Origin of the sequence: Microbacterium sp. KRD172, assembly GCF_017168295.1 — a bacterium.
GTDB lineage: Bacteria > Actinomycetota > Actinomycetes > Actinomycetales > Microbacteriaceae > Microbacterium > Microbacterium profundi.
Window position 1 is genome coordinate 1,190,541 of sequence record NZ_JABFAS010000002.1, and the last position, 55,323, is coordinate 1,245,863.

General features: G+C 67.0%; 61 protein-coding genes and 1 tRNA gene (2 of these 62 running past the window's edge). 44 read left to right on the top strand and 18 right to left on the bottom strand.

What is annotated here, in order from left to right; translation table 11 throughout:
* Positions 1-653: the 3' end of an NAD(P)H-quinone dehydrogenase gene (locus J1M43_RS06055; protein ID WP_206476279.1), read on the top strand. 796 nt of this gene lie to the left of the window's left edge; only the last 653 of its 1,449 coding nucleotides appear in the window; its start codon lies off the left edge, out of view; it ends in the stop codon at positions 651-653.
* 214 nt (positions 654-867) lie between these two features.
* On the opposite strand, the gene J1M43_RS06060 is transcribed toward J1M43_RS06055, so the two are convergent.
* The 3 genes from J1M43_RS06060 to J1M43_RS06070 form a co-directional block, all read right to left on the bottom strand.
* The gene (locus J1M43_RS06060; RefSeq protein ID WP_081766114.1) at positions 868-2,310 is read right to left on the bottom strand and encodes an IS1182 family transposase; all 1,443 of its coding nucleotides are present in this window, start codon (positions 2,308-2,310) and stop codon (positions 868-870) included.
* Positions 2,311-2,414: 104 nt separating this feature from the next.
* Positions 2,415-4,181 (bottom strand): biotin carboxylase N-terminal domain-containing protein, encoded by a 1,767-nt coding sequence (locus J1M43_RS06065; RefSeq protein WP_206476281.1) that lies wholly within the window; start codon positions 4,179-4,181, stop codon positions 2,415-2,417.
* A gap of 78 nt (positions 4,182-4,259) precedes the next feature.
* The gene (locus J1M43_RS06070) at positions 4,260-4,901 is read right to left on the bottom strand and encodes a nucleoside triphosphate pyrophosphatase (RefSeq protein WP_206477330.1); all 642 of its coding nucleotides are present in this window, start codon (positions 4,899-4,901) and stop codon (positions 4,260-4,262) included.
* 23 nt (positions 4,902-4,924) lie between these two features.
* Here J1M43_RS06070 and J1M43_RS06075 point away from each other — a divergent pair, with 23 nt between their 5' ends.
* The 4 genes from J1M43_RS06075 to J1M43_RS06090 are packed head-to-tail and all read left to right on the top strand — an operon-like array spanning position 4,925 to position 9,041.
* A complete protein-coding gene (locus J1M43_RS06075) occupies positions 4,925-6,124 on the top strand; it encodes a class I SAM-dependent RNA methyltransferase (protein ID WP_206476283.1) in 1,200 nt (399 codons plus the stop codon).
* Between the two features lie 28 nt (positions 6,125-6,152).
* Positions 6,153-6,815 carry a response regulator transcription factor gene (locus J1M43_RS06080; RefSeq protein ID WP_206476285.1) on the top strand — a complete coding sequence of 221 codons (663 nt, stop codon included), beginning with the start codon at positions 6,153-6,155 and terminating at the stop codon, positions 6,813-6,815.
* Positions 6,805-8,040 (top strand): ATP-binding protein, encoded by a 1,236-nt coding sequence (locus J1M43_RS06085; protein WP_206476287.1) that lies wholly within the window; start codon positions 6,805-6,807, stop codon positions 8,038-8,040. Before J1M43_RS06080 ends, J1M43_RS06085 begins: the two co-directional genes overlap by 11 nt.
* Entirely contained in the window at positions 8,037-9,041 is a 1,005-nt protein-coding gene (locus J1M43_RS06090; protein ID WP_206476289.1) for a hypothetical protein, read from the top strand. The genes J1M43_RS06085 and J1M43_RS06090 overlap by 4 nt, the downstream gene beginning before the upstream one ends.
* A gap of 247 nt (positions 9,042-9,288) precedes the next feature.
* Here the strand turns inward: J1M43_RS06090 and J1M43_RS06095 are convergent, their stop codons facing one another.
* Complete coding sequence (locus tag J1M43_RS06095) at positions 9,289-9,555, bottom strand: acyl-CoA carboxylase subunit epsilon (RefSeq protein ID WP_033106853.1); 267 nt, start codon at positions 9,553-9,555, stop codon at positions 9,289-9,291.
* Complete coding sequence (locus J1M43_RS06100) at positions 9,552-11,147, bottom strand: acyl-CoA carboxylase subunit beta (RefSeq protein WP_206477331.1); 1,596 nt, start codon at positions 11,145-11,147, stop codon at positions 9,552-9,554. Before J1M43_RS06100 ends, J1M43_RS06095 begins: the two co-directional genes overlap by 4 nt.
* Positions 11,148-11,311: 164 nt before the next feature.
* On the opposite strand from J1M43_RS06100, the gene J1M43_RS06105 reads away from it, so the two are divergent.
* The 3 genes from J1M43_RS06105 to J1M43_RS06115 all read left to right on the top strand — a co-directional run bounded on the left by J1M43_RS06105 (position 11,312) and on the right by J1M43_RS06115 (position 12,236).
* A complete protein-coding gene (locus J1M43_RS06105; RefSeq protein WP_033106855.1) occupies positions 11,312-11,584 on the top strand; it encodes a type II toxin-antitoxin system Phd/YefM family antitoxin in 273 nt (90 codons plus the stop codon).
* 2 nt (positions 11,585-11,586) lie between these two features.
* Complete coding sequence (locus tag J1M43_RS06110; RefSeq protein ID WP_033106856.1) at positions 11,587-11,826, top strand: hypothetical protein; 240 nt, start codon at positions 11,587-11,589, stop codon at positions 11,824-11,826.
* A gap of 104 nt (positions 11,827-11,930) precedes the next feature.
* Positions 11,931-12,236, top strand: coding sequence for a helix-turn-helix domain-containing protein (locus J1M43_RS06115; protein WP_084595835.1), 306 nt, complete (start codon positions 11,931-11,933; stop codon positions 12,234-12,236).
* Between the two features lie 12 nt (positions 12,237-12,248).
* On the opposite strand, the gene J1M43_RS06120 is transcribed toward J1M43_RS06115, so the two are convergent.
* The 3 genes from J1M43_RS06120 to J1M43_RS06130 form a co-directional block, all read right to left on the bottom strand.
* Positions 12,249-12,554: a hypothetical protein gene (locus J1M43_RS06120; protein WP_206476290.1), complete on the bottom strand. Its 306-nt coding sequence runs from the start codon at positions 12,552-12,554 to the stop codon at positions 12,249-12,251.
* A 75-nt stretch (positions 12,555-12,629) separates the two neighbouring features.
* Entirely contained in the window at positions 12,630-13,568 is a 939-nt protein-coding gene (locus J1M43_RS06125; RefSeq protein WP_307823281.1) for a hypothetical protein, read from the bottom strand.
* An 80-nt stretch (positions 13,569-13,648) separates the two neighbouring features.
* The gene (locus J1M43_RS06130) at positions 13,649-14,341 is read right to left on the bottom strand and encodes an NTP transferase domain-containing protein (RefSeq protein WP_033106859.1); all 693 of its coding nucleotides are present in this window, start codon (positions 14,339-14,341) and stop codon (positions 13,649-13,651) included.
* 233 nt (positions 14,342-14,574) lie between these two features.
* On the opposite strand from J1M43_RS06130, the gene J1M43_RS17065 reads away from it, so the two are divergent.
* From J1M43_RS17065 to J1M43_RS06145, 3 genes are read left to right on the top strand one after another with little or no spacing between them, the layout of a single operon-like run.
* Positions 14,575-16,260, top strand: coding sequence for an ABC transporter ATP-binding protein (locus J1M43_RS17065; protein WP_307823282.1), 1,686 nt, complete (start codon positions 14,575-14,577; stop codon positions 16,258-16,260).
* 11 nt (positions 16,261-16,271) lie between these two features.
* Entirely contained in the window at positions 16,272-17,801 is a 1,530-nt protein-coding gene (locus J1M43_RS06140) for a hypothetical protein (protein WP_235272424.1), read from the top strand.
* 50 nt (positions 17,802-17,851) lie between these two features.
* On the top strand, positions 17,852-18,118 hold the full coding sequence (locus J1M43_RS06145) for a DUF3039 domain-containing protein (protein ID WP_033106861.1): 267 nt from the start codon (positions 17,852-17,854) through the stop codon (positions 18,116-18,118).
* A 42-nt stretch (positions 18,119-18,160) separates the two neighbouring features.
* Here the strand turns inward: J1M43_RS06145 and J1M43_RS06150 are convergent, their stop codons facing one another.
* Positions 18,161-19,486 (bottom strand): nicotinate phosphoribosyltransferase, encoded by a 1,326-nt coding sequence (locus J1M43_RS06150; RefSeq protein ID WP_206476291.1) that lies wholly within the window; start codon positions 19,484-19,486, stop codon positions 18,161-18,163.
* Positions 19,487-19,548: 62 nt separating this feature from the next.
* Here J1M43_RS06150 and murI point away from each other — a divergent pair, with 62 nt between their 5' ends.
* From murI to J1M43_RS06170, 4 genes are all read left to right on the top strand, one after another.
* A complete protein-coding gene (murI, locus tag J1M43_RS06155; protein ID WP_052167012.1) occupies positions 19,549-20,415 on the top strand; it encodes a glutamate racemase in 867 nt (288 codons plus the stop codon).
* Positions 20,412-21,161, top strand: coding sequence for a ribonuclease PH (gene rph / locus J1M43_RS06160; protein ID WP_033106863.1), 750 nt, complete (start codon positions 20,412-20,414; stop codon positions 21,159-21,161). Before murI ends, rph begins: the two co-directional genes overlap by 4 nt.
* A complete protein-coding gene (gene rdgB, locus J1M43_RS06165; RefSeq protein WP_033106864.1) occupies positions 21,158-21,748 on the top strand; it encodes an RdgB/HAM1 family non-canonical purine NTP pyrophosphatase in 591 nt (196 codons plus the stop codon). Before rph ends, rdgB begins: the two co-directional genes overlap by 4 nt.
* A 112-nt stretch (positions 21,749-21,860) precedes the next feature.
* On the top strand, positions 21,861-22,220 hold the full coding sequence (locus J1M43_RS06170; RefSeq protein ID WP_372460283.1) for a hypothetical protein: 360 nt from the start codon (positions 21,861-21,863) through the stop codon (positions 22,218-22,220).
* A gap of 9 nt (positions 22,221-22,229) precedes the next feature.
* Here J1M43_RS06170 and ligD read toward each other — a convergent pair whose 3' ends face one another.
* Positions 22,230-24,233, bottom strand: coding sequence for a non-homologous end-joining DNA ligase (ligD, locus tag J1M43_RS06175; RefSeq protein WP_033106865.1), 2,004 nt, complete (start codon positions 24,231-24,233; stop codon positions 22,230-22,232).
* Positions 24,234-24,293: 60 nt separating this feature from the next.
* Between ligD and J1M43_RS06180 the strand changes: the two genes are divergently transcribed.
* Positions 24,294-25,100, top strand: coding sequence for a Ku protein (locus tag J1M43_RS06180; RefSeq protein WP_033106866.1), 807 nt, complete (start codon positions 24,294-24,296; stop codon positions 25,098-25,100).
* 18 nt (positions 25,101-25,118) lie between these two features.
* Here the strand turns inward: J1M43_RS06180 and J1M43_RS06185 are convergent, their stop codons facing one another.
* The gene (locus J1M43_RS06185) at positions 25,119-25,877 is read right to left on the bottom strand and encodes a DedA family protein (protein WP_206476292.1); all 759 of its coding nucleotides are present in this window, start codon (positions 25,875-25,877) and stop codon (positions 25,119-25,121) included.
* A 45-nt stretch (positions 25,878-25,922) separates the two neighbouring features.
* Positions 25,923-26,004: transfer RNA gene (locus tag J1M43_RS06190), tRNA-Leu, on the bottom strand.
* A 138-nt stretch (positions 26,005-26,142) separates the two neighbouring features.
* Here J1M43_RS06190 and J1M43_RS06195 point away from each other — a divergent pair.
* The 7 genes from J1M43_RS06195 to J1M43_RS06225 are packed head-to-tail and all read left to right on the top strand — an operon-like array spanning position 26,143 to position 30,562.
* A complete protein-coding gene (locus J1M43_RS06195; RefSeq protein WP_206476293.1) occupies positions 26,143-27,285 on the top strand; it encodes a CpaF family protein in 1,143 nt (380 codons plus the stop codon).
* Positions 27,282-28,142 carry a type II secretion system F family protein gene (locus J1M43_RS06200; protein ID WP_033106869.1) on the top strand — a complete coding sequence of 287 codons (861 nt, stop codon included), beginning with the start codon at positions 27,282-27,284 and terminating at the stop codon, positions 28,140-28,142. The genes J1M43_RS06195 and J1M43_RS06200 overlap by 4 nt, the downstream gene beginning before the upstream one ends.
* The gene (locus tag J1M43_RS06205) at positions 28,139-29,077 is read left to right on the top strand and encodes a type II secretion system F family protein (protein ID WP_033106870.1); all 939 of its coding nucleotides are present in this window, start codon (positions 28,139-28,141) and stop codon (positions 29,075-29,077) included. Before J1M43_RS06200 ends, J1M43_RS06205 begins: the two co-directional genes overlap by 4 nt.
* Positions 29,078-29,112: 35 nt before the next feature.
* Complete coding sequence (locus tag J1M43_RS06210) at positions 29,113-29,313, top strand: hypothetical protein (RefSeq protein ID WP_033106871.1); 201 nt, start codon at positions 29,113-29,115, stop codon at positions 29,311-29,313.
* A gap of 1 nt (position 29,314) precedes the next feature.
* Positions 29,315-29,716, top strand: a complete 402-nt coding sequence (locus tag J1M43_RS06215; protein ID WP_033106872.1) for a TadE/TadG family type IV pilus assembly protein — start codon at positions 29,315-29,317, stop codon at positions 29,714-29,716.
* Entirely contained in the window at positions 29,703-30,140 is a 438-nt protein-coding gene (locus J1M43_RS06220) for a TadE family protein (RefSeq protein ID WP_234001186.1), read from the top strand. Before J1M43_RS06215 ends, J1M43_RS06220 begins: the two co-directional genes overlap by 14 nt.
* Complete coding sequence (locus J1M43_RS06225; protein ID WP_033106980.1) at positions 30,137-30,562, top strand: pilus assembly protein TadG-related protein; 426 nt, start codon at positions 30,137-30,139, stop codon at positions 30,560-30,562. The genes J1M43_RS06220 and J1M43_RS06225 overlap by 4 nt, the downstream gene beginning before the upstream one ends.
* 15 nt (positions 30,563-30,577) lie before the next feature.
* On the opposite strand, the gene J1M43_RS06230 is transcribed toward J1M43_RS06225, so the two are convergent.
* The gene (locus J1M43_RS06230; protein WP_052167026.1) at positions 30,578-31,792 is read right to left on the bottom strand and encodes an MFS transporter; all 1,215 of its coding nucleotides are present in this window, start codon (positions 31,790-31,792) and stop codon (positions 30,578-30,580) included.
* Between the two features lie 105 nt (positions 31,793-31,897).
* Between J1M43_RS06230 and prfB the strand changes: the two genes are divergently transcribed.
* Positions 31,898-33,007, top strand: a complete 1,110-nt coding sequence (prfB, locus tag J1M43_RS06235; protein ID WP_033106875.1) for a peptide chain release factor 2 — start codon at positions 31,898-31,900, stop codon at positions 33,005-33,007.
* 65 nt (positions 33,008-33,072) lie between these two features.
* Here the strand turns inward: prfB and J1M43_RS06240 are convergent, their stop codons facing one another.
* On the bottom strand, positions 33,073-33,864 hold the full coding sequence (locus J1M43_RS06240; RefSeq protein WP_206476294.1) for a DUF2510 domain-containing protein: 792 nt from the start codon (positions 33,862-33,864) through the stop codon (positions 33,073-33,075).
* 170 nt (positions 33,865-34,034) lie between these two features.
* On the opposite strand from J1M43_RS06240, the gene ftsE reads away from it, so the two are divergent.
* From ftsE to smpB, 3 genes are all read left to right on the top strand, one after another.
* On the top strand, positions 34,035-35,057 hold the full coding sequence (gene ftsE / locus J1M43_RS06245; protein ID WP_206476295.1) for a cell division ATP-binding protein FtsE: 1,023 nt from the start codon (positions 34,035-34,037) through the stop codon (positions 35,055-35,057).
* Entirely contained in the window at positions 35,054-35,968 is a 915-nt protein-coding gene (ftsX, locus tag J1M43_RS06250; protein ID WP_033106877.1) for a permease-like cell division protein FtsX, read from the top strand. The genes ftsE and ftsX overlap by 4 nt, the downstream gene beginning before the upstream one ends.
* Positions 35,969-36,077: 109 nt before the next feature.
* Complete coding sequence (smpB, locus tag J1M43_RS06255) at positions 36,078-36,554, top strand: SsrA-binding protein SmpB (protein ID WP_033106878.1); 477 nt, start codon at positions 36,078-36,080, stop codon at positions 36,552-36,554.
* 2 nt (positions 36,555-36,556) lie between these two features.
* Here the strand turns inward: smpB and J1M43_RS06260 are convergent, their stop codons facing one another.
* Both J1M43_RS06260 and lexA read right to left on the bottom strand, forming a co-directional pair.
* The gene (locus J1M43_RS06260) at positions 36,557-38,416 is read right to left on the bottom strand and encodes a prolyl oligopeptidase family serine peptidase (protein WP_206476296.1); all 1,860 of its coding nucleotides are present in this window, start codon (positions 38,414-38,416) and stop codon (positions 36,557-36,559) included.
* Between the two features lie 63 nt (positions 38,417-38,479).
* A complete protein-coding gene (lexA, locus tag J1M43_RS06265) occupies positions 38,480-39,166 on the bottom strand; it encodes a transcriptional repressor LexA (RefSeq protein WP_033106982.1) in 687 nt (228 codons plus the stop codon).
* Positions 39,167-39,476: 310 nt separating this feature from the next.
* On the opposite strand from lexA, the gene J1M43_RS06270 reads away from it, so the two are divergent.
* The 6 genes from J1M43_RS06270 (at position 39,477) to J1M43_RS06295 (ending at position 43,838) form a co-directional block, all read left to right on the top strand.
* Complete coding sequence (locus tag J1M43_RS06270; RefSeq protein WP_206476297.1) at positions 39,477-39,851, top strand: LysM peptidoglycan-binding domain-containing protein; 375 nt, start codon at positions 39,477-39,479, stop codon at positions 39,849-39,851.
* 13 nt (positions 39,852-39,864) lie between these two features.
* A complete protein-coding gene (locus tag J1M43_RS06275; RefSeq protein WP_206476298.1) occupies positions 39,865-40,947 on the top strand; it encodes a histidinol-phosphate transaminase in 1,083 nt (360 codons plus the stop codon).
* Positions 40,948-40,955: 8 nt separating this feature from the next.
* Positions 40,956-41,561 carry an imidazoleglycerol-phosphate dehydratase HisB gene (gene hisB / locus J1M43_RS06280; RefSeq protein WP_033106983.1) on the top strand — a complete coding sequence of 202 codons (606 nt, stop codon included), beginning with the start codon at positions 40,956-40,958 and terminating at the stop codon, positions 41,559-41,561.
* Positions 41,558-42,193, top strand: coding sequence for an imidazole glycerol phosphate synthase subunit HisH (gene hisH / locus J1M43_RS06285; protein ID WP_033106882.1), 636 nt, complete (start codon positions 41,558-41,560; stop codon positions 42,191-42,193). The genes hisB and hisH overlap by 4 nt, the downstream gene beginning before the upstream one ends.
* A 111-nt stretch (positions 42,194-42,304) precedes the next feature.
* Positions 42,305-43,051, top strand: coding sequence for a bifunctional 1-(5-phosphoribosyl)-5-((5-phosphoribosylamino)methylideneamino)imidazole-4-carboxamide isomerase/phosphoribosylanthranilate isomerase PriA (gene priA, locus J1M43_RS06290; protein WP_206476299.1), 747 nt, complete (start codon positions 42,305-42,307; stop codon positions 43,049-43,051).
* On the top strand, positions 43,035-43,838 hold the full coding sequence (locus J1M43_RS06295) for an SseB family protein (protein ID WP_206476300.1): 804 nt from the start codon (positions 43,035-43,037) through the stop codon (positions 43,836-43,838). The genes priA and J1M43_RS06295 overlap by 17 nt, the downstream gene beginning before the upstream one ends.
* Before the next feature lie 116 nt (positions 43,839-43,954).
* Here J1M43_RS06295 and J1M43_RS06300 read toward each other — a convergent pair whose 3' ends face one another.
* Entirely contained in the window at positions 43,955-44,341 is a 387-nt protein-coding gene (locus J1M43_RS06300) for a DUF1844 domain-containing protein (RefSeq protein WP_374058528.1), read from the bottom strand.
* A 271-nt stretch (positions 44,342-44,612) separates the two neighbouring features.
* On the opposite strand from J1M43_RS06300, the gene infC reads away from it, so the two are divergent.
* The 3 genes from infC (at position 44,613) to rplT (ending at position 45,922) form a co-directional block, all read left to right on the top strand.
* Positions 44,613-45,236 carry a translation initiation factor IF-3 gene (infC, locus tag J1M43_RS06305; protein WP_084595836.1) on the top strand — a complete coding sequence of 208 codons (624 nt, stop codon included), beginning with the start codon at positions 44,613-44,615 and terminating at the stop codon, positions 45,234-45,236.
* Positions 45,237-45,307: 71 nt separating this feature from the next.
* On the top strand, positions 45,308-45,502 hold the full coding sequence (gene rpmI / locus J1M43_RS06310) for a 50S ribosomal protein L35 (protein ID WP_017828564.1): 195 nt from the start codon (positions 45,308-45,310) through the stop codon (positions 45,500-45,502).
* Between the two features lie 33 nt (positions 45,503-45,535).
* Complete coding sequence (gene rplT, locus J1M43_RS06315) at positions 45,536-45,922, top strand: 50S ribosomal protein L20 (protein ID WP_033106886.1); 387 nt, start codon at positions 45,536-45,538, stop codon at positions 45,920-45,922.
* Between the two features lie 68 nt (positions 45,923-45,990).
* Here rplT and J1M43_RS16680 read toward each other — a convergent pair whose 3' ends face one another.
* The gene (locus J1M43_RS16680) at positions 45,991-46,413 is read right to left on the bottom strand and encodes a DUF2809 domain-containing protein (RefSeq protein WP_206476301.1); all 423 of its coding nucleotides are present in this window, start codon (positions 46,411-46,413) and stop codon (positions 45,991-45,993) included.
* Between the two features lie 86 nt (positions 46,414-46,499).
* Here J1M43_RS16680 and J1M43_RS06325 point away from each other — a divergent pair, with 86 nt between their 5' ends.
* From J1M43_RS06325 to J1M43_RS06360, 8 genes are all read left to right on the top strand, one after another.
* Positions 46,500-47,312 (top strand): RNA methyltransferase, encoded by an 813-nt coding sequence (locus tag J1M43_RS06325; protein ID WP_033106888.1) that lies wholly within the window; start codon positions 46,500-46,502, stop codon positions 47,310-47,312.
* A 103-nt stretch (positions 47,313-47,415) separates the two neighbouring features.
* Positions 47,416-48,165 carry an amino acid ABC transporter ATP-binding protein gene (locus J1M43_RS06330; RefSeq protein ID WP_033106889.1) on the top strand — a complete coding sequence of 250 codons (750 nt, stop codon included), beginning with the start codon at positions 47,416-47,418 and terminating at the stop codon, positions 48,163-48,165.
* 35 nt (positions 48,166-48,200) lie between these two features.
* Positions 48,201-49,103: a glutamate ABC transporter substrate-binding protein gene (locus J1M43_RS06335; protein WP_033106890.1), complete on the top strand. Its 903-nt coding sequence runs from the start codon at positions 48,201-48,203 to the stop codon at positions 49,101-49,103.
* 59 nt (positions 49,104-49,162) lie between these two features.
* Positions 49,163-49,810: an amino acid ABC transporter permease gene (locus J1M43_RS06340; RefSeq protein WP_033106891.1), complete on the top strand. Its 648-nt coding sequence runs from the start codon at positions 49,163-49,165 to the stop codon at positions 49,808-49,810.
* Positions 49,807-50,727, top strand: a complete 921-nt coding sequence (locus J1M43_RS06345) for an amino acid ABC transporter permease (RefSeq protein ID WP_033106985.1) — start codon at positions 49,807-49,809, stop codon at positions 50,725-50,727. The genes J1M43_RS06340 and J1M43_RS06345 overlap by 4 nt, the downstream gene beginning before the upstream one ends.
* Positions 50,728-50,764: 37 nt before the next feature.
* On the top strand, positions 50,765-51,805 hold the full coding sequence (pheS, locus tag J1M43_RS06350) for a phenylalanine--tRNA ligase subunit alpha (RefSeq protein WP_033106892.1): 1,041 nt from the start codon (positions 50,765-50,767) through the stop codon (positions 51,803-51,805).
* The gene (gene pheT / locus J1M43_RS06355; RefSeq protein WP_033106893.1) at positions 51,805-54,339 is read left to right on the top strand and encodes a phenylalanine--tRNA ligase subunit beta; all 2,535 of its coding nucleotides are present in this window, start codon (positions 51,805-51,807) and stop codon (positions 54,337-54,339) included. Before pheS ends, pheT begins: the two co-directional genes overlap by 1 nt.
* A 133-nt stretch (positions 54,340-54,472) precedes the next feature.
* A protein-coding gene (locus J1M43_RS06360) for an HNH endonuclease signature motif containing protein (RefSeq protein WP_206476302.1) crosses the window boundary here: on the top strand, positions 54,473-55,323 show its 5' portion. The gene runs 406 nt beyond the window's last position; 851 of the gene's 1,257 nt are visible here — the first part of the coding sequence; it begins with the start codon at positions 54,473-54,475; the stop codon falls past the right edge of the window.

Below are 55,323 nucleotides of genomic sequence, written 5' to 3' on the forward strand. Positions count from 1 at the left end.
CCGGCGTGCTCGTGACTCTCTCCGACGGGCGCACCGTCGAGGGCAGCCACTGCCTGATGGCGGTCGGCTCGGTTCCGAACACCGCTGGCATCGGTCTCGAGGAGGCTGGTGTCGAGCTCACCGAGTCCGGCCACGTGCGCGTGAACCGCGTCGCCAGGGCGTCGGTGCCCAACGTCTACGCCGTCGGCGACTGCACGAACTTCATGCCGCTCGCATCCGTCGCGTCCATGCAGGGTCGCACCGCGGTGTTCCACGCGCTCGGCGACATCGTCATCCCGCTCGAGAAGATCAAGGTCACCTCGAACATCTTCACGGCTCCCGAGATCGCCACGGTCGGCTGGGGCGAGAAGGACGTCGAAGACGGTGTCGCCGACGGACTGGTGTACAAGCTGCCCCTGGCCGCCAACCCGCGCGCGAAGATGATGGGCATCAAGGACGGCTTCGTGAAGATCATCGCACGCAAGGGATCGGGCACGGTCATCGGCGGCGTCATCGTGGCGCCGAAGGCGTCGGAGTTGATCTACCCGATCGCCGTCGCCGTCGAGCGTCGCCTCACGGTCGACCAGGTCTCACGTGTGTTCGCCGCGTACCCGTCGCTGTCGAGCAGCATCACAGATGCGTCGCGCGCGATGCACCTGGTGAACATCAGCTGACGTCGGCTCCGCCCGGCTACCGGTTCCACGCACCTAGGTGCGCGGGTCAGAATCGGGTGGCGTGGCGCGCGGCGTTGACTCTGGCATCGCGCGCTGACGGTCGCGAACGGGAACGGGCGGGCCGTTGCGGTGTGAGAGCGTGCGGGATCGCACGGCGAGGGGCTCGTGGCGACTGTCGGTGCGTGCTGTGACGCCCAGGGACCCCTGGGGAGGCCTATGCGGGCGCCAGCCCGGCGGCTGTAGCGACGCGGAGCTTGCGGAGGTTGTGGCAGATCGTGTGGAGTAGCCATTCGCCTTGGGCGCCGGCGAGTCCGCGTAGCCGGAGCTGTCCGGCGTTTTGCCGGGTCTTCATCTGCCCGAACGCGGGTTCAACGATGGCTTTGCGGCGCGCGTAGTCGGTGCGGCCCTGCTCGGTGCGCAGCGCGTGCGCCATCCGCTCCCGCCGGCTCGCGTCCTCTGGGGCCGGGTCCGGGGCGCCGGCGGTAGGGAAGCTCTCGCCGTGACGTTGCCGTCCCGTCGCGATCAACACCTGTGCGTCCAGATCGTCGGCGGCTTCGAGGTTAGCTTCCGAGCAGTAGCCCGCGTCAGCGAGGACGACCTCTGGGGAACGCTCGATTCCTGCCGCGTCGAGGTTCCGTAGGGTCTGCTCGGCCATCGGGACGAACTGCTGGATATCGGTGGCCTGCTGGGTGACCTCGGCGCTCAGCACGATCTGGTGGCCCTCATCGACAACGGCCTGCGCGTTGAACGCGTAATCGAACCCGCGGACCGTCTTCATCATCCGCGCCTCAGGATCGGTGAAATTGCGTTGCGCTTTCGGCTTCGGCGCCGCCGTGTCCACCGCAGTCGCGACGGCCGCGTCGGCCTGCTCAGGGGGCTGACCGGCGGCGTCGGCCTTCTTCCGCGCTACGGCTGCCGCCTTCTCGGCGGCGTCGGCCTCGATCGCGTCCTTCGCGGCACGTAGTTTTGCCAGGCGCCCCTCACGGCGGGCCAGCTCCGGGGCGACCTCGTCCCCGCGCCGGTCCTGGCCGAACTGCTGATCCTCGGCCTCATCGACCGCCTCCGCCTCGGCGAGCAGCGCAGCGACCTCGGCTTGGAGCTGATCGATCTTCGGCACGATCCGGTCGTAGCTCATCGCCTTATGCCGCGACGCGTTCGCGGCCAGCTTCGTGCCATCCAGCGCGACACGCCCCAACCGCACCAGCCCCGCCTCCGCGCAGACCCGCAGCACCTGCAGGAACAACCCCGGCAGGGCATCCAGGTGACGCCGACGAAACCGGGCCAGCGACCGGTAGTCGGGCGCCTGGTTGCCCGACAGCCACCGGAAGGCGATGTCGCGCTTGCAGCGCCGCTCCAACTCACGAGAGGAGGTCACGCCCGTCGCGTACGCGAACAGCAGCAGCTTCAACATCATCCGCGGGTCATACGGAGGCGCACCCGAGGCGGACGCGTACGACGCGTAGACCGGCGTCAGATCCAAGAGCTCTTCGACGACCTCGGAGATGAACCGGGCCTCATCATCCTCGTCCAGCCAGTCATCCAGACTCGGCGGGAGCAGGAAACACTGCCCCTGGTCATACCCACGGAACGTCTTGCCCGCACCCGCCGGTGCAGCCGATCCCGGCGCCCGCGCCTCACCCGGCTCGACCTCGAACAGACCCTCCAGGCTGGCAGTCACCGTCATGAATCGATTCTCCCAGCACCCCGCGCTGCCCACCGGATTCACCCCGGCGCGTTAACGGAAGGATCTGACCCACGCACCTAGGAGATCAGCAGCAGCTGATGTCCTGAAGAGACGGTCGCACCGGCGGTCGCGTTGATGCCGCCGATCACGCCGTCCTTGTGGGCCTGCAGGGGCTGCTCCATCTTCATCGCCTCGAGCACGACGACCAGGTCGCCCTTGACGACGTGCTGGCCATCCTCGACGGCGACCTTGACCACAGTGGCCTGCATGGGCGACTTCACCGCGTCTCCCGAAGCGCCTGCCGACACCGACGTGGCATGGCTGCGCCTGGACGGCGGTACGGCGGCCGGACGGCCGGAGACGCCTGAGGCGACAGCCACGCGATCGGGCAGGCTGACCTCGAGGCGCTTGCCTGCGACCTCGACGACAACCGTGTGGCGGCTCTCGGCGGGTGCCGGAGCATCCAGCTCGCCGTCCCATGCCGGGATGTCATTGTCGAACTCGGTCTCGATCCAGCGCGTGAAGATGCCGAACGTGCCGTTCTCCGCGGTGAAGGCGGCATCGCGCACGACCTTGCGGTGGAACGGGAGCACGGTCGGCAGGCCTGCGACCTCGAACTCGTCGAGAGCACGGCGGGCGCGCTCGAGCGCTTCGGCGCGGTCCCGGCCAGTGACGATGATCTTCGCCAGCAGCGAGTCGAAGGCGCCGGAGACGGCATCCCCGGCCGTGACGCCGGAATCCAGGCGGATGCCCGGCCCGCCGAAGGTCTTGAACACGTGGATCGGACCGGGCTGCGGGAGGAAGCCGCGACCGGGGTCCTCGCCGTTGATGCGGAATTCGAACGAGTGACCGTTCGGCGTCGGGTCGTCGTAGTCGATGGTCCCGCCGGCGGCGATGCGGAACTGTTCGCGCACCAGATCGATTCCGGTGACCTCCTCGGAGACCGGGTGCTCGACCTGCAGTCGCGTGTTCACCTCGAGGAAGGAGACGGTGCCGTCGGCACCGATGAGGAACTCGCACGTGCCGGCGCCGACGTAGCCGACCTCGCGCAGGATCGCCTTGGACGACTCGTACAGCTGGCGGTTCTGCTCCTCGGTGAGGAACGGCGCCGGTGCCTCTTCGACGAGCTTCTGGTGGCGGCGCTGCAGCGAGCAGTCGCGGGTGGAGATGACGACGACGTTGCCCTCGGCATCCGCCAGGCACTGCGTCTCGACGTGGCGGGGCTTGTCGAGGTACTTCTCCACGAAGCACTCGCCGCGTCCGAACGCGGCCACCGCTTCACGGGTCGCCGATTCGAAGAGCTCGGCGACCTCGTCGAGCTCACGCGCGACCTTGAGGCCTCGTCCACCGCCGCCGTAGGCGGCCTTGATGGCGATCGGCAGGCCGTGCTCCTTCGCGAAGGCGACGACCTCGTCCGCGCTCTCGACCGGGCCCGGCGTGCCGGGGGCGAGGGGGGCGCCGACCTTCTCGGCGACGTGGCGCGCGGTGACCTTGTCTCCGAGCGCTTCGATCGCCTCGGGCGACGGTCCGATCCAGATCATGCCCGCACCGATCACGGCGCGGGCGAACTCGGCGTTCTCGGCCAGGAAGCCGTAGCCGGGGTGGACGGCGTCGGCGCCGGCGCGGCGCGCGACGGAGAGGATCTTGTCGATCTGGAGGTAGGTGGTGGCGCTGGTGTCGCCGTCGAGGGAGTACGCCTCGTCCGCGAGGCGGGTGTGCAGAGCATCCCGATCCTGGTCGGCGTAGACGGCGACGGAGCCGATCCCGGAATCACGGGCGGCGCGGATGATGCGTACGGCGATCTCGCCGCGGTTCGCGATGAGGACCTTGGCGATATCAGGCATGAATGTCAGCCTAGCGAGATCGACGTCGATACTTTTGACGACTCTCCACAAGAAACACGCAAGAACGTGGCGGGATCCCTACGACCACAGATCCGTCCAGGTCACGCCGAGCTCACCGGCCAGTCGGCGGACGGTCGACAGGGACATGCCGACGACCGTGGACGGGTCGCCGTCGACGCGCGTGATGAACGCACCGCCGAGGCTGTCGACGGTGAAGGCGCCGGCGACATTCAGGGGCTCGCCGGTCGCCACGTATGCAGCTATCTCGTCGTCCGATATGTCTTCGGCGAAGGTGACGGATGCCTCGGCGATGGCGGTGGCTTCCCTCGGCGCCGTGCCCGGAGCGACGCGGAACACCGAGTGCCCCGAGTGCAGGATTCCAGTCGCGCCGCGCATCTCGTGCCACCGGCGCGTCGCTTCCTCCGGCGTGTAGGGCTTGCCGTACACGTGACCGCCCAGCTCGAACATGGAGTCGCCGCCGATCACGATCCCGTCGAAGCCGGGGTCTTCCGTCGCCAGGCGCTGTGCGACGTCGGCCGCCTTGGCGCGGGCGAGCAGCAGCACGAGGTCAGCAGGAGGCAGATCAGCGCCCCGCTCGGCCGCAGCCGCGGCGGCGATGGCATCCTCATTCGTCTCCGGAGAGAGTGTGAGCGGATCGATCCCCGCCTGACGCAGCAGCATGAGACGGGCGGGGGAGGTGGAAGCCAGGCAGACGCGCATGTCCATCACCGTATCCTGGAGGGATGACTTCTTCTGCGGGCCAGACGCTCGACCTCGACATCACCGGCATCGCGCACGGTGGCACCTTCATCGCACGTCACGAAGGTCGCGTGGTGTTCGTCTCGGACGCGATTCCGGGCGAGCGTGTGCGCGCACGCGTCACCGACGGCGCCAAGTCGTCGTTCTGGCGGGCGGAGGCGCTCGAAGTGCTCGAGGAATCGCCGCAGCGTCGTCCGCACGTGTGGAAGGAAGCCGACATCTCGCGTGATCCCGTCGATCGCGCAGGCGGCGCTGACCTCGGTCACATCGATCTGGCGCACCAGCGCACGCTCAAGCGTCAGGTGCTCACCGAGGCGCTCGACAAGTTCGCAGGCTCCGGCCTCGAGGCTCCCGAGATCGCGGCGATCGATGACGGCGACGGTACAGGGTGGCGCACGCGCGTCTCGCTGCATGTGGATGCCGATGGCGTGGTCGGGCCGTTCGCGGCTCGCAGCCACCGGGTGATCCCCGTGCAGTCGCATCCGCTGGCACGTCGCCGCGTGGCGGCCGAGGCGCTCTCGCTCAAGAACGCCAAGCCCGGTCGCATCGACCTCGTACAGGATGCTGACGGCAAGGTGCACGTGATCCGTCGCCCGGAGCGGGGCAAGCGCCAGCCCTCGGAGGTCATCAAGGAGCAGGTCGGCGAGCGCACTTTCCGAGTGGATGCCGACGGATTCTGGCAGGTGCATGCGCGCGCCGCCGACACGCTCGACACGGCCGTTCGATCCGTCCTCGAGGGCCGGATCGACCCGGCAAAGACCCATCTCGACCTGTACGGCGGGGTCGGCCTCTTCGCAGCCTCTCTCGCCGAGCTCGGTGCGACAGATCTCGTCACTGTGGAATCGAGCCGCCGCGCCACTGAGCACGCGAAGCACAACCTCGATCCGTTCGACGTCGCCGCCGTCACCGATCGCGTCGACCGCTACCTGAGCGGGCTTCCCTCGGGGATGCAGGCGGGCACCGTCGTCCTTGATCCGCCGCGCGCCGGCGCCGGGCGCGCTGTCGTCGAGGGCGTGCACGCCCTCAGCCCCGACGCGATCGTCTACGTCGCATGCGACCCGGTCGCTCTGGCGCGTGACCTCGGCACGTTCCGCGATCTCGGGTGGAACGTCGAGTCCCTGCAGGGCTTCGACCTGTTCCCGCACTCGCACCATTTCGAGGTCATCGCGCTGCTCAGTCGGTGAGTTCTCAGCAGATCGATAGGGTGGAGCAATGAGCAGGGTCGCACTCATCGATGACCACGAGTCCGTTCGTCTGGGGCTCGAGCTCGCATGCGAACGCGACGGCGCGCAGACGGTCGTGTTCTCAGGCAGCACAGTCGGCTCGTATCTGGGATGGCGTGCTTCCACGGGCTCCGCTCCGGCTGACGTGGTCGTGCTCGATCTGACTCTCGGAGACGGCACCACCGTCACAGAGAATGTGAGGAGCCTGGTCTCCGACGGCGCCAGCGTCGTCATCCACAGCGTCGCCGACCGCCCGGCCGCCGTGCGAGAAGCGCTCGCAGCCGGCGCCGCGGGCGTCGTGAGCAAGTCCTCAGCGCTGGATGACGTGCTCGACGCGATCCGCACCGTCGCACGTGGCGACGCGCTCAACAATGTCGAATGGGCCAGCGCCGTCGAGGGCGACCGGGAGTTCGCAGACGCGCAGTTGTCGGTGCGCGAGCGCGAGGTGCTGCGCCTGTATGCGGCGGGGCTTCCGTTGAAGGTCGTTGCTGAGCGGCTCGGAGTCGCGTACTCCACAGCCAAGGAGAACATCACCCGTGTGCGCGTGAAGTACGTCGAGGTCGGCCGGCAGGCATCGACCAAGATCGACCTGCTGCGCCGCGCGATGGAGGACGGAATCGTGGCGGCCGACGGGGCCTCCAATGCAGGCTGACACCGCCCTCAAGGACGCCTGGAGCCGGATTCCGTCCCTCGGGGCGGCAGAGACGGCGTTCGAGCGCTTCACTGGAAAGCGGATGGAACGCATCCTCGCGACAGTCGTGGCGATCGGCTCCGCCATGCTGGGGACGCAGGCGATGTTCGCAGCCATCGGTACCATGTCGTCCGGGACCTCGCCCGTCCACATCACGTTGCTCGTGATCGTCTACATTCCGCTGATCGCGATGCTGGTGGCGTGCGTCATCGGCCGAGGGGTGCGCGTGGCCTCCGGCTCGTTCGCGGTCGCCTACCTCGTCGCGCTCGCGAGTTGGCCGCTCACCGTCGGGGCAGGTGACCATCGCGCGGTCAACCAGCCGTGGATCTTCTTCCTCGTCAACGTCGGCGTCGCGGCGGCCATGCTCGCCTTCCCGGTGCGGATCCAGATGCTCTGGGCTGTGGCGGTGCCGCTCGTCTACGGCTGTGTGCGCCTAGTGGAGGGCGAGTTCGCCGGATCTGTCTGGACTCTGACGGCATTCGACGTCTCGTTCACGCTGATCCTCGGCATCGTCATCCTGTCGCTGGGATGGATGTTCCGCTCCGTCGCCGCCGGAGTGGACGACGCGCGCGGACGGGCCGTCGCCTCGTATGCCGGGGCGGCCGCTGCTGCCGCCGCCGAGGAGGAGCGTGTCGCGATGGCAGCGCTCATGCATGACAGCGTGCTCGCGGCACTGATCGCCGCCGAGCGTGCGGACAGCGATCGCGCGCGAGACCTCGCCGTCGCCATGGCGCGTGAGGCGCTGACACGGCTCGCCAACACCGAGGCGGCCGTGGCTCAAGAGGGGAGCGACGAGCCGGTCGGTACCGCACAGATCGTGATCGAGCTGCGGCGCGCGCTCTCCGAACGCGGAGCGGACGCGATCGTCGAGGAGCGCGGCGGATCCGGCCTCATACCCGGTCGCGCGGCCCGTGCTCTGGTTCTCGCCGCTCGTCAAGCCGTCGGAAACGCGGTCACCCACGCACACGGACGCGGACTGCATCTCATCGTGGAGGGCCACGGCGACGACGGACTCACGGTGACGGTCATGGACACCGGAGGCGGATTCGACATGGACACGGTCGGCGAGGACCGGCTCGGCATCCGCGCGTCGATCATCGCCAGGATGGCGGGTGTCGCGGGCACGGCCACGATCGACTCCGACGGTGAGGGCACCACTGTGGTGCTGGGTTGGATGCGCGAATGAACCGCTCGGTCCGCAGCGTCGCGACCTCGCTCGCGATAGGTTTCGCCGTGTACTTCGCGGCGCGCGCCGTGTGGTGGACCGTGCAGCCGACTGCTCCGCTGCTGATGGTGGCGGCGATCCTGCTGTATCTCGTCGTCGTGGTGACGACGGTGCTGCTGGAGGCGCCGGCGGGGCCGCAACTGCCACGGTGGTGGGGTGTGGTCGCAGTGGTCGTCGCCGCGGTGATCCCGGCGATGGTGAGCGAATCACTGAGTCCCGCTCACCGGACGGCGCCGTTCGCGACCTGGTACATCGGCGCCGTCGGTCTGCTCGCGGTGGTGTGCATCGTGCGGAGAAGGGCGATCGCGGGCTGGCTGGTGCTCGCTGCGCTCACGGTGTCGTCCGCGGTGTGCATCGGTCCGTTCGTCGCACTCGAACTCGGACTGGTCGGATCGGTGATGTGGACGGTGGTGGCGCAGCTGCTGGTGCTGTTCTGGGATCGTGCCGTGCACGACACCGAGCATCTGGCGGACATCCAGCAGGCGGTGTCGGCGTGGCATGCCACTCAGCTGGTGCGCCAGCGTGAGCGTCGCGTCCGTGTGAAGTACGCGCTGGCGGTCGCCGGTCCCGTGCTGACCAGGACTGTCGCCGCACGTGGCCTGCTCACGGATGAGGATCGTCTGGAGGCGCGGCTCGCCGAGGGGCGGCTGCGCGACGAGCTGCGCGGTGCGAGTCTGCTCAATGACGCTGTGCGCGAGGCTATCCGGCAGGCGCGGTTGCGTGGAGCCGCAGTGACGGTGTTCGACGAGGGCGGGCTGGACGAGCTCGATGAGGATCGTCGGGCTGAGATCCGTGATGAACTCGCGCGCGTCCTGATGAGCGCGGAAGCAGGTCGTGTGATCATCCGCGCTGCTCGAGACCCGCAGACGGCCGTGACCGTCGTCGGACGATCCGGCTCCGGTGATTCCTCGGACGAGGACTCCGTCGGACTGTGGCACGAGATTCCGCGCGAGCGCGAATGAGTTGAGATGGGCGAGGGGCGGCGAAGCCGCCCGCCCCTCGCCAGTTGCGATTCAGTTACCCGAAAACTGACCGCAGATGGTCGATCACCGTCTGCCTACCCTGGAGCAGAGAGACCGACCGAACGCGAAGCGTTGATCCAATTCTGCTGCGGCGCGCACGGCTTGTCTGTAGGTATTTTGGGGGACAAGCGATTTCGGGCCCGACCTCGTCGAACGCGCACGCTCGAGCTCATCGAACGCGCAGCCGTCAGCCCGAGAATCGTCCCCAGGGGATGTCGCGGCGCAGAGGTTCGCGCAGCGGTCGCTGTGTGCGCCGCCACGCCGAGCTGCGAGGTTCTTCGGCGACAGCATCCGCCGACTCGGTCGCATAGGCGTCGCCGACCACAGCCATGAGAGCCGCGAGTTCTTCTTCGTTGGCGGTGCCGCGGATGATCCGCACGTCGGCTGCGCTCTGCGCTGCCGCGCTGTCGCGGGCCGGACTCTCGTCGCCTGAGGGCTGTTGCGATGTGGTCACAGCGGGATGTTCCCGTGCTTCTTCGGCGGCAGTTCGCTGCGCTTGCCGCGCAGTGAGCGCAGTGCCTTGGCGATCGAGACGCGCGTGTTCGCTGGTTCGATGATGCCGTCGATCTCACCGCGCTCCGCAGCGAGGAACGGAGATGTGACGCTGTACGTGTATTCGTTGGCGAGACGGGTGCGTACCGCCTTGACGTCCTCGCCGGCCTCCTCAGCCTTCTTGATCTCACCGCGGTAGAGGATGTTGACGGCTCCCTGGCCGCCCATGACGGCGATCTCGGCTGTGGGCCAAGCGAGGTTGACGTCTGCACCGAGCTGCTTGGAGCCCATCACGATGTATGCGCCGCCGTAGGCCTTGCGGAGGATCACGGTCACCAGCGGCACGGTGGCTTCGGCGTACGCGTAGATGAGCTTCGCGCCGCGACGGATGACGCCGGTCCACTCCTGATCGGTGCCCGGCAGGTAACCGGGCACATCGACGAGCGTGACGATCGGGATCGAGAAGGCGTCGCAGAAACGCACGAATCGGCTGGCCTTCTCGCCGGCTTCGATGTTCAGCGTTCCCGCCATCTGCGAAGGCTGGTTGGCGATGATGCCGACCGAGCGGCCTTCGACGCGGCCGAAGCCGATGAGGATGTTCGGGGCGAACAGCGGCTGCACTTCGAGGAAGTCGTCGTCGATGACGTGGTCGATGACGGTGTGCATGTCGTACGGCTGGTTCGCGGAGTCCGGGATGATCGTGTTCAGCGAGCGATCGGCATCCGTGGTCTCCCACTCGAAGTCGCTCTCATAGCCGGGGATCTCGGCCATGTTGTTGTCGGGGAGGAACCCGAGCAGAGTGCGCGCGTAGTCGATCGCGTCGTCTTCGTCCTCGGCGAGATAGTGCGCCACGCCCGAACGCGTGTTGTGCGTGAGGGCGCCGCCGAGCTCTTCCATCCCGACGTCTTCGCCGGTGACGGTCTTGATGACGTCGGGTCCGGTGACGAACATCTGGCTGGTCTTGTCGACCATGATGACGAAGTCGGTGAGGGCAGGGCCATAGACGGCGCCTCCGGCCGCCGGGCCCATGATGATCGAGATCTGCGGGATGACTCCGGACGAGCGCGTGTTCAGTCGGAAAATCTCGCCGTACTTGCTGAGGGCGAGCACGCCTTCCTGGATACGGGCTCCGCCGGAGTCGAGGATGCCGATGACCGGGATGCCGCCCTGAAGGGCGTACTCCATGATCTTGATGATCTTGTCGCCGGAGACCTCGCCGAGCGAGCCGCCGAACGTGGTGAAGTCCTGGGAGTACACGGCGACGGTGCGGCCGTGGATGGTGCCGATGCCGGTCACGACGGAGTCGCCGTACGGGCGGTTGCGATCCATGCCGAACGCGGTCGTGCGGTGGCGTACATACTCGTCGAACTCGACGAAGCTTCCCGGGTCGACGAGCAGTTCGATGCGCTCGCGGGCGGTCATCTTGCCTTTGGAGTGCTGCTTCTCCTTCGCCTTCGTCTCGGCGTCGATCACTGCTTCGCTGTAGCGCGCGCGGAGGTCGGCGATCTTGCCGGCGGTCGTGGAGAGGTCAGGGGTGTCCGTCACGGATTCCACACTAGCGGCGGGGAGCGAGCGGACGTTGGATGCTCGCCACAACGGGTCGGCTGATCCTTTGGTGGTGTGGGCCGATCACGATCAAATGAGGGGGAGCGGCTACAAGTGACCGGCAGACACTGATTCGTGTGCGAGATCCGCAGGAGAGTGCTACGCCGTGCTACATGACAACGATCACGCACCGTGAGATGCGCAACAGCAGCGCCGAAGTGTTGCGTCGCGTCGAGGCGGGCGAGACCATCACTGTCACCAACCACGGGCACCCCGTGGCGCGGCTGTCTCCGATGACGAGAACCGTGCTCGAAGAACTCGAACAGCTCGGCCAGGTGAGGCTGGAGACTTTGCTGCTCGCTTCGCTGTCACGGCCGAGGTTGAAGTCTGACGTGACAACGGCGGAGCTCATCTCCGACGTCCGCGGATACGACCGCGGTTACTGACGGTGGCCGCTTACCTCGATACCTCGGCCGCGGCGAAGCTGGTGCTCAGTGAAGAGCATTCTGACGACCTGTTCGACGAGATCATGATCGATCAAGAACGGGTTCTCGTCGCGTCGTGGTTGCTGCATACCGAACTGCACGGCGCGGTCGCAAGACGACGCGGTGAGATCATCACCTATGACGCTGAGCTGGCGGATGCTGCGCGTGGGGCGGGCCTGCGAGTGATGAATCCTGGGGTCTGATCGATCTCAACTCGGGTATCACAGGGCACGCTTATCCACTACGGTATATAAGCCCATTCATGGAAACAACCGTGTCGGGAGTCGCTCGCCCTGATGCTTGAGGGATGAATGCGCCCCGTTCCCGAGCATCCGAGCATGTCGGAATGCTCGTGCGGGAGCTGCGGGCGAAGACGACGATGAGCCGATCGAAGCTCGCCGAGCGTGCAGACATGGACACCAGTCACCTCGCGCGCATCGAAGGCGGCAAGGGCAATCCGACCCTGTTCGTGCTGATCCAGCTCGCCACGGCGCTCGAGGTCAAACCGACGGTGTTCCTCGACGGTCTCAGCGCGGCGGATCTGCCCGACGACGTGAAGCCGTACTCGGAGGCAGACTTCCGTCGTGAACTGCGTCGGCGCGAAGGCGCCTGACAGCCCGCAGCCTCACACCACGAACCGCCACACATACTCGAGCCCGTCCGTCGGACGGAACCACGCGAGCGTGACGACAGCCTCATCCGGGTCGGCAGCACACAGGCACAGCTCGATCTCCTCGGCCGGAAGCACCTGGCCCCACAACTGCGTGCGCTCGGAAGCGGCCCCGTCATCTCGGAAGACGCGCACGAAATCAGCCGCATCGCGTCCATCGTTGATGACGATCGGATGAGTCGCATCCGAGCGCACCACCCGCCACGGCACGCGGTAGGCAGGAGGGGGAGGCAGTTCGTTCGGATCGACGGGTCTCAACATGACCGCCACGGTAGGAGCGGCATCCGACGCCCCGAGTCCGCTCAGCAGACGGCCTCCACGACCGGGGGAGAAGACTCAGACAGTCGGGTCGGTGGAGGGCGAGTCGAGTTCCCCGCGCTTCCGATGCGTGAGATCTCCGACCTTGTGCCCGACCCAGCCCGCGCCCCGTGCCACGGTCCCTGCCGCACCGGATACGGCGGCCCCCGCATACCGAGCTCCGCGCAGCACCCGGGTCTCGATCTTCTCCGCGCCCGTCACTGGCTCGAGTTCCGCCGGAAGCACTGCCGGCGCGACGCCGAAGGCACGTCGCGATGTCGTGAGTACGCGCCTGCCGAGCAGATGGTTCCCCGCACCGCCGACCGCGGCTCCGACCCCGAACGGCAGTGCCTTTCCGATGAACGACGCGCCTCCGGCCGCCGCGAAGTGCTTGATGAACATGGTCTTGAGTCGATCGACGACGGGGCCGACGGCCGCGCGGGGGAGCGACTTCGTCACGAGCTCACCCCAGTACGACGAGCGGCTCGCGCCGCGACCGGTTACCTGCTTCGCGAGCTGACCGACCAGGTCGACGCCCTCTTTGCCGAGCATCAGCGTCATCACCAGCGCCCGAGCTCGATCGGGATTGTCGATCGCGATTCCGTGCACCTCGGCGAGAGACTGCGCGAACAGCGCCGTCGACTCCACGAATCCGACAGTCTCCACACCCGAGAGAGCCAGCGTGATGCCGGTTCCGATCCCTGGGACGACGGCCGTCGCCCCGACCGCGGCGCCTCCGGTCGTCACAGCCGCGAGATAGCGGCGCTCGAGGATGCGCACGAGCTGGTCGGGCGTGGCGTGCGGATTGCGCAGACGGATGCTGCGGATGTGAGCCAGCACGAGTGGGCGCTGAATCGCGAGCACGCGGTCAAGGCCCCGCACCGCACCAGGGTGCTCGTCCGAACCGACGGGTGGAATCCCTTTGTCCCAGGCGGAATCGTCTGGGAGGGAATGGATCTTGTGCACCTTCTTAGCCACAGCACGATCCTAGGTTCGTCGGCAGGGAGAAAGCAGAGAGCCGCGCCCTGCAACAGGGCGCGGCTCTCTGAAAGCGAAGATCAGACGTACAGGTTCGCCTGCTCGAGGTCTTCGGCGAAGTCGACCTCGACCGCGTACAGATCCGAGACGTCCATCGGCTCGAGCAGCAGGCCGTCTTCGGCGATCGCAAGCTCGAGGCCGCCCTCGAAGTACTCCTGGTCGTCGACGCGCGACAGCTGGCGCATGAACGCCTTCTTGTACGTGGACGAGATGTAGTTGATGCCGATCGCCTCGCCGAGACCACCCTTGACGCTCTTCGACAGCTTGTCGATGAAGCCCTCAGCGGTCACCGTGTACTTGACCTCTTCGTCGCTCACCTTCGAGGTGTTGACGGCCACGAAAGACTGGTCGCGTTCGATGAACTCGATCGCGCGGCCGAGGATGCGCGGGTCGAAGACGACATCGCCGTTCATCCAGAGCACCCCGCTCTTGCCCGTGGCGCCGAGGGCGCGCAGCAGGCTCTTGGAGGTGTTGGTCTCGTCGTAGCGCTCGTTGTGCACGTAGTTCACGTGCGGGAAGGCCTCGATGACCGTCTCTGCGCGGTACCCGACGACGGTGGTGATTCGGGCATCGCTGCCGAATGCGGCACGGATGTTCTCGTGCTGCTGCTGCATGATGGTGCGTCCGTCGCTGAGTTCGGTCAGCGGCTTCGGAAGGGCGCGGCCGAGGCGCGAGCCCATGCCCGCGGCAAGAATGACGGTCTGAAGAGTCACGATTACTCCTAACAAGAAATCTGTGTTCACAGTCGGTTCACCGACCAGACACTTCTTCGTGCCGTGTTCATGTTAGCGATGCCCCCTGGGAACACCCGGACCAGGACATCGCCGTTGCCGTTTCGTGATCGAGTACACACCTGACGCACAGGTCACGCGGCTCGCGATCAGGCGATGACTGAATTGTTTCGCCTGACCCTCGGAAAGTCCAGAGCCGTTGATACCTTAGGACGGTGACTGCTTCTCCAGATGACGGCTCCGATCGCCCGGACGATGTGACGGCAGCCCCCGTCGACGGCTCTGCCAAGAAGCCCCCGGCGAAGACAGCCGCTGCGAAGTCGAAGGCCGCGGCGGCTCGGCCGAGGACGTCGACTGCCAAGACGACCGCCGAAAAGGCCGCCGCCGTGAAATCGGGCGAAGCCAAAGCCGCGGCCGCGAAATCCGCCACCGCACGGACGGCAGCCGCCAAGACAGCCGCCGTGAAGAGCGCTGCCGCGCGCACGGCTGCGAGCAAAACCGCCGCGAAGACCGCCGCAGCGAAGGCCACCACGGCCAGGACTGCCGCGGCCAAGGCCGCTGCAGCGAAGGCCGCCGCAGCGAAGGCCGCCGCTCTCGACGAGTCGACCGCGAGCACAGCATCCCGCACGCCGGCCGCGAAGCGCACGCCCGCCAAGCGCACGCCGGCGAAGACCACGACGGCGAAGACCACGACGGCGAAGACCACGCCGGCGAAGAAGCCCACACCGGCGAAGTCGCGAACGACGAAGCCACGCGAAGCGAAACCCACGGCTCGTCCCAGACCGGCCGTCGCTGCCGACGACGCCGCGCCGACAGGCGAGGCCATTGCGTCTCCGATCGGCGAGATCGAGACCCCGGCACAGGATGCCGTTGCCGACGACACGCTGTTCGCCGACCTCCTCGCCCTGGATCCGGCGGATGCTGAATCGGGCACCGGAGCTGCGATCGTGGACCCCGTGACGGACGCCACGGTGGTGACACCCGTCGGGCCCGAGCCCGCGGAAGCCGAACCCGAAGAAGTCATGGGTGTCGAGCTCGCGCCGGAGCGAGACACCGAGACTGTGGCCGCTGCCGCTGCCGCTGCCACTGCCGCTGCTGCCGCCGCCGTGGCCGAAGAGACCACCTCGGTGCCGGCATCCGCACCACCCGCTGTCATCCTGCGCGATCTCATCAAGGACTTCGGCGACCAGCGAGCGGTCAACAGCATCGACCTGACCGTTCCCGCCGGTTCGTTCTACGGCATCGTCGGCCCCAACGGTGCGGGCAAGACCACCACGCTGTCGATCCTGGCAGGGCTCCTGCGCGCGACCTCGGGTCAGGTCGTCGTATGCGGCATCGATCAGGCTTCGGACGCGCTGAGCGCCAAGCGACTGATGGGAGTGCTTCCCGACCGGCTGCGGACATTCGACCGTCTGACCGGCCGGCAGCTGCTGCACTACTACGGGCTGCTGCGTGGCTTGGCGGCCGAGGTGATCGAGAAGCGCACGGCAGATCTCGCCCGTGCATTCGATCTCGCGGATGCGCTGAACCGGGTCGTCTCCGACTACTCCGCGGGCATGACCAAGAAGATCATGCTCGCAGGAGCCATGATCCATTCGCCTCGCGTGCTCGTGCTCGATGAACCGTTCGAAGCGGTCGACCCGGTCTCATCAGCCGTGATCCTCGACATCCTGCGCGCGTACGTCGCACACGGCGGCACCGTCATCCTCTCCAGCCACGGCATGGATCTTGTCGAACGCGTCTGCTCCCGCGTCGCGATCATCGTCGGCGGCGAAGTACTCGCCGAGGGGACGATCGACGAAGTGCGCGCAGGACAGACGCTCGAGTCCCGATTCGTCGAGCTCTCCGGCGGCGTCAGCGAGGTGGAGGGCCTCGAATGGTTGCACACGTTCTCCGACTGAGGCTGACGCTGATGCTCGGCTCCCTGCGTGGGGGACGAGCGCTGCGCACCGTATTCGGACTCGCCGCGGTGGTGATCGTCACTGTCGCGGTCTGCATCGCCGTGCTCAGCCTTGCGGATGCGCCCCTCGCGGTGGCACGCACTGTGGTCGTGCTCGGCGGCGCAGCCGTGCTGCTCGGCTTCCTGATCGGGCCGATCCTCACCGGCGCGTCCGACCAGCTCGACCCGCGCCGATTCGGCGTGTTCGGAGTCGACGAGCGGCAGATGCCGTGGATCCTCGCTCTCGCCTCGCTGCTCAGCGTGCCTTCGTTCGCCCTGCTCGCGGTCGGCGCATGCATCGTCGTGCTCGCCGTACAGCTCGGCGCTCCGTGGATCACTGCGGTGCTCGTGTCGCTCATCGGCGTTCTCGCCTCCGCGCTGGCCGCTCGTATCGGGATGGCGCTGAGCGCACTTCTGCTGCCCGAGCGGCGTTCGAGGGAGCTGACCGCTCTCTTCGCCCTCGCTGTGGTCGTGGTGGCCTTCCCCGTCGCAGTGTTCCTCGCTTCGCTGGAATGGGACGGTGCGGTCCCGGGTCCGGTCGCCGTCGTGACGACGATCGTCGGCTTCACCCCCTTCGCAGCGATTCCGGCATTCCCGTTCGCGATCGCCACCGGCGACGTCGTGGGGGCGTGGGTCAGCGGAATCGTCGCGGCCGTGACCGTCGTCGCGGTGTGGCTGACCTGGTCGTGGGTCGTACGCCGACTGCTGACGACGACGGGGCGGCCGGCGGCATCGCGAGAACGCACCGGCCTCGGCTGGTTCGCGCTGCTGCCCAGCACCGCTTTCGGCGCGATCGCGGCGCGAAGCCTGGTGTACTGGCTCCGCGATCGCCGGTACATCGTGAACATCGTCGTCGTGCCCATCGCCGGCATCCTCACGGTGTTCCCTCTGCTCGTCGCAGGCGTGCCGCTGTACATCGCCGCCCTCGTGCCCGTGCCCGTCATGGCGCTGTTCTTCGGCTGGCTCCCGCACAACGACGTCGCCTACGACTCGACCGCGCTGTGGACGCACGTCGCCAGCGGCGTACGCGGGCTTCCGGATCGCCTCGGCCGACTGGTCCCGGTGGCACTCGTGGCGCTCCCGGTGCTCGCGATCGCGATTCCGCTCACGCTCGCCATCATCGAGAGCTGGTATCTGCTGATGCCGATGGTCGGGCTCGCTGCAAGCCTGTTCCTCTCCGGCCTCGGCCTGTCCAGCATCTCGTCCGTCGTATCGCCGTACGCCGTCTCACGCCCCGGAGACAGCCCGTTCCAGCAGCCGCAGCGGTCGGCATCCCGCGGATCCTTCGGCCCGGCCGCTGCGTTCATCGGCACTCTGATCGTCAGCGCTCCCACTCTGTGGCTGTTCGTCATGACAGTCATCACTGATGGCATCTACAACCCCCTGACGTTCTGGATCGGTCTGAGCACCGGCGTGGTCATCCTCGCGCTGGGCGCATTCGCCGGCGGACGGATCTACGACCGCGGCGGAGCGCGTCTCATGGAATTCGTCGAGACCGCCTGAGTGCACGATGCAGGCCCCGCAGCGGGCTCAGGGCGGTTAGACTCACCGCTATGAGTACTCCGCTGGACAGCCCCGATCAGGGCGGCGTGGCAACGCTTGATCGCGAACTGGAAGAACTTCTCAATGAAGAGAACCTCGAGCCGGGCGACCACGAGCGCTTCTCGCACTATGTGAAGAAGGACAAGATCCTCGAGTCGGCGATCTCCGGAAAGCCGGTGCGCGCCCTGTGCGGCAAGAAGTGGACCCCGGGCCGCGACCCGGAGAAGTTCCCGATCTGCCCTACGTGCAAGGAGATCTACGAGTCGATGGTCAACTGACCCTTCGACAGGCTCAGGGATCGGGCTCGGAGGCGCCTCGATCTACTCCGCGTCGACGAAGACCGTCGGGATGGCCGGGTCGGACTTGCTGAGCGCAAGCGCTCGCACCGGCATCTCCTCGCGCACGCGCAGGTGGTGCTCGCGAGCGGATGCCGTGCCCTGCACTCCCTCGTGGGCGTCGTCGATCTCGCCGCCGTCGACGAGCATCACCTGCAGCGAGCGGGAGTCCGGATGCTCCGCGCCGGTGCTGATCGCTTCGAAACCGTCCGACACCACCACGGTCTCCGCCACAGCGACGCCGTCTCGCAGTGTGCGGAAAGCGGCCTTGCGTCCGCCCTTGGACGCCTTGTCGGTCGACGCCTTCGCGACGCCGACCCAGGATCCTGAGGGATCCTGACGGGCGACGAGCTTGTAGACCATGCCTGCCGTCGGGTAGCCGGACCCGGTCACCACCGATGTTCCGACGCCGTAGAAGTCGACCGGTGATGCGGCCAGAGCTGCGATCGCGTACTCGTCGAGATCGCTTGTCACGGTGATCTTCGTCCCGGTCGCGCCGAGTGCGTCGAGTTGAGTGCGTACGGCCGCGGCGACCGTCGGAAGGTCACCGGAGTCGAGCCGCACGCCGCCGAGCCCGGTGCCGGCGACCCGGATGGCGGTCTCGACGCCGGTGCGGATGTCGTAGGTGTCCACGAGCAGGGTGGTGTCGGTGCCGAGGCTCTCGATCTGTGCGCGGAAGGCGTCTTCCTCTGTGTCGTGCAGCAACGTCCACGAATGCGCTGCCGTGCCCATCGTCGGGATGCCCCACTGCCGCCCGGCCTCGAGGTTGCTCGTCGAGCCGAACCCGGCGATGAAGGCCGCACGGGCCGCGGCGACGGCGGACATCTCCGCTGCTCTGCGCGAGCCCATCTCAGCCAACGGTCGCTCACCGGCGGCCATGCTCATGCGCGAGGCGGCGGTCGCGACGGCCGAGTCGTGGTTGAGCACGCTCAACGCGAGGGTCTCCAGCACCACGGCATCAGCGAACGTGCCCTCGACGGTGAGGATGGGGGAGCCGGGGAAGTACAGCTCCCCCTCGCGGTAGCCGTGAACGGAACCGGTGAACCGATAGTTCTCGAGGTACTTCAGCGTCTGGGCATCCACGACTCCGCCGTCGTGCAGGAATCGCAGCTCATCGTCGCCGAAGCGGAAATCGCGCAGCAGCGAGAGAAGGCGTCCTGTGCCGGCCACGACGCCGAATCGCCGCCCACCGGAGAGCCGCCGGGAGAAGAGCTCGAAGACGCTCGGCCGCGCTGCGGTGCCGTCACGCAGTGCTGCGCCCAGCATCGTGAGTTCGTATCGGTCTGTGAGCAGCGCCGTCGACGAGGTCATGCGCTCAGTTTAGTGAGCGTGGCGAGTGCGACGTGGTGGTGGCGCAGGTAGGCTCGATAGTCATGAATGACGCGCCGATCGGAATCTTCGACTCCGGTGTCGGCGGGCTCACGGTGGCTCGCGCGATCCGTGCCCAGTTGCCGAGAGAATCGTTCGTGTACATCGGCGACACCGCTCATTCGCCCTACGGTCCCAAGCCGATCGCCGACGTGCGACGCTACTCGCTCGAAGTGCTCGACACGCTCGTCGATCAGGGCGTGAAGATGCTCGTGATCGCCTGCAACACGGCATCCGCCGCCATGCTGCGCGACGCGCGCGAGCGCTACGACGTCCCCGTCATCGAAGTGATCGGTCCCGCAGTCCGCCGTGCGGTCTCGACCACGCGGAACAACCGCGTCGGCGTCATCGGCACGGTCGGGACGATCGGCTCGCGCGCCTACCAGGACATGCTCGAGGTCAACGAGCGGCTTTCCGTGTTCACCGCCGCATGCCCCCGCTTCGTCGAGTTCGTGGAGTCGGGCATCACCGGCACTGAAGAGGTGCTCGCCGTGGCCGAGGAGTACCTCGCTCCGCTGCGTGATGCCGACGTCGACACACTCGTGCTCGGATGCACGCACTATCCGTTCCTTCGCGGAGCGATCGGCTACGTCATGGGCGACGGCGTCTCTCTCGTCTCCAGCGACGACGAGACGGCCGGCGACGTGTACCGTCAACTCGTGCGCGGCGACCTTCTCGCGCCGCCGGATGCCGTCGCCACTGCCGTGTACGAGGCCACTGGTGAGTCCACCGAGGAGTTCACCGCGCTCGCAAACCGCCTCATGGGCCGCGAGGTGCGCGACGTGCAGCACGTGCAGACCGGTGTGATCACGCTTCCCGACCTCTCCGAACTGGCTGAGGCCGCTCTCTCCAACCCAGAAGGAACTTCATGACCGACATCGTCCGCGCCGACGGCCGCGCAACCGACCAGCTCCGCGAGATCACGATCGAGCGCGGCTGGAGCGCGAATGCCGAGGGCTCAGCGTTGATCAGCTTCGGCGGCACGAAAGTGCTGTGCACAGCATCCTTCACGAACGGCGTGCCGCGCTGGCTGACCGGCAAGGGGAAGGGATGGGTGACCGCCGAGTACGCGATGCTCCCGCGTGCGACGAACAGCCGCAACGACCGTGAGAGCGTCAAGGGCCGTATCGGCGGGCGCACGCATGAGATCTCGCGGCTGATCGGCCGCGCTCTGCGCGCCGTCGTCGACACCAAGGCGCTCGGCGAGAACACGATCGTGATCGACTGCGACGTGCTGCAGGCCGACGGCGGCACCCGCACCGCAGCGATCACCGGCGCATACGTCGCGCTCGCCGACGCGATCGAATGGGGCCGCGAGAAGAAGTTCATCGGCAAGAACGCGAAGCCGCTGCTCGACTCGGTCTCGGCGATCTCGGTCGGGATCATCGACGGCACGCCCATGCTCGATCTGCCATATGTCGAGGACGTGCGTGCGGAGACCGACATGAACATCGTCGTCACCGGTCGCGGTCTGTTCGTCGAGGTGCAGGGCACCGCAGAGGGAGCGCCATTCGACAAGCGCGAACTCGATGCGCTGCTCGAACTCGGCCTCGCCGGCTGCGAGACGCTGAAGGGCCATCAGTTGGAGGCGCTCGGTTCTTCGGAGTCGCAGGCGTGAAGGTCGTCCTCGCCACTCACAACCCGCACAAGATCGCGGAGTTCCAGCAGATCCTCGCGATGACCAGGCCCGACCTCGAGGTCGTCGGCTACGACGGCCCGGAACCGGTCGAAGACGGCGTGACCTTCGCCGAGAACGCCCTGCTCAAGGCCCGCGCCGCGGCTGCGCACACCGGACTGGCTGCGATGGCCGATGATTCGGGCATCTGCGTCGATGTGCTCGGTGGGTCGCCAGGAATCTTCTCGGCGTACTGGGCGGGGCAGAAGAAGGACGCGCAGGCGAATCTCGATCTGCTGCTCGACCAGCTCGCCGACATCGCTGACCCGCATCGTGCCGCGCAGTTCGTGTCGACGATCGCCCTGGTGACGCCGGAGGGCACCGAGCACACGGTCGCCGGTGTCTGGCCCGGTCGCCTGGCGCGCGAGGCTGCCGGTGGCGGCGGATTCGGGTACGACCCGATCTTCATCCCTGACGGCCAGGACGGGCCTGAGCGTTCGGTCGGGGAGTTCTCCGACGAGGAGAAGCAGTCCCAGTCCCACCGGGCGCGCGCCTTCCAGGCGTTGATCCCGCTGCTTCAGGTCCTGTAGCCGGCGCTTGAGGCCATCCCAGAAGGATTTCGCGGGTTTCGCCGGACGGAAACCGGGGAAACTCTTCTGGGAAACATGCCCGGACCGCCGCTACCGCCGCTACCGCCTCATCGTGCTCTCTGTGCTGATCGCCGTCATGATCATCCCGCGGGCGATCTCGCTGCTGCGTGAGGTGTTCTCGGTGCTCGCCGAGTCGGCGCCGAAGAACACGCACGTCAGCGAGATCCGTGACCATCTGCTCCCGTTCGACGGTGTGCGCAGCGTGCACGATGTGCACGTCTGGCAACTCACCCGCGGTGCACCGGTGTTCACCGCGCATGTCAAGGTCGACCCAGCACTGCTCGCGACCGGACGCTCTGATCTGCTTCTCGAAGAGCTGCAGGACTGCCTCACCGACAACTTCGATGTCGCGCACTCGACATTCCAGATCGAATCCGCCGAGGCGGGGGAGTGCGAAGACGCACACGCCTGAGCGGACGCATCAGGACTCCACGACGATCTCGTCGACGGACTTGTCTGGACGCAATCCTCGCCAGCGCGCGTGACGGAGTATTCCGTCGGGCGTCCAGTTCGCGAACTCGACTTCACCGACCAGTCTCGGATGCACCCAGAGTGCATCGCGTGCATCAGATGCCGGAACGCCGGTGATCTCGGCGCTCTTCGTGCGCAGCGGCTCCAACTGTGCCGCCAGATCGCCGAGCATCCGCTCCGTGAAACCGCTGCCGACGCGTCCGACATAGCGCAGCAGCTCGGTCTCAGCATCCGGAATCGCGAGCAGCAGGGAGCCGATCCGGCCCTCCCGGTCGCCCTTGCCAGGGCGGATGCCGGCGATCGCGACCTCCTGCGTGCGGGTGTGCTTGATCTTCAGCCAGGAACCGGAGCGGATGCCGGGGCGGTAGGTGGATCCCGATTCCTTCGCCACCACGCCCTCCAGGTTGAACGCATCGCTGGTCTCCAGCGCAGCATCCAGATCGTCGAACACCGGCGGCACGACGATCGGCGCGTCGACACCGTCCACCAGAGTCTCCAGCAGCGCTCGTCGGTCGCGCAGCGGCATCCCGGTGAGGTCATGCCCGTCGAGTCGTAGAAGATCGAAGAGGTAGTAGGCGACCGGCGTGCGGATCACCTCGCGCTCGACCTCGCGGGCCTTCGTCAGATGCATCCGGCTCTGCAGCCGGCTGAAGCTCGGACGCCCCGAGGAATCGAGCGCGACGATCTCGCCGTCGATGATGGCGTCGTCGACCGCGAGATGGGGAGCACCGTCGGCAGTGAGCTCGGGGTACCTCGCCGTGATCTCCGTGCCGCTGCGAGCGTGCAGCGTCATCCGGCCGTGCGCCCACGTGCCGACCGCTCGAATGCCGTCCCACTTGATCTCGATCCACGGATCGCGCAACGAACGGACCAGGCCCACTGTCCCTGAGTCGGCGAGCATCGGACGAGGGGGAGATCCAGCGGGAGCCTCAGGAACACCCTTCGGCATCGTCCAGCTGACCAGCGCCCCGCCGGCATCCGGTGCCGGGGGTGCCTGCGGCATGGGCTCCGGCGTCTTGGCGGCATCCCGTTTCTCACGGTACGGATCGAGCGGGTCGGAGTTCGAGGCGGCGATCAGGCCGACGAGGGGATCGACCCCGGCGTGGACGCGGTCCATGACCTCGTCGAAGCGCAGCTGGCGCAGGTCGGGGTCGTCGAGTTCGTCCCAGGTGCGGGGAGCCGCCACCGTCGGATGCGCACGTCCGCGCAAGGAGTACGGCGAGATCGTCGTCTTCTTGCCGTTGTTCTGGCTCCAATCCAGGAACACCTTCCCGCCGCGGACCGCCTTCGACATGGTGCTGGTGGCGATGTCGGGGTGATCTGCCTCGATGGCGCGGGCGAGCTCGCGGGCGATCGCCGAGGCCTGGTCGCTCGTCTGCGTGCCGTCCAGATGGCTGTACAGGTGGATGCCCTTGCTGCCGCTCGTGACGGGGACGGGATCCAGGCCTATGTCATGCAGGATGTCCCTGGCGAGTCCGGCGACGTGGGCGCACAGCGGAAGGTCCGCGCCGGGGCCAGGATCGAGGTCCAGCACGAGGCGGTCAGGGCCCTGTCGTTCGCCCGACGCGCTGAATCTCCACTGCGGAACATGCAGCTCGATGCTCGCGACCTGGGCCAGCCACACGAGCGTGGGCAGGTCGTCCGCGATCGGATACTCCTTCTGGCCGCCGGAGTGCTCGATCGGCATCCGGTGCACCCAGCTCGGCGCCCCGGCATCCAGCTGTTTCGCGAAGAACGCATCTGCTGGAGCATCCGCTGTCCCGACGCCCTCCACCCATCGCTTGCGGGTGATCGGCCGACCGGCCAGCAGCGGAAGCATCCGGGGAGCGGCCGCCGTGTAGTAGGCGATCACCTCGCCCTTGGTGGTCCCGGTCTCGGGGTAGAGGACCTTGTCGAGATTCGTGAGGCGCACACGGCGGCCGTCGACATCGACGACCTGCGCACTTGTGGCCATGACGAAAGAGTAACCGCAAGCCCCTGGCATTCGACTGCTTCCGCGGTGTGTACTGGTCACATGAGGTCGATCTGGAAAGGCGCCCTGACGTTCGGGCTCGTGAACGTCCCGGTGAAGGTGTACTCCGCCACCGAGGACCACGACGTCTCGCTGCATCAGGTGCACGATGAGGACGGCGGGCGCATCCGCTACAAGCGCACGTGCGAGGTCTGTGGCGAGGTCGTCGCCTATCAGAACATCGACAGGGCCTATGAGGATGACGGTCAGATGGTCGTCCTCACGAAGGAAGACCTCGACGCGCTGCCCGCAGAGCGCAGCCGTGAGATCGACGTCGTCGAGTTCGTGCCGAGCGGGCAGGTCGATCTGCTCACGCTCGACAAGGCCTACTATCTCGAGCCGGATTCCAAGTCGGCAAAGGCGTACGTGCTGCTGCGCAAGACTCTGGAGCAGACCGACCGCACGGCCATCGTGCGCTTCACCCTCCGCCAGAAGACGCGGCTCGCCGCGCTGCGCGTGCGCGGTGATGTGCTCGTGCTGCAGACGCTGCTGTGGGCCGACGAGGTGCGAGCGGCCGAGTTCGCGTCGCTCGATGAGGACGTGAAGATCTCCAAGAAGGAGCTCGAACTCTCATCGAGCCTCGTCGACAGCTACTCCAGCGACTTCGATCCGGAATCGTTCGTCGACGAGTACCAGAAGGAACTCCGCACGCTGATCGACGCGAAGATCGAGGCGGGTGAGACCTTCGACGTCAAGGAGACCTTCGCCGACGAGGGCGAGGACGAGAAGGGCGGCGAGGTCATCGACCTGATGGAGGCGCTCAAGGCGAGCGTCGAACGCTCACGGGCCAAGAAGAAGGATGCCGGGTGAGGCGCTGCCGCTGACCGGCTAGTGCTTGCCGTCGCCGTCCAGGTCGGGGGCACGGTCGAACACGTCCTTGTCGAGTGTGAGATGTTCGGCCTCTGCGGCGTCGACCGTCGCGTCGCCGCCGGCGGCGAGTTCCTTCTTGATCTTGTAGCGCTCTGAGAAGTAGTGCCACAGAGTGACGACCGCTGTGCCGCCCACGGCGATCAGGAGGATGACGTCGATGTACTCGGTGACCAGATCCCGGATCCAGGGGATGTATGCGATCACGTAGCCGAGCATGGTCAGACCGAAGCCCCACAGAACGGCGCCGATGAGGTTGTAGAGGCTGTAGCGCTTCCAAGGCATATGACCGACACCGGCAGCGACGGGGGTGAACGTGCGCACGATCGGCACGAACCGCGCGAGGATCACGGTCAGGCCGCCGTAGCGTTCGAAGAACGCGTTCGTGCGCTCGACGTTCTTTCTGCTGAACAGGCCCGATTCCTTACGTTCGAACACGGCCGGGCCGCCCTTGTGTCCGATGAGATATCCGACCTCACCTCCGACGAACGCCGCGAGGGCGATGAGCAGGGCCACCACCCAGATGTTCAAACCGAAGACGTTGCTGGTGTGGGTCAGCAGGCCCGCGATCACGAGCAGAGTGTCGCCGGGGAGAAGGAAGCCGACCAGAAGTCCGGTCTCGGCGAACACGATGAAGCAGACCACGAGCAGAGCCCATGGACCGGCTGCTCCGATGATGACGGCAGGATCGAGCCAAGGAATGAGTGAGATCTGATTCATGGTGTCCCGTCGAGCGGTTCGTGCGGAGGTCAATCGAACGTGCTGTGCGGAAGGTGGGACTTGAACCCACACGCCCTGGGGCACAGGAACCTAAATCCTGCGTGTCTACCGATTCCACCACTCCCGCGCGTGGTCAAGTCTAGCCAGTGCGTCGGCCGCGATCACCGGGGGATATCCGGAGTGAATGCCGAGGGTTCTTCGTCTGCGTGGCACCGCTTGTGGATAACTTTCGAGGTCGTCGGCGGATTCTTGCGAGGATGCCGGTGTGAGCCAGAGCACCCTCGTCGTCGCCGAGCGTGTGCGTCGGCGTCTGCGCGCGGAGAGGACTGATCCCTCGCTCTCGCCGGAGGAGGCCAGGCGCATCGCGCAGGCCGAGGTGCGACGGCACAACGACCTCGCGTTGTCGCGTGGCGAAGAGACGATCGACGACGAGATCGCCTGCGTGCGCGACGTGCTCGCCTCTGTCAGCGGTTTCGGGCCCCTTCAACCGCTCCTCGATGATCCCGAGATCGAGGAGATCTGGTTGAACGGGCCCGATCGTGTCTTCGTCGCGCGAGAGGGCGTCTCGGAGCGGATCAGCCTGCGGCTCACGGATGCGATGGTGCGGGATCTCGTCGAGCGGATGCTGCAGGCCACCGGCCGCCGCGTCGACATCAGCCAGCCCTTCGTGGACGCGTCACTGCCCGACGGCTCGCGATTGCACGTCGCCATCGCCGATGTCGTCCGCGGCTCATGGGCGGTGAACATCAGGAAGTTCCTGCCCCGCTACCGCACCCTGGGGGCGCTGGTCGAGCTGGGGACGCTCCCTGCGGAAGTCGCGGAGATGCTGAACAGAGCGATGCGCGACGGCCTCAGCGTGATCGTGTCTGGTGCGACTCACACAGGCAAGACCACCCTGCTCGGCGCGCTGCTCGCGGCCTGCGCCGACAACCAGCGCATCATCACGGTCGAGGAGACATTCGAACTCGCAGTGGACGGGCCGGACCTCGTCGCGCTGCAGGGCCGCCAGGCGAGCCTCGAGGGCACCGGCGAGATCACCCTGCGCCGCCTCGTGAAAGAAGCTCTGCGCATGCGGCCGGATCGTCTTGTCGTCGGTGAGGTCCGAGATGCGGAAGCGCTCGACCTGGTGCTCGCTCTCAACACGGGAGTACCGGGCGCGGGAACGGTCCATGCGAACTCCGCAGTGGAGGCGCTGGAGAAGCTCACGATCCTGCCACTGCTCGCCGGCCGCAACATCGATCGCTCGTTCATCGCCCCCGCCCTCGCCGCCTCGGTCTCGTTGGTCGTGCACTGCGCGCGGGATGCCGCGGGTGGACGCCACGTCACCGAGGTGATCGCTCCGACCGGCGAGGTCGTGGAGGGACGCATCATCACACGCTCGCTCTACCGGGCGGAGCCTCCGGTATGACGTTGCTGGTCGGAGCGATTCTCGCGGCGGGGCTGCTCCTGTCCGCGTCGCCGTGGCTCTGGCCGCAGCGTGAGAAGGATATGCGCCCGGCGACCAGGAGCGGATGGCTCGTTCGCCTGATCGACGAGGCAGGCTACGCCTCCGTGCAGCAGCGCACCGTCGTGGCCATCGTCATCGCGATCGCATTGGCCGCTGCTGCGACCGTCTGGTTGATCACCGGCATCCCGACACTGGCGGTCCTCGCCACGATCGGGGGAGCGTCTGCTCCGATCGCGTTCCTGCGCTCGCGCCGTCTCCGACTGCTGAAGGCCCGCAGACAGCTGTGGCCGGATGTCTGCGATCTCCTCATCGCATCGATCCGCGTCGGGCTGTCCCTACCCGATGCCGTGGCGTCGCTGGCCGAATCGGCACCTGCGATGGTGCGCCCGGCGTTCGTCGTGTTCGCGCGAGATCTCCACTCCACCGGTCGTTTCGAGAGCAGCATCGAGAGGCTGAAGACCTCGCTCGCCGATCCCATCGCCGACCGGATCGTCGAGACCCTGAAGATGGCGAGGCAGGTGGGCGGAACCGAACTCACCGGCGTGCTGCGGGCGTTGTCGTCCTCCGTGCGGGCGGATGCGGCCTTGCGCGGCGAGGTCGAAGCGCGACAGTCGTGGATTCGCGGGGCGGCCGTGCTGGGCGTCGTCGCGCCGTGGATCATTCTCGGGCTGCTGGCGCTGCGCCCGGAGGGAGCACAGGCGTACACGAGCCCTGAAGGTGTGCTCGTGATCTGCGGTGGCGCCGCCGTCTCGGTCGTGGCGTTCCGCATCATGGTGCGTATCGGACGGCTGCCGGAACCCAGGCGGTGGTTCGCATGAGCGGTGTCACCGATGCGGCGATGGCGATCCTGCTCGGCGGAATCCTGGCCGCAGGCATCCTCTGCATCCTGGCAGCCGCGCCGCGGTGGGGCGCCGCTTCACTGACCACGCGCATCGCACCGTATGTGCGGGATGCTGTCGACGATGCCGCGCTGCCGTCCGGGATTCTTCCGAAGGCGGGAGTGCTTCCCCTCCGCACCGGGAGCATGTGGGAGCGGCTGAAGGACATGTTCGCGCGCAGTCTCGGCGGCGGCAATGCGCTGGCTCTGCGGCTCGCCCAGGCGGGGACGGACGAGGCGCCGGCATCATTCCGTGCCCGCCAGCTCGGGTGGGCGGTCACGGGATTCGGCGTCGGCTGCATACTCGTCGTGATCCTCGCATTGACAGGGCGGATGACGCCACCGGCGGCCGTGCTGCCTCTTCTCGTCGCGGCGGCGGGAGCGATCGTCGTCGACGTGCTTCTCTCATCCCGCGTCAAGTCGCGGCTGGGCAGGCTCAGCGACGAGCTGCCGACCACTCTGGAGTTCGTCGCGCTGTGCCTGTCCGCAGGCGAGGGCTTCTTCGACGCGCTGCGCCGTGTCGCCGCGATCGGCTCCGGCGAGCTCACTCAAGAGCTGCGACAGGTCGTGCTCGCCGTCGGAACAGGATCACCGCTGGCGGATGCTCTCGCGGAGATGGCCGCGCGGTTGCGACTGCCGGGCCTGTCGCGCGCGGTCGACCAGGTGATCGCTGCGCTCGAGCACGGCGCCCCGCTCGCCGGCGTGCTGCATTCGCAGGCCGCAGACGCGCGTGAGGACGCGAAACGCGTTCTCATCGAGCAGGCGGGTCGGCGCGAGATCTACATGATGCTGCCGCTGGTCTTCCTGATCCTGCCGCTGAGTGTGCTTTTCGCCGTGTTCCCTGGACTGTTCATCCTGCGACTCGGACTCGGTTGAAACAGAACCCCGAACGATCCACTACGAGAGGACTGATGATGAGAGCAATCGAACGCTGGTGGGCGGCGCTCACCGCCGATGCCGGAGAGCTCGCCGAGGACGAGACCGGGGATGTGCCCGGCTGGGTGCTGGTCACGCTCATGACGGCCGGCCTGGTGGTCCTCATCTGGGCGGTGGCCGGCCCGGCCTTGACCGGGTTGTTCGAGCAGGCGATCTCACGAGTGTCCGGACTCTGACATGCACTGGCGAGAGGCGGCGGCGGACGAGCGCGGGTCGAGCCCGGTCGAGTTCGTTCTCGTCGGCTCGCTGCTCACCGTCCTCACCCTTGCCGTGCTGCAGCTGGGGTTCGCGGTGTACGTGCGCAATGTCGTGCACGATGCCGCCGTCGAAGGCGCGCAGTACGCGGCTCTCGCCGACACCGCGCTCGAGGAGGGGGCGCAGCGCACGCGGCAGTCGATCACCCGCGCTGTCGGTGCGACCTATGCGGAGGACATCGCCGTCGCCGAGAGCGACCGGCTCGGGCATGCGACGGCCGTCGTGACAGTGCGCACCACCCTGCCCATCATCGGCCTGCTCGGCATTCCGTACGCGATGGAGGTGAACGCGGATGCGCCGTTGGAGACACTTGGCGAAGAGTGACGACGGCTCGGCAGCCCTGGAGTTCATCACGGTCGGCGTCATCCTCCTCGTCCCGCTCGCATACCTCGTGATCACTCTCGGCGCGGTGCAGGAGAGCCTTCTCGGTGTCGAGGCCGCGGCGAGACACACCGCCAGGGTGATCGGCCAGGCCGACGACGTCGAGTCAGCGGCGGTCAACGGCGACGCCGTGCTCGCGAGCGTCGTGGACCAATACGGGATGGATGCCGAGAACGTCGAGGTGTCCATGTCGTGCTCCCCGGCAGGAGCCGCGTGCCCCTCGGCCGGCGCGACGGTCATCGTCACGGTGACCACGCGCGTCTCGCTGCCGTTCGTGCCGCCGATCTTCGGCCTCGACAAGGCTGCGAGCATTCCGCTTGAAGCCGCCGCTGCGCAGAAGGTGTCGCGTCTGTGGGGCACCGGATGACGCGGTCTTCGATCTTCGCGGATGACCAGGACGGCAGCATCCTCCCGCTCCTGCTCGGATACGTCGCGCTCGCGATCGCCGTGATCTTCGTCTGCACCTGCGCGACCGATCTGTACATCGCGCAGAAGCGGCTCGATTCCCTCGCGGATGCCGCGGCGCTCGCCGGAGCCGACGGATTCACCCTCGTCGTCGACGGCGACGCGGTGCGTGCCGAGCTGACGGATGCCGGAGTGCAGGAGCAGGCGCTCGCGATCGTCGACGCAGTGGCGGCCGACGCGACTCTCGTCTCGGCATCCGCTCCCGACGGCGTCACCGCACGTGTGACTGTCGCCACCGCCTGGCGCCCGCCCTTGTTCTCACCGTTCGTGCCGGAAGGCGTACCGCTGGAAGCCACGGCGACGAGCCGCACGGCGCTGCGGTAGGCCAGCCGATGGACGTCAGCGATCCGGCCGAGGGCTGAACCGGGGGATCCAGCGGATGAAACCGAGCGCCCCGATCAGTCCCACGACGCCGATCACGCCCGATGCCACGGACAGCGAGGCGATCGCGGTCACCGCGGACACGATCAGCGGGGTGACAGCGCCACCGGCGTCCGTGAGCGTCCGCCACGAGCCGAGGAAAGCCGCCGGTTCCTGCTTCGGTGCGGTGTCGGCGCCGAGCGTCAGCAGAATGCCGCTGGAGAGGCCGTTTCCGACGCCCAGCACGGCCGCCAGCATCCCGAACCACAGCACTGCGGAATCGCCGTCGTGCGTGAACGAGAGCACGAGGAACCCGATGCCCATCAGCACCATCGCCGGCATCGCCGCCCACAGCCTCCCGAAGCGGTCCATGACCTGGCCGCTCGCGTAGAAGAGGGCGAAGTCGATCGCTCCGGAGACACCGACGACCAGCGCGATGGTCTGCGCGTCGAGCCCCAGCGACACGCCCCACAGTGGCAGCACGACCTGCCGTGCCGATCGCACCCCGGACAGGCAGGCGGCAGCCAGCCCCAGTCGCCCGAGCACGCCACGGTACTCCCACATGGTGCGGAAGATCCCGAGACGTTCGGCCGTCGGGATCGAGCCGGTCACCGCCTCTCCGGTGTCCTCCGCGAGAGTGGAGTTCGACCCGATCGACGGCGTCGTCTTCTCCGGATCGGGTCCGAACAGCACCAGCACCACCATGACGATCAGGCAGCCGAGGAAGAACCAGATCGCGGCATGCTCGTTGAACACCTGCAGCAGAGCGGCGGTGACGAACGGGCCGACGAACACGCCGAGGCGGAAGCTGCCGCCTAGCAGCGACAGTGCCCTGGCCCGGAACGCGACCGGCACCCTGGTCGTCATGAACGCGTGCCTGGCGAGTCCGAAGGCCGCAGCGCAGAACCCCAGCAGGAACACGGATGCTGCGAAGATCGCAAGCACCGGAGCGAGCACCATCCCGATGACGGCGCCGATGGAGATCACGCCGGCGATCACCATCGTGAAGCGCTCGCCGATTCGGGCGACCGCCCATCCGGCGGGGAGGTTGCCGCACAGCTGCCCGATCACGAGCGCCGATGCGACCAGCGCGGCCGAGGCGACGTCGGCACCCATGTTCGCGGCGATCACCGGGATCAGCGGGATGACGGCGCCCTCTCCGAGGGCGAACAGGATCGTGGGGAGGTACACCATCGGTCCGAACTGCCTCAGGACCGCTGACGCGCTGCTCACACGGCCACGCTACTCCGCGAAGGCGCCCCCTCAGATCACCGACGATCCACGGTAGGCTGGGGTGTCATGCTCGAACTAGATCTCTCCGCCGAAATTCAGGCGCTCAGGCACACCTTCGGCGATATCAGCGAGGTCGTGGATGTTTCCAGGCTGCGCGAGGACATCGCCCGGCTCAGTGAGGAAGCGGGCGCACCCGACCTCTGGGACGACACCGAGCGCGCCCAGAAGGTGACCAGTGCCCTCAGCCATCGCCAGTCCGAGCTCGCCCGCATCACCGGCATCGCACAGCGCCTCGACGATCTCGAGGTGCTCGTCGAACTCGCCAACGAGATGGGCGATGAGGAATCCGGCCAGGAGGCGCGGGGCGAACTCGCCGCGCTGACCGATGTGATGAACCAACTCGAGGTGCAGACGCTCCTCGATGGCGAGTACGACGACCGCTCGGCGATCATCACGATCCGCTCGGGCGCCGGCGGCGACGACGCCACCGACTTCGCCGAGATGCTCATGCGCATGTATCTGCGCTGGGCGGAGAAGCACAAGTATCCGGCCAAGGTCATGGACACCTCATATGCGGAGGGCGCCGGCATCAAGTCCGCCACCTTCGAGATCACGGCGCCCTATGCCTTCGGCACGCTGTCGGTCGAAGCCGGCACGCACCGCCTCGCGCGCATCAGCCCATTCGGCTCTGCGGACAAGCGCCAGACCAGCTTCGCCGCAGTCGAGGTCATCCCTCTCATGGAGGAGGCCACTGCGGTCGAGATCCCTGAGGGCGACATCCGCGTCGACGTCTTCCGCTCGTCCGGCCCTGGCGGTCAGTCCGTCAACACGACCGACTCGGCCGTGCGCCTGACGCACCTTCCGACCGGCATCGTCGTCTCGATGCAGAACGAGAAGTCGCAGATCCAGAACCGCGCCGCCGCCATGCGCGTGCTGCAGACCCGACTCCTGCTGCTGCAGAAGGAGGAGGAAGCCGCGAAGAAGAAGGAGCTCGCCGGAAACATCACGGCGAGCTGGGGCGATCAGATGCGCTCGTACTTCCTCTATGGCCAGCAGCTGGTCAAGGACCTGCGCACAGGTCAGGAGTCGGGCAACCCCGCCGCCGTGTTCGACGGCGATCTCGACGACTTCATCTCGGCCGGCATCCGCTGGCGCAAGCGCAGAGACGAAGACTGACAGTCAGACGACAGAGCGAGAGACCCACGATGCACGATGTCGTGGGTCTCGTTGCTTCACATCCGTTACTGAAGGTCTGGGGCGCAGACAACGACCGCTTCGGACAGCCCGGTGGCGAACTCCAATGCCCCCGTCGAATCGCCGAAGTCGCCTTCACCACGCGCGATCGCGGACAGTGTCTCGTCCGACACATCAGGATTGTCGACCAGCTCCTGGGCGAGACACGGGATGGTGTCGTTCTCGTAGCCGGTGGCGCCCTGCGCGCCGACGATCACCCGCAGGCCCTCGGCGACCTCATCCGTGCTCGGGCGATCGCCGGTGGCTCCGGCATCGGCGTCTGACTCGTCATCGGCGTCCGCCGAGATCGACGGCAACGGCGTGGGCGGCGAATATTCGTCGACGGCGGTCATGAACGCGGCGGTGAGGATCACGAAGGCGATGATGGCGCCGACGATCGCGCCGACGACGGAAAGGCAGATGGCGACGATCGGAGCCCACTTCTTCCCGCGGAGGAAGAACGCGATGATCGAGAGGACGAAGGCGGTCGCCAGCAGGAACCAGCCGACGCCGAGGATCGGTGGAATGCACACCGTGATGAAACCGAGCACGGCTGCGCCGAGCGCGATCCAGCCCACGATGGACGGGCCGGATGCCGGGGGAGACGCCGGTGCGGACGAGTAATTCCCCGCGGCGGCCGGATACCCGCCGCCGGTCGGCGCAGGGTATGCGCCCGGAGCAGCGTACGGCGGGGCGGGTACTGCCGGCGTCTCGGGCGCGAAGTTCTCGGTCCACTGCTGACCGTCCCACCAGCGCTGGCGTCCGGATCCGTCGTCGTACCAGCCTGCAGGCGTGCTCATGTCTCTCCTCGATACCGGTGTTCGGCGATGTCCCCGGGTACGCACTGACGCGAACCACTACTGGGACATGCTTATCAGGGATTCCGCTCGCGTTCACATGGGGAGCGCTCTCCGTCTCAGGGGGTGTCGCTCGCGGTGAGCGCGGAACCCGCGCTTAGGCTCGTAAAGCCATGATTCGGTTCGAGAACGTCACCAAGCGCTACCGCGGGACGAAGCGACCGGCCCTCGCCGGGGTCGACTTCGAGATCCAGCGGGGCGAATTCGTCTTCCTCGTCGGTGCGTCGGGGTCGGGGAAGTCCACCTGCCTCCAGCTCATCCTCCGTGAGGAGGTGCCCTCCACGGGACGCGTCGCCGTTCTCGGCCGCGATCTTCGTGCACTGGCGAACCGTAAAGTGCCGTATTTCCGCCGTCACATCGGCTCGGTCTTCCAGGACTTCCGCCTGCTCTCGACCAAGACCGTGTTCCAGAACGTCGCGTTCACCCTGCAGGTGACCGGATCCTCTCGAGGATTCGTCCAGCAGGCCGTGCCGGAGGCGCTCGCACTCGTCGGCCTTGCCGGCAAGGAGAAGCGGATGCCGCACGAGCTGTCCGGTGGTGAGCAGCAGCGCGTCGCCATCGCCCGCGCGCTGGTCAACCGCCCGCAGGTGCTGCTCGCCGACGAGCCGACCGGAAACCTCGACCCCGCGACCTCGGTCGACATCATGCAGCTTCTGGCGCGCATCAACGCCGGCGGCACGACTGTGCTGATGGCCACGCACGAGGCCGCCTTCGTGGATCAGATGCAGCGCCGTGTGATCGAGCTGCGTGACGGCGAGATGGTGCGAGACGAGGTGCACGGCGGTTACGGCGATCGGTCGATGATCCCGCAGCTCGTCCCGGAGCAGGAGCGCGGCGCAGCCGCGACAGCTGCCCTCACCGCTGTGCAGGAGGTGCAGCGCCAGACCGAGTCGCTCGAGCCGCTCACCGCCGAGATGATCGCGTCGATGCGCGCAGCGCGCATCGCTGACGCAGCTCCGGCCGATGCGGCGCCGGCCGATGCGGCGCCGGCCGATGCGGCTCCGGCGACCGAGGCCAGGCCTGCCGACACGTCTGCGATCGTCCTTCCGGATGTGAACGTGGCGGAGCTCGGAGTGGCCGATCGCCTCGGACTCTCCGACAGCGGCGACGACGAGGAAGTGGGACCGACATCGTGAGAGTGGGTCTGATCCTCACCGAGGCCCTCGGGGGCCTGAGGCGCAACATCTCGATGGTGATCTCGGTCGTGCTCGTGACGTTCGTCTCGCTGACGTTCGTCGGCGCGGCGATCCTCATGCAGGGCCAGATCAGCACCATGCGCGCCTACTGGACCGAGCGCGCCCAGGTGTCCGTCTCGATGTGCTCGACGGTCTCGACCGGTGAGAGCTGCCTCGACGGCGCCGCGACACCCGAGCAGGTCGAGCAGGTGCGCGCGGAGCTCGAGGGCGATCCTCTCGCCTCACTCATCGGCGACCTCCGCTTCGAGAACAAGGCCGAGGCCTACGCCAACGTCACCGAGCTGCTCGGTGAGGAGCAGGCGAGCGTTCTCACCGAGGAGCAGATGTCGGAGACGTTCTACGTCACCCTCAAGGACCCAGGTCAATCGCAGGTGATCGTCGAGGCGTTCGCCGGCATCAACGGCGTCGAAGAGGTGCGCGACCAGTTGCAGTACCTCGACCCGCTGTTCTCCGCGCTCACGGTCGCGACCTACATCGCCGTCGGTATCGCCGTCCTCATGCTCATCGCAGCCATTCTGCTGATCGCCACGACGATCCGGCTGTCCGCTTACGCCAGACGCAAGGAGATCGGCATCATGCGCCTGGTCGGCGCGTCGAACCGGTTCATCCAGACCCCGTTCATCCTCGAGGGCGTGTTCGCCGCCTTCATCGGCTCGGTGCTCGCCAGCGCGGCCGTGGTCGCCGGAGTGCACTTCGGTGTCAACGGCTATCTGAAGGGCCGGGTGCCGTTCATCACCACGTGGGTGACGATGCAGGATGCTGCGCTCGTCGTGCCGGTGCTCATCGGCATCGGCGTGATCTTGGCCGCCCTCTCGGCTGGCTTCGCGATACGTCGCTGGCTGCGCACGTAGCATCCGGATGCGCAGGCAGCATCCGCCCGCGACGTCTCGGCATCCGCAGCCGTCGTTGTAGACTGATGGGCTGTCGTGCGTTCGGCGCGGCACGGATCAGGAGAGCATCATGCCCAGGGAACGCGGGGAGAAGGTCGTCGCGACCAATCGTCGCGCACGTCACGACTACACCATCGAGAAGTCGTACGAGGCGGGGATGGTGCTCACCGGCACCGAAGTGAAGTCACTGCGGCAGGGCCGCGCGAACCTCAGCGACGGGTATGCGTTCGTCAAGGGCAACGAGGTGTTCCTCGACTCGGTGCACATCCCCGAGTACTCGCAGGGGCACTGGACGAACCACTCGGCCAAGCGCATCCGCAAGCTGCTGCTGCACCGCGAGGAGATCGAGAAGCTGCAGCACGCGGTGTCCGCCGGCGGCTACACGCTGATCCCGCTCAAGCTCTACTTCTCCGACGGCAGGGCGAAGGTCGAGATCGCCCTCGCGAAGGGCAAGCGCGAGTTCGACAAGCGTCAGACGCTGCGCGAACGCCAGGACACCCGCGAGGCGCAGCGCGCCATGCGCATGCGCAACCGCGTGGGGGAGTAGCCCTACACCTCAGGGGCGAATCCGAACACCGCTCCGAGAAAGCGCAGTTCGCGCTCGAGCGCGTCGATGATCGTCTCCGCGCGCCGGAAACCGTGCCCCTCGCCCGGATACACGACGAATTCGTGCGGGATGCCGCGTGCGGCCAGAGCATCGCGGATCGACTCCGACTGCGCCAGCGGCACGACACGGTCGTCTTCGCCCTGCAGCAGCAGAACAGGCACATCGATCTGTTCCGCGTGCGTGAGCGGAGAGCGATCGATGTAGATATGCTCGGCCGCGGGCAGCGGGCCGACGAGTCCGTCGAGGTAGTACTTCTCGAAGTCGTGCGTGTCCTGGGCGAGAGCGCGCAGATCGGTGACGCCGTAGCGGCTGATGCCTGCGGCGAACACGCCGCCGCGTACGAGTGCGGCGAGCACGGTCCATCCACCTGCCGAGCCGCCCCGGATCGCGATGCGCTTCGGGTCCGCACGCCCTGAGTCCGCGAGTCCGCGCGCCGCGGCGAGCACATCATCGACCTCTGCGATGCCCCACTGGCCGTCGAGACGCTCACGATAGGCGCGGCCGTATCCGGTCGAGCCGCCGTAGTTGACGTCGAGCACGCCGATGCCGCGGCTCGTGTAGAACGCGATGGCTGCGGATGCCGCTCCCGCGACGTGCGCGGTCGGTCCTCCGTGCACGAAGACGATGTACGGCGGGAGTTCGCCCTCGGGCGTCGTGGCATCGGGGTTCGCCGGTGCGTAAGCGAAGGCATGCACCGGGCCGTTCGCGCCGTCGAGGGTGATGCGGGTGGCCGGCGGCATCCAGCGCTCGTCCACTGGCAGGCCGCCGCGTACGCGTTCGACCTCGCCGGAATCCACGTCCACGCACCAGAGGCCTGCGCTCACGCGTGCCCCGCCGCCGGAGAGCAGCACGCGAGTGCCTGACACGTCGTCGATGCTCACGTGCGCGGTGGCGGGAACATCGAGGCGCCTCTCGGAACCGTCGCGTTCGATCAGCGCGACCTCGTCCGCACCGTTCGTGCGCACGATGACGATACGGCCGTCTGCGAGCGGCTGATACCAGCGGTTTCCGAGCACCCAGAGTCCGTAGCCGGTGTCGGCGTCGGCCGGGGCGATCGGCTCCGGTGCGCCCGCGTCGAGGCCGTGCATCTCCCGGCGATAGAGATTCCAGCGCCCGGTGGGGTCGTCCGCGTATACGAGTTCTGTGTCGCTGATCCACTCCGGCTGCAGCGCCGCGCGTGCGGGTGTGTCGGCGAAGACATCGTCGCCGACCTCCGTGACGCACAGCCTGGCCTCCTGCCACGGCATCCGTCGACCGCTCCACTCGACCCACGCGATGCGGGTCCCGTCGGGGGAGAGCGCGGGGTGTGCGAAGAAGGCGCTGCCCTGGATATGCACACGGATCGCGGCCTCGTCCGAGGTGGCGGATGCGTCGGTCGGGACCTCGACGATCGCCCGCCGGTGCGGCTCCACCGAGAGATTTTCGCGCACGGCCAGCAGGCGCCCGTCCTGTAGGCGGAGCCCGCCGTGGTTCGGTCCGGCGGGCGTCAACGGTTCGGGCTCCTCGCCTGGCAGCATCCGATACACCCGTTGATCGCCGGCATCGACGAAGTACAGGGTGCCGCCTGCGTCCGCTGTCCACGCTCCGCCGCCGTACTCGTGCACCCGCGATCGGGCGCTCCACGGCGCGGGGAGGACCACCTTCCCGGTCGAGCTGCGCACCGAGACACGGCCGCCCTCGGCCGGCACCGATTCGCCCCACCAGATTTCGTCGCCCACGAAGCGGGCGCCATCGATTCGCGGCGCTGATGATGCGATATCGGCGGCGTGGAAGGGAGAGGTCCAGGTTCCGTACGGCTGCATGCTTCGAGCCTATGCGGCTCCGATCGACCGTCGTCGTTCGGAGCCGGCAGCGCTTGCTGTCTGTCAGACCGCGCGGAGCACCGCGACGATCTTGCCGAGCACTACTGCGTCGTCACCGAGGATGGGCTCGAAGGACGAGTTGCGGGGGAGGAGCCACGTGTGTCCGTCGCGCTGGCGGAACGTCTTCACCGTCGCCTCGCCGTCGAGCATGGCCGCGACGATCTCGCCGTTCTCCGCGGTGTTCTGCGTGCGCACGACGACCCAGTCGCCGTCGCAGATGGCGGCGTCGATCATGGACTCGCCTGACACCTTGAGCATGAACAGGTCGCCCTTGCCCACGAGCTGGCGGGGAAGCGGGAAGATCTCCTCGACCTGCTGCTCGGCAGTGATCGGCACGCCGGCGGCGATCTGACCGACGAGCGGCACCATCGCCGCGTCGCCGACGGGAGTGCTGGAGTCCGCCGGGTTCTCACTACTCGTGCCTGGCAGGTCGATGAGCACCTCCATCGCGCGCGTCTTGCCCGGATCGCGGCGCAGGTAGCCGCTCAGCTCGAGCTGACCGAGCTGGTGAGTGACGCTCGAGAGCGACTTGAGCCCGACGGCGTCGCCGATCTCGCGCATGCTCGGCGGATAGCCGTGCCTGGCGATCGAAGTCTGGATGACCTCGAGGATCGCCAGCTGCTTGGGGCTGAGGTTCTTGCGCCGACGGGTGCGCGGAACCTCAGGGCCGGGTGCGGAGATGTCGCTCATGGGTGCTCCTTCGTGCGCGTTCACGGTGCCGATGTTCGCCTGCACGGACCCTCGTCTTCGAATGTCTGTGGTCCGTGATGTGGTGTGGATATCGAAACCGTATCCGAGAAACGCCTCGAAACGGAAGATCTGTTCGAGCGTGTCGGGTGATTCGAAGGACGGGTTTCGAATAAGTCTTGACAGATGTTCGAATTCGAATATACATTCGGTACGTAGCTTCGCATTCCCCGCTCCCGGCCGAGCGGCGAATGCGAACGCTACGCCAAACGGCTCAAAGCCCAGAGGCAACCAGAGGCAGAGGAGAGATCACATGAGCACCATCAGCATCACCGCACCCGCAGTCGTTCCCGTGCGCACCGCGACCGGCGCCGCGACGCGGCTGCGACTGACGACGCGCGGGCGTCGACTGCTGGTCGCTCTCGCGGCGCTCCCACTCGCGGTCGGCATCGGCTTCGCAGCCATCAGCGGTGGCTCGGCACTTGCATCGGGTGACTCGTCCACCCCGGTCAGCTTCGACACCGTGACGGTCATGCCCGGCGACACGCTCTGGGCGATCGCCGAAGATGTCGCCCCCGCCGAAGACCCTCGCACGGTCATCAGTGAGATCCAGAAGCTCAATGCTCTGAACGGTGGCTCCCTGCAGGCCGGGCAGCAGCTCGCGATCCCCGCGGAGTACGCCGACTGATCTCACCGTTAACATGGGGAGGGTGACTGCTTCACTCAGCGACTTACCCCTCCGCGACGATCTTCGCGGTCTCACCCCTTACGGCGCACCGCAGGCCCCGCTGGCCGTGGCGCTGAACGTGAACGAGAACACCCATCCCGTGCCGGATGAAGTCGCGAGCGACATCCTCGACGACATCGCCGTCGCGCTGCGCGACGTGAACCGCTACCCCGATCGCGAGTTCACGACGTTGCGGGAAGGGTTCGCCGACTACCTCGGCCATGGCCTCGACGCCTCGCAGATCTGGGCAGGCAACGGATCGAACGAGGTGCTGCAGCACATCCTGCAGGCCTTCGCAGGGCCGGGTCGCACGGTCTTCGGGTTCGCGCCCACCTACTCGATGTACCCGCTGCTGTCGCAGGGCACCGGTGCGCGCTGGGTGGCCGGCGAACGTCAGCCCGACTACACGCTCACCGCCGAGGACGCGGTGGCTCAGGTCATTGCGTCCGATCCCGACGTGATCATGCTGTGCACGCCGAACAACCCCACCGGAACGCCGCTCGGCCTCGACGTGATCGAGGCCGTCTACGACGCGGCACGTGGTGTCGTGGTCGTCGATGAGGCCTATCAGGAGTTCGCGCCTCGTGACGCGGCATCCGCTCTCACGCTTCTCGAAGGTCGCCCCCGTCTTGCCGTCTCGCGCACGATGAGCAAGGCGTTCGCGTTCGCCGGCGCACGGGTCGGGTATCTCGCCGCCGACCCGGCGTTCATCGACGCTCTTCGACTCGTCAGGCTTCCGTACCACCTCAGCGCCCTCACCCAGGCGGCGGCCGTGGCTGCGCTGCGCAATGCGCCGGCGATGCTCGGCATGGTCGACGAGATCGTCGAGCAGCGCGACCGGATCACCGCGACCCTGGAGGCGCTCGGCTACGAGCCGCACGAATCGTGGTCGAACTTCGTGCTGTTCGGGGGAGTGGCAGATCCGCAGGCGACGTTCCAGGCGCTGTACGAGCGCGGCGTGCTGGTGCGCGACGTGGGCATCGCGAACCACCTGCGGGTCACCGCCGGCACCGAGGCCGAGACCACGGCGTTCCTGGACGCGCTGGCCTCGATATGATCGGCGTCATGAGCGTTTCCCGCACCGCGACCCGAACCCGCAGCACGTCCGAGTCGACGGTCGAGCTCGAGCTGAACCTCGACGGCACGGGCGAGAGCCACATCGACACTTCGGTTCCGTTCTTCGACCACATGCTCACGGCGTTCGCGAAGCACTCGCTCACCGATCTGACCGTGCGTGCCTCCGGCGACACGAACATCGACGCGCACCACACCGTGGAAGACATCTCGATCGTGCTCGGACAGGCGATCCGTGAAGCCCTGGGTGACAAGTCCGGCATCTCCCGCTACGGCGACGCGCTCGTCCCGCTCGATGAGGCGCTCGCGCAGGCGGTCGTCGACATCAGCGGCCGACCGTACCTCGTGCACTCGGGCGAGCCGGCCGGATTCGAACACCACCTCATCGGCGGCCACTTCACCGGCTCACTCGTGCGGCACGTCTTCGAGGCGATCACGTTCGGTGCGGGGCTGACCGTGCACATGCGGGTGCTGGGCGGCCGAGACCCGCACCACATCGCAGAAGCCGAGTTCAAGGCGTTCGCGCGTGCCTTCCGTCAGGCCAAGGCGCTCGACCCCGACGTGGTCGGCATCCCGTCCACCAAGGGAGCACTGTGACGCGCAGGCCCACCGTCGCGGTCTACGACTACGGATCAGGTAACGTCCACTCCGCGGTCAAGGCGTTGATCGCGGCGGGCGCGGATGCGACCCTCACCGGCGACCGCACCGCGGCGCTGGAGGCCGACGGCCTGTTCGTGCCCGGCGTGGGTGCGTTCGCGGCGGTGCGCGAGGCGCTGCACGCCAAGGGCGGCGATGAGATCATCGAACGGCGTCTCGCCGGTGGTCGGCCGGTGCTCGGAGTGTGCGTCGGCATGCAGGTGCTGTTCTCGCACGGTGTCGAGCGCGGACGCGACGTCGAGGGACTCGGCGAATGGCCGGGAACCGTGACGCAACTCGAGGCACCGGTGCTGCCGCACATGGGCTGGAACACCGTCACGCCCGATGAGGGCAGCGTGCTGTTCCGCGGCATCGAGGACGAGCGGTTCTACTTCGTGCACTCCTATGCCGCGCAGAGCTGGGAGCTCGACGTGATCCCACCGTTCCCGCAGCCCGCGCTGACATGGACGACGTACGGCACGCCGTTCCTCGCCGCGGTCGAGAACGGCCCGCTGTCTGCGACGCAGTTCCACCCGGAGAAGTCGGGCGACGCCGGTATCCAGTTGCTGCGCAACTGGGTGCAGAGCCTCTGATCCGCGGTGCCGCCGCGCAAAGCAACGACATCGTTTTGAACCCTGCGCCGACCCGGGCTACTCTCGGTTGTCGTGCCGCTCACGGCCCATCGATCTCCACCCGAGGATGACATGAACGACTTCGCGTCAACGCCCAAGCTCACCCTTCTCCCGGCTGTCGACGTCGCCGGGGGCAAGGCGGTCCGACTGACACAGGGCGAGGCGGGCAGTGAGACGAACTACGGCGACCCGCTGGATGCCGCAGCGGAATGGGTCGACCAGGGTGCCGAGTGGATTCACCTCGTCGACCTCGATGCCGCCTTCGGACGCGGATCCAACGCTGCCATCCTCCGCAAGGTCATCAAGCAGTTCCGTGGCGTGAACGTGGAACTCTCCGGCGGCATCCGTGACGACGCGAGCCTCGAAGCCGCGCTCGAGACCGGCGCGTCCCGACTCAACCTCGGTACCGCCGCACTCGAGAACCCCGAGTGGGCCGCTAACGTGATCGGTCGCTACGGCGAGGCCGTGGCCGTCGGACTCGACGTGCGAGGAACGACCCTGGCCGCCCGCGGCTGGACGAAGGAGGGCGGCGATCTCTGGGAGGTCCTCGAACGCCTTGAGGACGCCGGATGCAGTCGTTACGTCGTGACCGACGTCACGAAGGACGGCACGCTGCGCGGCCCGAACCTCGACCTGCTGTGTGAAGTCACCGCGCGCACGCCGAAGCCGGTCGTCGCGTCCGGCGGCATCTCGAGCCTGGACGACATCGCCGCACTGCGCGATCTCGTGCACCTCGGTGTCGAGGGCGCGATCGTCGGCAAGGCGCTCTACGCCGGTGCATTCACGCTGGCAGAGGCCCTGGATGTCGCAGGGGACTGACGACGCCTGCGAACACGGGGCTGGTCCAGCCTCTGCAGGAGGTGACTCGGCCGGCGTCCCATGGGAGGGCCGCAGCTTCGAGTCGAACCCGCATGCGGGCGATGACGGTGCTGCCGATCCTGCGCTGCTCGCCGCTCTGCTGCGCTTCCGCGCGGGGGAGGGCAGTCAGGCCGAGGTCGTGGACGCGTTCCGCTCCGCGCGCGTTCTGATTCCCCTCGTCGCCGAGAAGGGCGAGGAGGGCGTGGCGCCCAGCGGCCTCGCCGTCGACAAGACGCAGGAGCTTTCGATCGTGACGGTCGCGGCTCCCGATGGCCGCACCGTGCAGCCGGTGTTCTCCTCGGTCACCGCGATGCAGAAGTGGGACGGCACCGCTCGACCGATCCCGGTGGAAGCAGTGCGCGCCGCGCTGGCCGCATCGTCCGAGCAGACCGACCTGATCGTGCTGGATCCGACGTCCGACACCGAGTTCGTCATCCGTCGCCCGGCCGTCTGGGCGGTCGCGCAGGGGCAGCGGTGGGAGCCGAGCTTCCTCTCGCCCGAGGTGTTCACGGCCCTTCAGGAGAGCGTCGCGCGCGAGCTCGCCGTGATCGATGTCGCAGTCGACGCGGGCGATCCCGATGCGCGGCTGAGCGGCCCCGAATTGATCGTCATCCTCGAACTCGTCGACGGTCTTGAGCGCGATGTGCTGGATGCTGTGCTCGCGCGTCTTGCGCAGCGTTGGGCCGCCGACGACCGCATCGCGGTGCTGGCTGACTCCCTGACGGTGAAGCTCCGCCGTTCCGCCTGAGCTCATCCCGCCGCGAGACCGACCTGGCGGCGCGAGACCGACGTGCACAGACTCGGTCTCGTGCGGCAGGCTCGGTCTCGCGGCAATATGCTCGCCTGGTGCGCGGGATGCTGGGGCTAGTTGACCGGTCCGGTCCACTTCTCGCCAGGCCCCTTGCCGATCGGGTCGGGGATGGCGGATGCTTCGCGGAAGGCGAGCTGGAGCGAGCGCAGCCCGTCGCGCAGCGAGCGCGCGTGCATGTCGCTGATCTCGGGTGCGCCGGCCGTGATGAGTCCGGCGAGGGCGTTGATGAGCTTGCGGGCCTCATCGAGGTCGAGCTCTGCGTCCGGGTCGTCTGCGAGGCCCGTCTTGACCGCGGCCGCGCTCATGAGGTGGACGGCGGCCGTGGTGATCACCTCGATGGCGGGCACGTCCGCGATGTCGCGGGTGGCTGCGGATGCCGCATCCTCCTGTTGCTGCCAGCGCTCGTGGCGCTCGTCGTGGCTGTCATCCTGCACCGGAATCGTCACTATGCCTTGCCTTCTGTTAGACTTTGTCGGGCTTCGGAGCGTAACTGCTCCGGAACGAAAGAGGATTCACTTCCCACCCGCGCTTGCCGTTCAAGGCTACCGGGTCTTGCACTCCACCGGCTCACGTCGGCAGATCAGACGAAAGTCCGATGTTCAGGGTGCGAAGCCGGCATCTGAACGCCGGTGGGTGGGGGACGATTCCGATTTCGCCCGTGTCGCAGTCAGCGTCACGGTGGCTTAATCCATCGTCTAAAAGGAGTTCCGCATCAGCGATCCCCGCACCAATGAGCGCATCCGCGTCCCCGAGGTCCGCCTCGTCGGTCCCGCGGGTGAGCAGATCGGCGTCGTCCGCATCGAGGCAGCGTTGCGCCTTGCGCAGGAAGCCGACCTAGACCTCGTCGAGGTCGCCCCAAACTCGAAGCCGCCCGTGGTCAAGATCATGGATTACGGCAAGTTCAAGTACGAGGCCGCGCAGAAGGCGAAGGAAGCTCGTCGCAACCAGGCGAACACGATCCTCAAAGAGGTGCGCTTCCGTCTGAAGATCGAAGCACACGACTACACGACGAAGCTCAAGCGCGCCGAGGGCTTCCTCAAGGCCGGCGACAAGGTCAAGGCCATGATCCTGTTCCGCGGTCGTGAGCAGTCGCGCCCAGAGCAGGGCGTGCGTCTGCTGCGCAAGTTCGCTGAAGACGTCGCCGAGCTCGGCACCGTCGAGTCGAACCCGACGATCGATGGTCGCAACATGGTGATGGTCGTGGCACCGCTGAAGAACAAGTCGGACGCGAAGGCCGAGCAGAACGCCCAACGCGACGCACAGCGTGCGGCCAACAAGCAGGCGTCGCATGCGACGCGCGAGACAGCGGATTCGACCGAAGCCGCCGCGGAGTAACACCCGCCCCCAGACTCCCGCAACGCGGGTTGAACCGTCGCCTGAGAAGGCGCCATACGAAGGAAGAGAAGATGCCGAAGCAGAAGACCCACTCGGGTGCTAAGAAGCGCTTCAAGATCACCGGCAGCGGCAAGCTGAAGAAGCAGCAGGCCGGGATGCGCCACAACCTCGAGCACAAGTCGAGTCGTCGCACCCGCCGTCTGAATCAGGACCAGGTGCTCTCGAAGGCTGACACCAAGGTCGCGAAGAAGCTTCTCGGTCGCTGACGCGTCCGATCGCAGGAATAGGAACTCAGGAAAATGGCAAGAGTAAAGCGGGCGGTAAACGCCCACAAGAAGCGTCGCGTCATCCTCGAGCGCGCCTCCGGCTACCGGGGCCAGCGTTCGCGCCTCTACCGCAAGGCCAAGGAGCAGGTCACCCACTCCCTCGTCTACGCGTACCGTGACCGTCGCAAGCGCAAGGGCGACTTCCGCCGCCTCTGGATCCAGCGCATCAACGCCGCTGCACGCCAGAACGGCATCACGTACAACCGCTTCATCCAGGGTCTCGGCCTTGCCGGCGTCCAGGTGGACCGTCGCATGCTCGCCGAGCTCGCGGTGAACGAGCCCGCGACGTTCGTCTCGCTCGTCGAGACGGCCAAGAAGGCACTGCCTTCCGACGTCAACGCTCCGAAGTCGGCTGCGTAAGCACCTTTCAGAAGACGGGCGCCTCCCTTCGGGGAGGGGCCCGTCTTCGTCGTTCGGCGTCGGGCTTGTCAGCGCCCTCGCGATGACCTCCGGCGTCGGGCGCCCCGTGAGACAGCGACGTCGACGATCAATGCGAGCAGAACGGATGCCGGATACACGAGCAGATCGCGCTGTGCGAAGGCCGACCCGAGAACGAGAACGGACGGCGGGAACGCGAGCGCCAAGGTGCGCGGCAGATCGGTGAGCTGCAGGAACTCGATGATCGTGCAGAAGATGATCGCGAGGGCCGCGGGAAGCGTGCGAGAACTCCGCGCCAGCAGGATCGCGAACAGCAGGTACGCGAACACGGCGTACAGCGCGTCGCCTGCGATGTCGCCTGTATCGCCAGAACCGAATCGATGGACCAGCAGACCGGCGACGAGTATGATCACCGCCGCTGCCGTGAGCGCAACCCTGCGTCCGGCGGAGGAGGCTCTGGTGCGATCGGTCACATGAGCACAGTACGAAGCGAACCTGCGCGCAGGCTCGACGCCGGGATGTGTGCGCGGGCCGCGCTGGTGTCTCTAGACTGGGGATCGTGCTGGAGAATCCCCGGTCCCCGCGTGTCCGAGCCGTCGCGAAGCTGACGAAGCGCAGCGCGCGTACCGAGACGGGGCTCTTTCTGCTCGAGGGGCCTCAGGCCGTTCGAGAGGCCCTCGCGTACCGTCCCGAGGCGATCGTCGAATTGTTCGCGACGCCGAACGGGTGGGAGAAGCATCCCGATCTGCGTGCCGCGAGTGCCGCGAACGCCGTCAAGGTCGAGCATGTCACCGAGTACGTGCTCAACGCCATGGCCGACACGGTCACGCCGCAGGGGCTCGTCGCCGTGGTGCGACAGACCCCGACGTCGCTGCGCGACATCTTCGCAGCATCCCCTCGCCTGATCGCGATCTGCGAGGAGGTGCGTGATCCGGGCAATCTCGGCACGATCATCCGTGCCGCGGATGCGGCCGGCGCCGACGCAGTGATCCTCACAGGTCGAACGGTCGATCCTCATAACCCCAAGGTCGTTCGAGCGACGACCGGCTCGCTGTTCCACCTGCCCATATCTGTCGGCGGAGACCTTGAGGACGTGGTCGAACGCGCCCACGCTGCGGGCATCACCGTGCTCGCCGCGGACGTGAAGGGCGATGATCTGCTGCAGGCGCGAGCGGACGGCATTCTTGCGCAACCCACGGCCTGGTTGTTCGGCAATGAGGCCTGGGGGCTCGAGGACTCAGCTCTCGCACTGGCCGATCACGTGCTCAAGCTGCCGATCTTCGGTCGCGCCGAGTCGCTCAATCTCGCCACGGCTGCGAGCGTATGTCTCTACGAAAGTGCCTTCACGCAGCGAGCAGCAGACGGCCGCTGACCGTCGGATCCTGTCTTCCGCCCTGTTACCGGTCGGTTACAACTCGATAACCCGCCGACGCGGATGCTGGTTCCCGTCCGCATGCACTCACTAGTGTGGGGTCATGACCGAGACTGGTACACCCCTCGTCGTGGTGGAGAACGTTCAGAAACACTACGGCGATTTCCAGGCGCTGACCGATATCGACCTCACCGTGAACAAGGGCGAGGTGGTCGTGGTGATCGGGCCGTCCGGGTCCGGCAAGTCGACACTGTGCCGCACGATCAATCGTCTGGAGACGATCACGAGCGGCAGGATCTCGATCGATGGCGAGCCGCTTCCCGCCGAGGGCAAGGGACTGGCCAAGCTCCGTGCCGACGTCGGCATGGTGTTCCAATCCTTCAACCTGTTCGCCCATCTGACGATCCTCGAGAACGTGACCCTCGGGCCGATCAAGGTGCGCGGCCTCAAGAAGGCGGATGCCGACAAGGAGGGCATGGCCCTTCTCGAACGCGTCGGGGTCGCCCAGCAGGCATCCAAGCTTCCTGCCCAGCTCTCCGGAGGTCAGCAGCAGCGTGTCGCGATCGCTCGTGCTCTCGCGATGCGTCCGAAGGTGATGCTCTTCGACGAGCCCACCAGCGCCCTGGACCCCGAGATGATCAACGAAGTGCTCGATGTCATGGTCGGACTCGCGAAGGACGGCATGACGATGATCGTCGTCACCCATGAGATGGGCTTCGCGCGCAAGGCCGCGAACCGCGTCGTCTTCATGGCGGACGGGAAGATCGTCGAAGAGGCGACGCCGGAGGAGTTCTTCACGAAGCCGAAGAGCGATCGCGCCAAGGATTTCCTCTCGAAGCTCCTCACACACTGACCTTTTTTGTACACACAGCACACAAGGAGACGAAAATGCGACGCACACGGACACTGGCAGGGATCGGGATCGCGGCGGTTGCGCTGCTCGCCCTGACCGCCTGCAACAGCGGCAGCCCGGCGACACCCGGTGACGACACCGGTGGCGAAGCGGAAGAGCCCTCGACCTGGTTCGAGGTCGCCTCCGACGTCTCGCTCGAGGGCAGCCCGACGTTCGACGCCATGACCGAACGTGACGGCGTGGTCGTCGGAGTCAAGGAAGACCAGCCGGGCCTCGGCTACCTCGACGTCACGACGGGGGAGCGCACCGGCTTCGACATCGACATCGCACGGTGGATCGCGGCATCCCTCGGCTTCGACGAGGACAAGATCGAGTTCAAGCCGATCGCGTCCGCGAACCGTGAGCAGGCGATCACCAACGGTGACATCGACTACTACGTCGGCACCTACTCGATCACCGACAAGCGCAAGGAGCAGATCAGCTTCGCAGGCCCGTATTTCATCACCGGGCAGGGGCTGCTCGTCACAAGCGACAGCGACATCACCAGCGAAGCAGATCTCACTGCTGACACCACGGTGTGCTCCGCGACCGGGTCCACCCCGATTCAGAACATCCGCGACAACTACCCGGACGTTCCGACTCGCGAGTTCGACCTGTACTCCGCGTGCGTCGAGGCTCTCCTGAACGGTGAGGTCCAGGCCGTCACCACCGACCAGGCGATCCTGATCGGCTATGCCGCGGCAGACCCCGACAATCTCAAGGTCGTCGGAGAGCCCTTCACCGAGGAGCGCTACGGCGTCGGTCTCACCAAGGGAGACGAAGCTCTGCAGGAGCACATCAACACCCTCTTCACCGATGGCGGCGACATCTGGCAGGCGATCTTCGACGCGAACCTCGGTTCGTCCGGGATCACCGTCGAACAGCCCGCAGTCGACTGACTGACTCGGGGGCGGTCCAGTAGGGCCGCCCCCTCTCAATCTTCAGAAGGGGAGGCGGCGTGGACGTCATCTTCGGGAACCTCGACCTATGGGGAGAGGCGATCAGCAACACGCTGCTGATTTTCTTTGGCGGAGGCGTACTCGCCCTCGTGATCGGTGTGATCATCGGGGCTGCGCGTGTATCTCCGGTCCCGATCGCACGCGGAGTGGGGACGCTCTACGTCAACCTCGTCAGGAACACCCCGCTTACGCTGGTCTTCTTCTTCTTCATCTTCGGATACCCGCAACTCGGCCTTCCACGGCTCAGCCCCGTCATCCTCGGGATCCTGGCCATCGGCATCTACACGGCCACCTACGTCGCCGAGGTCCTGCGGGCCGGCATCAACACGGTCCCGGTCGGTCAAGCCGAAGCCGCGCGCGCGATCGGCCTCCCATTCGGACAGGTGATGACGCTCGTCGTCCTGCCGCAGGCGTTCCGTTCGGTGGTCCCGCCCATGGTGAGCGTGTTCATCGCACTGCTCAAGAACACGACGGTCGCTGCCGGATTCTCGGTTCTCGAGCTCGGCGCGATCCGCTCCTATCTCAGCGAGCGCGGTGAGAACGCCCTCGTGGTCCTTCTCTGGGTCGCCGTGATCTTCGTCGCCCTCGTCATGCTGCTCAGCTGGCTGCAGCGATATCTCGAGAACAAATGGAGGATCGCGCGATGACTTCCGTCCTTTTTGACGTCCCCGGGCCCAAGGCCGTTCTCCGCAATCGCCTGATCGGAGTCCTCACGGTCGCCGTGGTTCTCGCCGTCATCGCGTTCATCGGCTACCGGTTCTGGGAGTCCGGCCAGTTCGACGCATCGCGCTGGTACATCTTCACCTTCTCCGCGGTATGGGGCCAGATTCTCGAGGCGCTCGGCAACACGCTCGCCGCGTTCGCGCTGGCCGCGGTGCTGAGTCTCGTGCTCGGCTTCGTGCTGGCGATCGGCCGCATGTCCGAACATGCCTGGGTGCGGATCCCTGTGACCGTGATCACCGAGTTCTTCCGTGCCGTCCCTGTCCTCGTCTTCATGATGCTGCTGTACTACGGCCTCCCCACCCTCGGGGTGAAGATGGATCCCTACTGGGCGGTCGTTCTCGCGCTCATGATGTACAACGGCTCCGTGCTCGCCGAGGTGTTGCGTGCCGGTGTCGAGTCACTGCCTCGAGGGCAGAAAGAGGCCGGCTACGCCATCGGGCTGCGCAAGGCAGGGGTCATGCAACTGATTCTGCTGCCGCAGGCGATCAGAGCCATGCTCCCCGTGATCGTCGCTCAGCTCGTGGTGACGATGAAGGACACCGCGCTCGGATTCATCATCACCTACCCCGAGCTGCTGTACTACGCGAAACTGCTCAGCTCGCAGCAGGGACGACCGATCCTGCAGTCGGCGTTCATCATCGGCGGCATCTACATCGTGATGTGTCTCATCCTGTCCGGCATCGCGAAGTACCTCGAGATCCGCACCCGCCACTCGCCGAAGCTGCAGGCGCTCGCCGCTGACAATGCGGCGGTGATGCACGAGGGCACTGACACCGAGATCATCGTGGCGCAGAAGGGCGCCGGAAAGTTCGACGGGACGAGCACGGGGCCCGGAGCCTGACGGGAGAGGGAGCCGCGCGCCGGTAGACTCGTGTCTCGTGTCAGACGCTCCAGAAATCACGCCCGAGGCGGTGGAATCCGCCGTCGCCGCCGCGCTCGAGGCGATCGGTGCCGCTGCCGATACCGCAGAGCTGAAAGCCGCGCGAACCGCGCACGTCGCCGAAGGATCGCCGCTGGCAGTCCTGAACGCGTCGATGCGCCAGGTCGCGCCCGAGCACAAGGCCGCATTCGGCAAGCTCGTCGGACAGGGCCGCGGCCAGGTCACCAAGGCACTCGCCGCGCGTGAGGCCGAGCTCGCCGAGGCCGAGACCGCAGCGCGACTCGAGGCTGAGCGTGTCGACATCACGGCCGTGTCCTCTCGTACGCGCGTCGGTGCTCGGCATCCGCTCTCGCAGCTCCAGGACGACGTCTCCGACATCTTCGTCGGCATGGGGTGGGAGATCGCCGAAGGCCCTGAACTCGAGCACGAATGGTTCAACTTCGACGCGCTGAACTTCGACGTCGATCACCCCGCGCGTCAGATGCAGGACACATTCTTCGTCGATCCCGTCGATCGCCACCTGGTCATGCGCACGCACACGAGTCCCGTGCAGGTGCGCTCGATGCTCGACCGCGACGTGCCGATCTATGTGCTGTGCCCAGGGCGCGTGTACCGAACTGACGAGTTCGACGCCACGCACCTGCCGGTGTTCACCCAGTTCGAGGGCCTCGTCGTCGACAAGGGCATCACGATGGCGCACCTCAAAGGCACCCTCGACCACTTCGCGAAGCTCCTCTTCGGCCCCGAGGCCAAGACGCGCTTCCGTACCAACTACTTCCCATTCACCGAGCCTTCAGCCGAACTCGACCTGTGGCACCCGACCTTCAAGGGCGGCGCGCGTTGGATCGAGTGGGGCGGATGCGGCATGATCAACCCGAACGTGCTGCGCGCGGCGGGCATCGATCCCGACGTGTACAGCGGCTTCGCCTTCGGGATGGGAATCGAGCGCGGGCTGATGTTCCGCAGCGACGTGCAGGACATGCGCGACATGGCAGAGGGCGATGTGCGCTTCAGTGAGCAGTTCGGGATGGTGGTGTGATGCGCGTCCCGCTTTCGTGGTTGCGTGAGTACGTCGATGTGGCGCCGGATGCCACGGCAGAGGACATCCTCGAGTCGTTGGTGACCGTCGGTTTCGAAGAAGAGGAGATCCACCGCTTCGAGATCTCCGGTCCTGTCGTCGTCGGGCAGGTGCTGTCCTTCGAGGCCGAACCGCAGTCCAACGGCAAGACGATCCGCTGGTGCCAGGTCGATGTCGGCACTTCGACAGGGTCAGGGACCGAGATCGCCGCCAGCGGCGATCGAGACATTCGAGGCATCGTCTGCGGCGCGAGCAACTTCGCCGTCGGAGACAAGGTCGTGGTGACGCTGCCGGGTGCTGTGCTGCCAGGCCCGTTCCCGATCGCCGCGCGCAAGACCTATGGTCATGTGTCCGACGGCATGATCGCGTCGGCGCGTGAGCTCGGCCTGGGCGATGAGCACGACGGCATCCTGATCCTGTCCTCGCTCGGCATCGACGCGCCGGTCGGTGCGGATGCGATCGCCCTGCTGGGCCTTGATGACGTCGCCGTCGAGATCAACGTCACCCCCGACCGCGGGTATGCCTTCTCGATCCGCGGCGTGGCCCGCGAGTACGCGCACGCTACCGGCGCAGACTTCCGCGACCCTGCGGAGCACGAGTGGTCCGAGGTGGAACCCGGTACCGGATTCCCGATCACCGTCGATGCGGAGCCGTTGCGCGAGAATCCTGCCGTGCAGGAATTCGTCGTGCGCGTCGTGCGCGATGTCGACCCCTCCCGTCCGACGCCGCCGTGGATGGTCGCGCGGCTTTCGCTCGCCGGCATCCGCTCGCTGGGCGTGCTCATCGACATCACCAACTACGTGATGCTCGAGTTGGGCAACCCGATCCACGGGTACGACCTCGACAAGCTCTCCGGCGGCATCACGGTTCGTCGCGCACAGCACGGCGAGAAGATGAAGACGCTCGACGGTCAGGAGCGCACGCTCCACGTCGAAGATCTGCTCATCACCGATGACTCCGGTCCGATCGGCCTCGCCGGCGTCATGGGTGGCGGCACGACAGAGATGGGCGATGAGACGCGCAACGTGCTCATCGAGGCCGCGATCTTCGATCCGATCTCGATCGCCCGCAGCGCGCGTCGGCACAAGCTGCCCAGCGAGGCATCCAAGCGTTTCGAGCGCGGGGTCGACCCGCTGGTGCCGTTCGCCGCAGCGCGACGTGTGGCAGACCTCATGGTCGAGCTCGCAGGCGGCCTTATCGACGAGGTGGGCGGAGCACTGTTCTCCGACGTCGAGATCGCAGGCATCGCGCTGTCCGCCGAGTTCGTCCCCGGTCTCATCGGTGTCGACTACACGGATCAGGAGATCGTCGACGCGCTCGAGACGATCGGCGCGGAGGTCACCGAGACCTCGAACGGCTGGCAGGTCATCCCGCCGAGCTGGCGTCCCGATCTCACCGACAAGTGGACGCTGGCGGAGGAGGTCGCCCGTATCCACGGGCTGGACCGCATCCCTTCCGTGCTGCCGACGCCGCCATCCGGGCGCGGGCTCACCGCGCTGCAGCAGGGGCGCCGTCGCGTCGCGAACGCGCTGGCCGCTGCCGGGCTCGTCGAGACGCCCGCCTTCCCGTTCACCACCGAGGCGCATAACGATCTGCACGGTTCGGCGTCGGGGGAGCACCTTCCGAGCATCAAGCTCGCGAATCCGCTCGACGGGCAGGCGCCGTTCCTGCGCCGCTCGCTGATCCCCGGTCTGCTGCAGATCGCGCACCGCAACATCGCGCGCGGACTCACCGACCTCGCGATCTTCGAGACCGGAGCCGTGTTCCTGCCGGAACCGGGCGTCGTGTACGGCACGGATGAGGTGCCGCCGCTGGGTCAGCGACCCTCGGACGAGACTCTCGCCGAGCTCAACGCCTCGATCCCGCCGCAGCACCGCCATGTCGCCGCGCTCTTCACCGGCAACGCGACGGTCCGCCAGCCCGGACGCGCAGCGGAGGCCGTAGGGCTGACGGATGCTCTGGATGCTGTGCGCGTCATCGCGGTCGCATCCGGAGTCGAGATCGTCGTGGCGCAGGGACAGCGCGCGGCGCTGCACCCTGGACGCACCGGAGTGCTGAGCGTCGATGGCGTCGAGGTCGGCTACGTCGGCGAACTGCACCCGGATGTCGCAGCCGACGCTGATCTGCCCGGTCGCGCTGTGGTGCTGGAGCTCGATCTGGACGGCGTCCTGTCGCTGGCGGGAAACCGCGTCGTCGCCGCGTCGCTGTCGACGTACCCGGCCGCGACGCAGGATGTGTCGTTGGTCGTTCCAGACTCGGTGACGGCGGACGAGCTGCGCGCTGCTCTCGTCGAAGGTGCCGGCGAACTGCTGGAGTCGCTGCGACTGGTCGACGACTACCGCGGTGAGGGCATCACTGAGGGCGAGAAGAGCCTGACGTTCGCGCTGCGTTTTCGCGCCGAGGATCGTACGCTGACTGCGGCCGAGGCGACGGAGGCGAAGCTCGCCGGCGTGGCTGTCGCGGCTGAGCGCTTCGGGGCGACCTTGCGCGAGTAGCGTCCGAGTATCGTTCGGAACGCCGGTGTCTCTTTCGGGATGCCGGCGTTCTGTATCTGGTTCTGGATCATATCTTCGATAAAACTACGAGAAAGCTCTTGTAAGGATCGAATGTATCAACTAAACTGAACACATGGAACCTTGGTTCGACGATGTGGATGACCGGCCTCGTGATGCCGCGTTCTTCGTGGAGTCTGCGTTGGATGATCTGCAGTGTGCGGATGTCGATCTGAATCGGTATGAGGCGCGGCGGTCGGTGAGGATTGCGGATGCTGTCGCGTTGGCGCGTCGCAATCCCGAGGTGTATGTGCACCACACGACGGATAAGGATGCCGTGGATCAGGCGGTGCGTGCGGCGGTGTTCGATATCGCGTTGCGGCTGCGGTGCTCGGAGGAGTACGTGCGTGGTGTGCTGTTCACGGCAGAGCAGGCGATGGCGCATCTTCCGTTGCTGTGGCAGCAGGCCAGGGACGGGTTCGTGTCGATGTATCTCGTCGGTCGCACCGTCGGCGCTCTGGCACGGGTGCGGGCCGATTTCGGTGCATCGGAGGAAGAGCTCGATCTCGAGCGTGAGGCGATGCGGTTGATCGATCAGGCGGCGTCGGAGTGGGCGCTGTCGTGTCCGCCGGCGGCCTTCGCTCGCCGGTTGCGCACTCTGGTCGATCGGCTCGACCCGGTCGGCGCGGCCGAGCGTCACGGCCGGAAGGTGCGCGAACGCCGCGTCGTCGTCCACGAGGATGAGGACGGCATGAGCTGGTTCATGGCGTACATCCCGACGATCGAGGCGATCGCCGCGAAACGCCGTCTGACGTCCGCGGCCAAGCATCTGCAGAAGCATCCGGACGAGTGCCGCACGCGCGACCAGATCCGCGCCGACCTGTGCTCCGAGTGGTTGCGCGGTATCGGTACCGACAAGGCAGTCAAGACGAAGATCTTCGTCACCATTCCCGTCGAACTCCTTGCGGCCGAGCTCGTCGGTCATGG

Bases quoted from the DNA above. Each gene is read 5' to 3' on its own strand.
- J1M43_RS06150 (WP_206476291.1), bottom strand. From the start codon at position 19,486: ATGACCTCGTCGACGGCGCTGCTCACAGACCGATACGAACTCACGATG.
- J1M43_RS06270 (WP_206476297.1), top strand. From the start codon at position 39,477: ATGAGCACCATCAGCATCACCGCACCCGCAGTCGTTCCCGTGCGCACC.
- J1M43_RS06335 (WP_033106890.1), top strand. From the start codon at position 48,201: ATGCGACGCACACGGACACTGGCAGGGATCGGGATCGCGGCGGTTGCG.
- J1M43_RS06230 (WP_052167026.1), bottom strand. From the start codon at position 31,792: ATGGTGTACCTCCCCACGATCCTGTTCGCCCTCGGAGAGGGCGCCGTC.
- J1M43_RS06275 (WP_206476298.1), top strand. From the start codon at position 39,865: ATGGGGAGGGTGACTGCTTCACTCAGCGACTTACCCCTCCGCGACGAT.
- J1M43_RS06215 (WP_033106872.1), top strand. From the start codon at position 29,315: ATGCACTGGCGAGAGGCGGCGGCGGACGAGCGCGGGTCGAGCCCGGTC.
- rplT (WP_033106886.1), top strand. From the start codon at position 45,536: ATGGCAAGAGTAAAGCGGGCGGTAAACGCCCACAAGAAGCGTCGCGTC.
- J1M43_RS06240 (WP_206476294.1), bottom strand. From the start codon at position 33,864: ATGAGCACGCCTGCAGGCTGGTACGACGACGGATCCGGACGCCAGCGC.
- J1M43_RS06180 (WP_033106866.1), top strand. From the start codon at position 24,294: ATGAGGTCGATCTGGAAAGGCGCCCTGACGTTCGGGCTCGTGAACGTC.
- J1M43_RS06260 (WP_206476296.1), bottom strand. From the start codon at position 38,416: ATGCAGCCGTACGGAACCTGGACCTCTCCCTTCCACGCCGCCGATATC.
- prfB (WP_033106875.1), top strand. From the start codon at position 31,898: ATGCTCGAACTAGATCTCTCCGCCGAAATTCAGGCGCTCAGGCACACC.
- hisB (WP_033106983.1), top strand. From the start codon at position 40,956: ATGAGCGTTTCCCGCACCGCGACCCGAACCCGCAGCACGTCCGAGTCG.
- J1M43_RS06225 (WP_033106980.1), top strand. From the start codon at position 30,137: ATGACGCGGTCTTCGATCTTCGCGGATGACCAGGACGGCAGCATCCTC.
- J1M43_RS06115 (WP_084595835.1), top strand. From the start codon at position 11,931: ATGAATGCGCCCCGTTCCCGAGCATCCGAGCATGTCGGAATGCTCGTG.
- rpmI (WP_017828564.1), top strand. From the start codon at position 45,308: ATGCCGAAGCAGAAGACCCACTCGGGTGCTAAGAAGCGCTTCAAGATC.
- J1M43_RS06200 (WP_033106869.1), top strand. From the start codon at position 27,282: ATGACGTTGCTGGTCGGAGCGATTCTCGCGGCGGGGCTGCTCCTGTCC.
- J1M43_RS06085 (WP_206476287.1), top strand. From the start codon at position 6,805: ATGCAGGCTGACACCGCCCTCAAGGACGCCTGGAGCCGGATTCCGTCC.
- J1M43_RS06330 (WP_033106889.1), top strand. From the start codon at position 47,416: ATGACCGAGACTGGTACACCCCTCGTCGTGGTGGAGAACGTTCAGAAA.
- lexA (WP_033106982.1), bottom strand. From the start codon at position 39,166: ATGAGCGACATCTCCGCACCCGGCCCTGAGGTTCCGCGCACCCGTCGG.
- J1M43_RS06295 (WP_206476300.1), top strand. From the start codon at position 43,035: ATGTCGCAGGGGACTGACGACGCCTGCGAACACGGGGCTGGTCCAGCC.
- ftsE (WP_206476295.1), top strand. From the start codon at position 34,035: ATGATTCGGTTCGAGAACGTCACCAAGCGCTACCGCGGGACGAAGCGA.
- J1M43_RS06070 (WP_206477330.1), bottom strand. From the start codon at position 4,901: ATGCGCGTCTGCCTGGCTTCCACCTCCCCCGCCCGTCTCATGCTGCTG.
- rph (WP_033106863.1), top strand. From the start codon at position 20,412: ATGACCGACATCGTCCGCGCCGACGGCCGCGCAACCGACCAGCTCCGC.
- J1M43_RS06105 (WP_033106855.1), top strand. From the start codon at position 11,312: ATGACAACGATCACGCACCGTGAGATGCGCAACAGCAGCGCCGAAGTG.
- smpB (WP_033106878.1), top strand. From the start codon at position 36,078: ATGCCCAGGGAACGCGGGGAGAAGGTCGTCGCGACCAATCGTCGCGCA.
- J1M43_RS06345 (WP_033106985.1), top strand. From the start codon at position 49,807: ATGACTTCCGTCCTTTTTGACGTCCCCGGGCCCAAGGCCGTTCTCCGC.
- J1M43_RS06075 (WP_206476283.1), top strand. From the start codon at position 4,925: ATGACTTCTTCTGCGGGCCAGACGCTCGACCTCGACATCACCGGCATC.
- murI (WP_052167012.1), top strand. From the start codon at position 19,549: ATGAATGACGCGCCGATCGGAATCTTCGACTCCGGTGTCGGCGGGCTC.
- J1M43_RS06080 (WP_206476285.1), top strand. From the start codon at position 6,153: ATGAGCAGGGTCGCACTCATCGATGACCACGAGTCCGTTCGTCTGGGG.
- J1M43_RS06090 (WP_206476289.1), top strand. From the start codon at position 8,037: ATGAACCGCTCGGTCCGCAGCGTCGCGACCTCGCTCGCGATAGGTTTC.
- J1M43_RS06065 (WP_206476281.1), bottom strand. From the start codon at position 4,181: ATGCCTGATATCGCCAAGGTCCTCATCGCGAACCGCGGCGAGATCGCC.
- J1M43_RS06145 (WP_033106861.1), top strand. From the start codon at position 17,852: ATGAGTACTCCGCTGGACAGCCCCGATCAGGGCGGCGTGGCAACGCTT.
- ligD (WP_033106865.1), bottom strand. From the start codon at position 24,233: ATGGCCACAAGTGCGCAGGTCGTCGATGTCGACGGCCGCCGTGTGCGC.
- J1M43_RS06140 (WP_235272424.1), top strand. From the start codon at position 16,272: ATGCTCGGCTCCCTGCGTGGGGGACGAGCGCTGCGCACCGTATTCGGA.
- pheT (WP_033106893.1), top strand. From the start codon at position 51,805: ATGCGCGTCCCGCTTTCGTGGTTGCGTGAGTACGTCGATGTGGCGCCG.
- J1M43_RS06210 (WP_033106871.1), top strand. From the start codon at position 29,113: ATGATGAGAGCAATCGAACGCTGGTGGGCGGCGCTCACCGCCGATGCC.
- J1M43_RS06120 (WP_206476290.1), bottom strand. From the start codon at position 12,554: ATGTTGAGACCCGTCGATCCGAACGAACTGCCTCCCCCTCCTGCCTAC.
- J1M43_RS06185 (WP_206476292.1), bottom strand. From the start codon at position 25,877: ATGAATCAGATCTCACTCATTCCTTGGCTCGATCCTGCCGTCATCATC.
- priA (WP_206476299.1), top strand. From the start codon at position 42,305: ATGAACGACTTCGCGTCAACGCCCAAGCTCACCCTTCTCCCGGCTGTC.
- J1M43_RS06205 (WP_033106870.1), top strand. From the start codon at position 28,139: ATGAGCGGTGTCACCGATGCGGCGATGGCGATCCTGCTCGGCGGAATC.